The organism is Bacillota bacterium (genome assembly GCA_040754315.1).
Lineage (GTDB): Bacteria > Bacillota > Sulfobacillia > DUSP01 > JBFMCS01 > JBFMCS01.
In genome coordinates this window covers 1-57,671 of sequence record JBFMCS010000044.1, presented here as the reverse complement: position 1 = coordinate 57,671, position 57,671 = coordinate 1, and the positions used below count along the sequence as shown (strand labels likewise).

The following is a 57,671-nucleotide window of genomic DNA, read 5'->3' as shown; positions in this document are numbered from 1 at the left end:
GGTGGTGGCGGTGCCGCATGGCAGAAGGTGTCGCCCTGCCCAGGCACCTGCTTCCCTGTCTTTCCAGAAGTCACCTTTGAATCTTCGCTGCACCGGGAGCAACCTCCTCTTGAGGGAGAGCAATTTACACTATCACTAGAATTGCCCTGGGATAGCGCCTCTGCGTTCCCTCGTTTCCCATCGCACGCGTAGCAGGGAGAACGCTCGCTGACCGGGCATAACCCGTTTTCTCTCGTTTTGCATGGACAAAACAACGATGGCCAGCGGCCAGAATCCCCTGGCAATGCCGCCAGCTCGCCCATCCTTTGTTCCCTGCTAGTTTGCCATATAATACGCCAGCCACGAAGGCGCGGAGGGCGTTCAGAAGCCAGGTCCGGTTATTCCGCGCAGCGTCCTGGCAATTTCAATCCTGTGAGAATCGAGAGGAGGAATTTCCGGATGTGTGAGGAATTACGTAAAGCAACCGTGAATAGAGCGAAGGATCTCCCTATTGAGACTAATACCCATCCAGCGAAGGGAGCCCCTTGTGCCGTTCCAAGAGAGCACGGAGAGCGTCAGGCCCTAGAGGCGGGAGACTGGGTAAACGAGACCTGGAGAGGGGGAGTGTCACCGGACCAGTGCGGTTTCTCGGTGAAGTCCATCTTTTACCTGGGAGGGATTACCGTGCGGAAGGCCAGGTTTCACTTTCTGGTAGCGGTTTTGTTGCTCATTGTCATGGCCATAATGGGCTGCGGGCAGGCGGCTCCGCCGCCAGAGGAAGAGGAAGAGGACGAAGAACCGGCCCTTGAAACAGTAAGGGTTGCAGCCTTCATTCTTGTCCGGGCGAACGCATGGGAGCAGGCAAAAATAGACGGAATGATGGACAAGATCGAGAATGACGGTCTCGACGTGGAGCTGAGCATTTTCTCGTGTGAGTTTGACCCCATCGAGCAGATAAACCAGATAAGAGACGCGATCACCGCGGGCACCTACGATGTCTTGGCTATTCACCCGCAGGACAGTACCGGGATCGTCCCCGTAGTCCAAGAAGCCCTTGACGCAGGCTTGATCGTCATCGGAGTCGATGCACCGATCGGTCCGAACCTCCGGTCCCTTGATCCGCATCCCGAAGGAGTAACAGCCATGGTAGGGCGCACCGGCTGGTCAACAGGCACCTGGCTAGGCAAGGCTGTTGTGGAGGCTGCCGAGGGCCTGGAGAAGGCCAAGGTGGCCTACTTGATCGGGAGCCAGGGGCTCACGATCGACCAGGAGCGCTTTGCCGCGTTGGAAGAGGTCATAAAGGACTACCCGCATATCGAGATTGCAGCTTTCCAGGAGGGTTTGTACAGGCGGGACACCTCCTTCGAGATCATGCAGGACGTGTTCCAGGCTCAGCCCGATATCAACATAGTTGTATCTTCCGGCGACCAGATGACCCTTGGCGCTGAAGACGCAGCGATGGAAGCCGGCCTTGAGGGGATCTTCTTCATCGGCAACGGCTGCAGCATCCAAGGCTGGGAGGCAATCAATGAGAAGCGCTGGTTCGGATCGTACGCCGACATACCCTATACAGAGGGAGAGATCGTGATAGAGCTGGCCTACAAGGCAGCCCGCGGGGAGCAGGTCCCTCGCTCCGTGAACCTCGAGGACCGTCGCCCGCCGCTTCCACCCGAGGGCCCGATGATCACCCAGGGCAACGTGCATCTCTTCAAACCCCAGTGGTGACATCTTGATGCCAGTGGCTTCCAAGGTTAGTAGCGCACCGGTCGTTGAATTGAGGGGAATCAGCAAGCGCTATGACGCGATTGAGGCGCTTGCTGACCTCAATTTGACGATTCAGAAAGGCTGTATCCACGGGCTCGTCGGGGAAAACGGGGCCGGGAAATCCACTCTGGGCAAGATCATCAGCGGTGTGATTCCCCAGGACGAGGGTGATCTCCTCGTGAACGGCCGGCAAGTCATCTACCATTCGCCTGCGGATGCGCTTAGGGACAGTATAGCAGTGATCTCCCAAGAGGTGTCGCTCGTTCCCAAGAGAAGCGTCATTGACAATGTCTTCCTTGGCATTGAGAACCGGCGGTACGGGTTGATAGATGAAGACAAGATGCGCTTGGACTTTGATGCCCTCGTGGAGAGATTGGGATTCGATCTTGAGCCCGGTGTGGAGGTTTCGTCCCTGGGCTTCGCGGAGCAGAAGGTAGTTGAGATAATGCGGGCCATCGCCAGGAACACCCAGATTCTGGTGATGGACGAGCCCACAACCTCCCTTTCAGCGGAAAAGACGGGAAGGCTTCTCCAGATCGTTCGTTACCTGAAGGATACAGGGACCACCATCATATACATCTCGCATTTCCTGCAAGAGGTATTGAATCTGGCGGATAGTGTGACGATCCTCAGAAACGGCCGCCTGATCCGCACGGCGCTCGCCAAAGAGGAGACGGTCAACTCGTTAGTTGAAGGCATGATCGGGATCTCGGTGACAGAGCTCTTCCCGCCCAGGGCCAAGTCTCCCGGAGAGTCGGCAGAGGTCCTTTCAGTCGAGGGCCTGAGTCAAGAGAGGCGTCTTCACGATGTCTCATTCCGGATCCGCGCGGGAGAGATCGTGGGCCTGGCGGGGCTTGTTGGGAGCGGCCGCTCGGAGCTGGCCAAGACAATCTTCGGGGCCTACCCTAAGGACAAAGGCCAGATCAGGATATGCGGAGAACCGATGGACATAAGGTCGCCCAGGGATGCCATGAGGGCGGGCATAGCTTTTTTGCCCGAGAGCAGAAAGCTGGAAGGCCTCGTAATGCGCAAGGACGTGCGATACAATGTGTCTCTCCCGCACCTTGATGCCGTGTCGCTCGGGCCCTTTGTGAAGTCCGAGGAGGAGGATTCCCTGGTACGCAACCTTCTAAGAGATCTCGATGTGAGGCCACCGAATCCAGATGCCCTGGTAACGAGCCTGTCAGGCGGAAACCAGCAGAAGGTTCTGTTTGCCAAGTGGCTCTTTCAGCCCCCACGGCTCTTCATAGCGGACGAGCCGACGACAGGTGTCGATGTTGGAGCCAAGCGGGCGATCTACCGGTTGCTGATCTCCCTCGCTGAGCGCGGAATGGCTGTTCTCCTGATTTCCTCAGAGCTGGACGAGGTTCTGAAACTGTCACACCGGGTACTCTGCATGCGCTTGGGACGGATAGTAGCGGAGTTCGACGCCTCCTGCGTCAGGGAAGAAGACGTCATGCACGCGATCTTCGCGACTGAACAGAAAAGGAGACATTGAGGTGGCCAAGGGAAGGGATAGCCAGGACCAACCGGTTAGACAGAAGGTGATAGGTGGCTTAACCTTCGGAGCCCTCACAAGGAAGTACGCCATCGGGATCGCTGCTCTTCTGACCTTTTTCTTCCTTAGTTTTGCCAGCCCGGCCTTCTTGTCGGTGCGAAACATCCACAACATCCTGGACCAGTCAGCTCACATTGGCATAGTAGCCTGTGCGCACACCATCGCCATCATCAGCGGCAACTTCGACCTTTCCAGCGGTGCGGTCTTCGCCATGGGCGGGTCGGTGGCCGCCTTGATAGCTGTCTCCGGTTACACCAAACTGGGGCTTGTAGTGGGGGCTCTCGTGGGACTGCTCATCGGATTGTTGAACGGCCTGGTTATTTCCGTCCTCCGGCTGCACTCATTCATCGCCACGCTCGCCTCCAGCCTTATCATCGGCGGAACGGCGCTTGTCTTGACGGACGGGCGCCTCATCATCGTCAGGGATCCGGCCTTCAGCGTGCTGGGGCAGTCCACTATCTTCTCAGTTAGGACTCCCATATTTATCTTCGCCGCTTTTGCCCTGTTTACATGGGTCCTTCTTTCACGTACCAGATTCGGCCGCCATGTGTACGCCGTTGGAGGAAATGCCGAGGCTGCCCGGTTGTCCGGGATAAACGTGCAGCTCATACAGATCCTGGTTTTCGGCATCACCGGCTTTGCCGCCGCCTTGGCCGGGGTTATCACGGTATCGCGCATGGGGCAGGGGCAGGGCGACATCGGTGAACTTGTTGCCCTGCAGGCCATCGCCCGTGTCGTAATCGGCGGCACCAGTATCCTGGGAGGCCAAGGTGCGATTGGCGGCACCATCCTTGGTGTCTTGCTGCTGCGATTGGTGGGGAACGGCTTCAATCTCCTGAACGTCCCTCCCTTCTACCAGCGCATGTTCGAAGGAGCCATCATCTTCTTCGCCGTGGCCATTGAGACGCTGTCGCGACGGAGGCGGCGCTAGCTGCCAAGAGACCTGGGTAAGGCCATGGCCCCGGAACAATGGTGCCTACTTCACGGGGAACGGGGGACCGAGCATATTTTCATGGACGGATTTCGCGTGTCAGTGGATGTCGGGGGAACGTTTACGGACTTCGTTGTGGAAGATGAGGCTTCGGGGTCAGCCTTCACCGGCAAGGTGCTGTCAACCCCAAGAGATCCCGCGGGTGCGGTTCTCACGGGCACGAAGGACCTCGTACCGAACCCGGCCGTTGTTGACATCCTGGTAACCACGAAGGGGTTGAGGGGCACATACAGCATCGCCCTCAGGGACCGCCCGGCTAGGAGGGCAGGGGACGATAGGCGGCACCATCCCTGGCGGGCTGCTTCTTGGGCTGGTAGGCAATGGCCTTAACCTCCTTGTGTTCCCGGGGTTCATCTTCCTGGCCGTCGCCATTGAGACTCTATCGAGACCAAGACGGCGCTGACCGGTTTTCTTCCGGTCGCAGGGATTGGCTCTCTTTGACTGGGGTTTATTCCCGTGCGTATCCACCCATCCAATCGCCGCAGCTTCCGAGCAGCAACGAAACGGAGGGTCCGCCACAGATGAGAGTGATGGTCAGGTGAAGAGGGAGCGTTTGAGCCGTATCAGGGAGATCATGACGCAAAAGAGGGTTGACTGCCTGCTCGTGGTGCCGTCCGTGAATTTCCATTACCTCCTGGAGTACACGCCATTCTCTGACGAGAGACTGCTTTGCATGCTGCTTCCCAGAGACGATGAGCCTTTTCTGATTGCGCCCAGGCTCCAAGTCACCGATCTTGAGACCCACATTCCTGGAATCCAGATACGGGAATGGGCTGACGGGGAAGACCCCTATTGCGTGCTGGCTGCCTCCATGAGAGAGCGTGGCCTGGACTCAGCAACGATAGCAGTGGATCCATGGCTTCGCTCCGTGATGCTTCTAAACATGATCGAGCGAATGCCCTCGTGCAGGTACGTGACAGGGGACGCGGTACTGGGGGAGGCACGTACCGTCAAGGCTAAGCACGAGCTTGACTGCCTCAGGCGTGCCTCATCGCTGGCAGATGCGGTGATGAACGAGGTCTTCGGGTTGTTGAGGGAGGGGATGAGCGAACTCGATGTGGTTGGATTGATCCAGCGCGCCTTCGCCATGAAGGGAGCGGGAAGGCTCTCCTTCGATCCGATCATAGGTTCAGGACCCAACTCCGCCTTTCCTCACCACACTTCGGGGGAAAGAAGGCTTCAAGCCGGGGATGCTCTTATCATGGATTTCGGAGGAAGCTTCCAGGGCTACCCGTCAGATATCACCAGGACTGTGTTCATTGGCGAGCCGACCCCGATCATGAGGGAGGTCTACGAGGTCGTGCTGGAGGCCCAGGAGGCCGCATTCCAGAGGGCAGATCCTGGCATACCTGCCCAGGAAGTAGACAGAGCCGCGAGGCGGGTTATCGAGAGTCAAGGCTACGGTGAGTTCTTCATCCACAGGACAGGTCATGGAATTGGGCTCGAGGTACATGAACTCCCCTCGATTGAAGAGGGAAACATGGACCTTCTGGCCGAGGGAATGGTGTTCAGCGTTGAGCCCGGAATCTACCTGCCTGGGCAGTTCGGCGTGAGGATAGAAGACCTTGTTGAGATAACCTGCGATGGAGCCAGGAGGTTGAATTCCGCGGCCAGGGACCTGAAGGTCCTAGCCCTGGCCCCTGTCGATCCCTGCTAGTAACACTTCAGCATGCTCCGGCCTGCTGTGAGATCCGGGTAACAGGGCGGGTGCCCCCTGGGAGGAGGCCCTCGCCCTTATACTGAGGCTCTCGGAACGGTCTAAGTAGACGACCAGATAGAAAACCTTGTCCCGGACGCCTGGGAGCCTTATGCCCGAGTCACATAACCGTTGATGATATCCTCCCTGGCCTTCTCAGGGTCCCTCATGAATGGCTCGCCAAACCCCCCTCCCCCACCCGTCCTGCAGCTGACCACGTCGCCCCGGGTGAGCTTCAGCCCGTTGACCTTGAGCATGCAGCGTTCGTTGTCACCGCCGGGGTTGATCACAACCTGGGGGCCAACAGCAGCCTCGCCCCCTAGCAAGCCCCACGCTGGTGTCCTTGAGCGTTCCCACCACAAGTACAGGTAGCATTCACCGGTGTCAACCAGGTATTCTCTAAAGGCTCCCAGGCCGCCCCGGAAGGCTCCGCGGCCACCGGTGTCAGGACGAAGCCCATAGCGCAGCAATGTGAGGGGATACTTGTTCTCAAAGACCTCCACCGGCAAGTTCTTGAAGTCACCATTTACGTTGTTTATCAGGGCATCCTGGCCGTCGCTCCCCTGGGACGAACCCCAGCCTCCGACCGTGGCTTCCACCGAGAGAAAGGGGGCAGTAGTACGAGGATCGGTCCCGGTGAATGTTATTACCATGGAATCCCCGTAGTGAGCCGCTGCTGCGCGCTCAGGTATGGCCGGCGCCAGTGCCTTTACGACCAGGTCTATCAGTAGCCCCAGGTGGCTGAAATACCACGCGACCCCCGCAGGTTCTTCCGCTGTGAATATGGACTTGGGAGGAGCCTTTACCGTGAGCGGCTTGAACGTACCTCCAGTTACTGGGGAGTCGGGGCAGATTAGCGCCTTGTAGGCCACGCGGCATGCCGAGACGGTCTGGGCCCAACCGCAATTCGTACCGCCTTTCCGCATCGCGCTGGAACCGTCCAGGTCTATGCTCATCTCATCACCGGCAATGACCACCTTGACCTTCACGAGTACGGGTTCATCGCTGTATCCATCGCTGTCCAGGGTGCCTTCAGCCTCGTACACGCCATCGGCGATGTCTTTTATGCTCCGCCGGGCAATGCGTTCTGATTGAGCGAACACGTCCTGGCACGCCCTGGTGACTGTTTCAGGCCCGAATCTCTTAAGGATCGCCTGTAACCTCTTCTCCCCGGTCCGGCACGCGGATATCTGAGCGTTGAGGTCACCCAGTGCGGCACGGTGGAACCGGCTGTTCCTGCCAATGAAGTCAATCACATCGTGTCGCGGGACTCCAGCATCGATTATCTTTGTAGGCCCCAGCCGGAAGCCCTCCTGGTATATCTCAGTAGAATCCATGGGCATTCCTGGGTCCTTGCTTCCTACATCCAGCCAATGGGCGCGATTCGCGGTGAAGCCGGCTATCTTGCCGTCAAAGAAGATCGGGGAAACAACAGTAATATCATTGAGGTGTGTACCGGTTAGATATGAATCGTTCATGGCGAACACGTCGCCCTCGCGCAGGTTCTCCCTGCCAAAGGCTTCCAGCGTTCCCTCAATGCAGACCTCGAGGTTGCCAAGGAAGATGGGGAGTCCCGCTGACTGTCCCAGGGCGTTTGTCTCTGCGTCGAAAAGCCCTACGCTGCAATCCTTCATTTCGTATATGACTGGGCTGTATGCACTGCGAAAGAGGCTCTGGTTCATCTCTTGGGCTGCGGAGTTCAGGGCATTCCGTATAATCTCAGTAGTGATCGGGTTCTCAAGATACGTGACGTTGGAGTTCTCCAGGTTCATCACTGTCTCACCTCCAATGGGGTGATGTTTATCGTTCCCATTCGGTCTACGCGGGCCCCGTATCCCGGAGGCACTACTGTCGTTGCTGTAAGTTCCTCAATTATCGCCGGTCCAGTGAGGCTGTGCCCGTGGCGCAGGGTGGACCGGTTGTACACAGTCGTTTCATGGAGCTCACCCCTGAAGGTAACCATCTTCCGCGTGCGTGGCCTAGGAGAGGAATCCACAGCATCTTCCAGGGCTTGCGCCGGGCAGATGTCAAGCTGCCCCATCCCGGCCACACGGAGGTTAACGAACTCAACTGGTTCATTTGGGCTGTTATGGCCGTAGATATCCAGGTGCTTGTCGTGAAAACCCTGCACCAGCGAGGTGACGTCAGAGCCATGGGTCTGAGGCAATAGCACGTTCACGGTGTATTCCTGGCCCATATACCTCATGTCAGCGCTGCGGCCAAAGGTCATCTTGTCCCTGGATACCTTCTGCCTGGCAAGAACACCCGCAGCCTTGTGTTCGATGGCCTGGAATATCCCGTCGATCTCCTGGGCATCAGCTCCGGTTGCCGGGCGGAAGAAGGTCCCAACCTCATCGTGGCGAATGTCGGTGGTCAGCATGCCCCAGGCCGAAAAGGCACCTGGCATTGAAGGCACCATCACCGTCCTGATACCCAATTCCTCCGCTATAAAGACCGCATGCATCGGGCCGGCTCCACCGAAGGCCACCAAGCTGAAATCCCGGGGATCTATGCCCTTCCTCACGGTGATTTGCCGGATGGCATCCGCCATCTTCGCGTTGGCTACATCGCAGATCCCCTCGGCGGTCTCCACAACGGGCAATCCAAGTCTATCAGCTATCCTTCCTACCGAGTCGATGGACCTCTCCGGGTGGAGTCTCATGTTTCCGCCGAGGAAGTGATCGGGATCAATGCGGCCGAGCGTCACATTGGCATCGGTTACGGTGGATTCAGTGCCTCCCCGCCCGTAACAGGCCGGGCCAGGGTCCGCCCCGGCGCTCGCCGGGCCTACCCTGAGGCCGCCCTCTTCAAGCCACGCAATGCTACCTCCACCCGCACCGATGGTATGGATGTTCACCATGGGTGTAAGGACAGGGAAGCCCTCCAGGTCTGTCTCGGTAGTCACATCTGGGCGTCCCTTTATTACCATGCTGACATCGAAGCTCGTTCCTCCCATGTCAATGAGCACAAGATTTTCGTAGCCCCCGGTCTCAGCCAGGGTAACGCCTCCCACCGCTCCCCCTACGGGACCCGAAAGCAGTGTCTGGATAGGGTTCGCCTTGGCCACCTCCGCAGTCATGACCCCACCGTTTGACCTCATTATGTAGAGAGACTCCGTCAAGCCCCTGTCCTGGACCTCTTCTTCCAGCTTGCTGAGATACCGTTCCACTATGGGTGCAACGTAGGCATTCAGCACACTGGTGCTCGTGCGTTCGTACTCCCTCCACTCCCTGCTAACTTCATGAGAGAGGGTCACGGACACTCCCGGTAGGTGTTGCCTCAAGTAGTCCCTCACAGCCATTTCGTGGCTGGGGTTCATATAAGAGTGAAGAAGCGCTACGGTAATCGACTCGTAGCCGTCCTCCCGGATGCGATTGGCGACCTCTTCGAGGGAGCCGGTATCAAGGGGCTTCATGATGGAGCCGTCATATCTCGTGCGCTCTTCTACTTCAAAGACATCCCTGCGGCGAATCAGCGGCTTTGGCTTGCGGTACCTTATGTTGTACATCTCAGGGCGGTTGCCCCTGGCGATCTCGTAGACATCACGGAACCCCTGGGTTGTTATGAGAGCGACCCTCGCGCCTTTCCTCTCCAGGAAGGCATTCAGACCAGCCGTGGTTCCATGGACGCAGAATTCTATATCACCGAGGCTACGCCCAAGGTTCTCTAACCCCCGCAGTATGCCTTCGGCCAGGTTCTTAGGCGTGGTCGAGACCTTTTCCGTAAGATACGTCCCGGTCGTAGAGTCAAACAGAACGAAGTCTGTGAAGGTGCCGCCTATGTCCATGGCAACTCGCAGTGGCTTCAAGAGGGCTCCTCCTCCCCTGACAAGATTAGGGTTGGCTGTATCTCACTTAAGACCTCGACCTTCACGTTCTCCTTTCCAAAGCACCAAACCCGCTCTCCGATCTCCTTAACCTTTTCCTGGTGGCCAGGGAAAACCCGGCCAAACACATTGACCTTCAGGCTCCGGTAATGGTCCCTGGCCAGCTCAGGGCCGTAATACACGGCGATGACCTCAGGGCTCTCCCCGGCCGGCAGATCCCACTCTCTCCAGTACACCACAGCACCTTCACTGGTGTAGCAGGTTTGATTCTCCGGAGGTGGCACATCTTTGTGGCAAGGAATGGAGAAGTTCACCTCCCTTCCTGACCAGCGGGAGTGAAGCACCTCTGCCTCCCATGGAGCGGCACCCAACACGATACGGCACGTTTCCGGGGCGGACTCATGATCCAGCTCAACCTCAAGGGTTCCGCCGCGCTCAAAAGTGAGTCTGATGACCCTCATCATATCACTCCTACTGTACGGGGTGTTGGTGTCCATGTTCGCTGTGGGCGGGGCAATATCCTCTCCAAAAAGAGGGTTATTATGATGTGATGGAAAAGTTTTAAGTACTGGAGGACATTCTCACGAATACCTCATGCGCACGGCGGGTACCTAATGCCAGTGAGATGCTTGGCCTTGGCCGGACGCCCACCGTTTTCGTATTGTAGCGGAACTTGATTGGCCTAGTTGCATGGAGGACGAAAAGGGGGTTGGCATTGTATAATATTCGATGGGGTTGCCGGTCATCCAAGAGCGTTTGAATCGACTGCGTTGAATTTGAGGGGTGATGTAGTGACGAGGCAAAACAACTTGCAGGAACTAGGCCAGAGACTGCGCTCGGCGAGGAAGGAGAGGGGGTTGACCCTGCGAGAGCTCAGCGACAGGTGCGGCCTGTCCGTGAGCTTCATTTCGCAGATAGAGAAGGGTAGTACGTCTGTAACAATTACCTCGCTGGAAAAGATCGCCAACGCCTTGGGTATTTCCATGGAAAGCCTTTTCAAGGTACCAAAGGAAGGCAAGAGCATCGTACGGGCAAACGAACGGCAGGGCTTCCAGATAGACAACAGGGATATTATCTACTACAGGCTGTCCGATGATTCCCTGGAGAAGAAGAACCTAGAGGTGTTCGTGGTACACCTGTTACCCTCCGCTAGGTGGACCAAGACGCTCCCGTACACCCATGTGGGAGAGGAATTCGGTTTCGTGCTCGATGGGGTCCTCAGCATGGTATTCCAGGGGCAGGAGACCGACCTGTATCCTGGAGACAGCATTCACATCAAGTCAACGATACCCCACAACTGGCTGAACAAGACAGACAAGGTGGTCAGCGCATTGTGGGTGTTTACTCCAACGATCTCCTGAAGAACACCTAGCAGCACGGGCTGGACAGTACGATGACGGATGCATCCATTCTCGGCTCTTCAAAGCCGGTTTCCGGGCGTGCTATTCAAGTGACAACGAATAAGAGCTGGTGCCAGCCCCTGGGGCTCGCCGTCTGGCCTCGCGATCATAGCGTGGTCATGGGGTCTTTGCCCACACCAGGCAAGAATGCCGGCTTAGGTGCCATTTCCACCTCAGCCTGAGCCTCTGGCCTCTTGTTCTAGGTCATTCTCCTGACCGGTTAATGGTCAGAATCGATGTGGTGGACCTGGTGGACCAGCGCGCTGGGTCCTTGGGGGCACCTTGGGTGCCTGCATCCCCAGCACAGCCGTCAACCTAGCCCTCCGTCGCCCCCACCTTGAAGACCTCAGAATTGAGTTCTTCCGTACCAGGAAGAACGCGAGCACCATAGACGGAATCCGCGTGAGCCCTGTCGATATACCCGTCCAAGAGATCCTCCCTAACTTGCTCGGTCTCCCGTTCTAGCGGGTCGCCGTAGCCGCCACCGCCCCCAGATTCCACCCTTATCACGTCCCCAGACCTGACCTTCATCCCATTGACTTTGAGTATTCTCTTCTCCCCAGGGGTTGACGGGTTGACGACCACTGCCGGGGGTTTGCCCGGATGGCCGCCAAGGATCCCCCAGGCGGGGTTCTTGGAGCGCTCCCACCACAGGTACAGGCTGCCGTCCTCACAGTGTACCTGGTACTCCCTAACCACTCCATTGCCGCCCCTGAATCTCCCCGGACCGCCGCTGTTGGGCCGGAGTTCATAACGGTTAACGGTCACAGGGTACTTCGACTCCAGCACCTCGACGGGCAGGTTCTTGAAGTCCCCGCTGACGTTGTTTATAAGGGCGTTCTGCCCGTCACCACCGTCAAAAGCCCCCCAGCCGCCAACTGTGGCCTCAACGGTAAGGAAGGGTGCCCCGGTGTGGGGATCGGTGCCCGCGAAGTTTATACACATCGAATCCCCGTAGTGAGCCGCCGCAGCCCGGCGGGGAATGGCGGGAGCCAGGGCCTTTGTAATGAGGTCTATCAACAAGCCCAGGTGGGAAAAGTACCACTGTACCGCGGCAGGTTCCTCGGCCGCGAAGATCGACCGTCTGAGGGCTTTCACGGTCAACCCCCGGAAGTTCCCGCCGTTTACCGGTGACTGAGGGCTAACCAGTGCCTTGTAGGCCACCCGGCATGCGGAGACGGTTTGAGGGAGCCCGCAGTTGGTGGCTCCCTTGGTCTGTGGGCTGGACCCCTCGAGATCGATGATCATGTCAGACCCCGCTATAATCACCTTGACGCGGACCCTAACCGGTTCATCACCCTGGCCGTCGTTATCCAGAAACCCCTCGGCTTCGTAGGTACCGTCAGCAATTCCTGCGACCACCCCCCGGTCGATGGCTTCCGACTGAGCGAAGATGTCTGTGACCGCGGCCCTGACAGTGTTCAGCCCGAACCTGCCCACGATCTCCTTGAAACGCTTTTCCCCTGTTAGACATGCAGATATCTGGGCATTCATGTCACCCATCGCTGCCTCGTGAAAACGACTGTTTCTGACTATGAGGTCAATGATGTCGATTCGAGCGCGCCCCTTGTCGATGATCTTGGTGGGACCCAGGCGAATGCCTTCCTGGTAGATCTCGGTGCTGTCGGTGGACTCCCCTGGGTCCTTTGACCCCACATCGAGCCAGTGAGCCCGGTTGGCGGAGAAGCCGATGATCTGCCCGTCCAGGAATATGGGGGCGTATACTGTGACGTCGTTCAGGTGGGTTCCCGTCATGTAGGCGTCATTTATGATCAGGACGTCCCCCTCCTGGAAGAAGTCGATCCCGTACATCTCGATGGTCTTCTTGATGCACTCATCCAGGTTGCCCAGGAATATGGGGAGTCCCGCTGACTGGCCAAGCATCTCGGCCTTTTCGTTGAACAATCCCACGCTGCAGTCTTTCATCTCATAGATCACAGGGCTGAAGGCGCTCCTAAAGAGGCTCGCGTTCATGTCCTCCGCGGCGGACTGAAGGGCGTTACGGATGATCTCCACCGTAACTGGGTTCACGCGAACGTCTTGGCTCATCTTCACTCCACCTCCACAGCGCTGACCAGCAGGCTGCCAAAACGGTCGATCTTGACATGGTAGCCCGGAGGGACCACAGTGGTCGCCGTGAACTCCTCAATGATTGCGGGCCCCAGGAAAGCATGCCCCGGCCCAAGATGGTCCCTCGCAAACACCCCGGCTGGCAGGGAAAGGCCTCCGAAGACAATGGGCATGACAGCCCTGGGACGGGGTTTAGCCTCAGAAGCCGGGGCGACAGGCTGCACGCCCGTGGAAATGCTCCCAATGCCAACTACCCGGAGGTTGACGATCTCAGCGGCACCCTTTGGGCTGCTATGGCCATAAATCTGCTTGTGCCTTTGGTGGAAGTAATCTGTCATGGAGGCCACCGAACCGGCCCCCAGCCGGCCCTCCGGCACCGGCACGTTCACCGTGTACTCCTGGCCAACGTACCGCATGTCGGCGGTCCTTGAGAAGGCCGTCTGGTCACCGGTGATTCGCTGGCACGTGAGAACGTCCCCGACCCTTTGTTCCATCCTGAAGTAGAGGGACTCCATCAGATGGGTGTCGGCTTCTTCCACAGGTTGCACCAGCGTCAGCACCTCATCATGCCTGATGTCGCTTTGGAGCATACCCCAGGCCGAGAAGGCTCCGGGGAATCTAGGTACCAGGACATGACTGATCCCTAGAAGCTGGGCGATGAACACGGCGTGCATGGGCCCAGCGCCACCGAATGCCACCAGGGTGAACTCTCGAGGATCGATGCCCTTGCGAATGGTGATGGTACGGATGGCATCAGCCATCTTCGCGTTGACCACTTCGCATATCCCCTCGGCCGCCTGTTCGATGCTGAGGCCGAGCTGCCCGGCTATCGACGCGACGGCCTCCACCGCCCTGTGCTTCGAGAGCCGCATGTTGCCTCCAAGGAAGTGATCTGGATCGATGCGCCCGAGTACCACATTGGCATCAGTGACCGTGGGAAGGGTGCCACCCCTGCCGTAACAGGCCGGGCCTGGCTGAGCACCGGCACTCTGGGGCCCGACCCGGAGGCCACCCCCTTCGATCCATGCGATAGAGCCGCCTCCAGCGCCGATGGTGTGAATGTTCACCATGGGCGTAAGGACGGGGAAACCCTGCAGGTTTGTCTCAGTGGTGACGTCGGCGTGACACTCTATGACCATGGTGACGTCGAAGCTGGTGCCGCCCATATCCATACCAATGAGGTTTCCCGTCCCCATAGCCCTTGCCAGCGAGGCGCCGCCAACGGCTCCGCCCACAGGGCCGGACAGCAGGGTTTGAATGGGGTGGGCCCGGGCGACCTCCGCTGTCATCACACCCCCGTTGGAGCGCATTATGTATAGCGGCTCCTCCATGCCCCCCTCCCTCACCTTGCTCTCAAGCCGGGAAAGGTATCTCTCAACGATCGGGGCGATGTAGGCGTTCAGGACGGTAGTGCTCGTCCTCTCGTATTCCCGCCACTCCCTGGCAACCTGATGCGACAGGGATAGCGAGACTCCCGGCAACTCCTCTTGGAGCACGCTTCCCAGGAGCTCCTCATGAACGGGGTTCTTGTACGCGTGAAGGAGACTGATGGCAACAGAATCGTAGCCGCCGGCCCTGAGCCTGGCGGCGAGCTCCCGCGCGTCAGCCACGTCTAGGGAGACGCTCACAGTGCCATCGGAGAGCACCCGTTCCCTTACCTCAAACACATCCCTGCGCCTGACCAGTGCCTTGGGCTTATGGTAGTGAACGTTGTACATGTCAGGCCGGTTCCCCCGGGCGATCTCGTAGATATCCCGGAAGCCGCTGGTGGTAATGAGGGCCACAGCCGCCCCTTTGCGCTCCAAGAAGGCGTTCAAACCCGCTGTGGTGCCATGAACGCAGAAACCGATGGCGGAAAAACCCTGCACGAGCTGGGCTAGCCCCTCGAGCACCCCTGCGGAGAGGTCCGAGGGTGTGGTGGAGACCTTGCCGGTATGGTATTCCTGGGTCTTTTCATTGTAGAGGACGAAATCAGTAAAAGTGCCACCGATATCCATCGCTGCGCGGAACCTCTTCACCAGATCCATCCCCCCTGAAAGGTACCTGCGCCATCTCATCCGGGATCCTGCCAGCGGCCGGCCTAAAACAACTTGGGCGTGCTCACGGCCACAACCTTGACAGGGCTGTCCGTACGGTTTTCCCAGTTGTGCGGGATCTGGGAAGCAAGATGGATGGTATCCCCATCTACCAGCTGGAACTCCTTGTCCTCCACTAGGACAGTGAGGGTGCCTTCCAAGACGAGCACGAACTCCTCCCCTGGATGGCTGTAGGGCTCGACATGAGAGTACCCCGGCAAGAGGGTGATCATCAGGGGCTCCAGCACCCTGCCGGCAAAACCCGCCGCAAGGCTGCTGTATATCCAGTCCTGAGTCACCTCCATCCGGAATTCGGTCCGTTCCCCTGGCCGGGTGACCCGCACGCCGTTGGTCGCCAGGCTTGGAGCCGGGAAGAAGTAAGACAGCTCGACATCCAGCGCCGTGGCAACCTTTTGCAGCGAAGTGATGGTCAGCGAGGCGATCCCCCGCTCGGCCTCGGAGATGAAACTCTTGGAAAGGCCTGTTTGGGAGCTGAGGTCCTCCAGAGTGAGACGCCTTTGTTGCCTCAGGTCCCGGATTCTCTTCCCGATCTCCCGCATTTCGAGCCTCCAAGGATTAGTGTCAGGACCCATCACCAGTAGGTCTGAGGGATATTCGCCGTGACCGAACAGGATTCCTCCTGGGTGAAACACGTACCGGCGCTTCGCGTAGGGTAGGAGAAGCTCCTTCGAGGAACCAGGCCCAGGTAGGGTTCTTACAACGCCGCGACCAGATGAGGCTGTCCCGTCTTGACACCTGCGAAGAAGCGTTGCGGCCCGCCTGCCGTGAACATCACCGTCATGACAATCCAGATTGCCGGGGTAAGGGGGCCCCCAGGAACAGGTTCCCGGGGAACTCCCCAAATGAAGCCCCCGGCAGCACGTGATAGGCATGGGTGAGCGCGAAAGGTGCTGCCAGCGGTGCCGCGATTGATCAAAGCCTGAACCCCTTCCCTCCCCCGGGTGTTCCGTGCCTAAACCTGCTGGCCGGCGAGTCTTCTGCCCGCGATGGAATGCGGGTGGGACTAGACAAAATACATGAACACTCGGTTGGCCAAGGCAAAGCCCCGCCGGGTAAGCCTCAAGGCTCCAGGGGTCATTTCCGCCAGCCCCTGTGACACCAGGTCACCCGTGACACCCGGATAGGCCTGGTCCAGTGACACACCGTGTCTTTCCCTGAAGGCATCCAGGTCAAGCCCCCTGGTGGTCCGGAGGGCGAGGATCACCGTTTCCCCCAGCTGCTGCCTAGGGCTCAAAACCTCTTCGCCTGCCACCCACTCGCCCAGCCGGACCCCCTCCACATATGAGGCCGGCAGCGCGAGATTCCACCACCGTCTCGGGCCCCTGTGGGAGTGAGCGCCAGCCCCCAGTCCCACGTAGTCCCGGTTCAGCCAGTACGCCATGTTGTGCCGGCAAGCCCGGCCGGGAACGCAGTAGTTGGAGATCTCGTAGCGATGGTATCCGCTGTTTTCAAGATACCTTCCCAGAAGCCACTCCATCTGCTCCTGCACATCCTCCCCTGGCAGGACAAGGCGGCCGAGACCGATGTCTTCATGGAAGGGTGTTCCCTCCTCGACCTTGAGCGGGTAGACAGAGATGTGCTCTACACCGAGAATAAGTATCCGTTCAAGGGTGTGCCTGAAGGAATCCAGGGTCTGACCCGGGAGCCCCATCATCAGGTCCACGCTGATGTTGTCAAAGCCCTCATTCCTTAGCACTTGAAAACAATTGAGGGCATCCTGGGCCGTGTGTATCCGACCCGCCAGGCGCAGCACCTGGTCATCCAGGGACTGGACACCCAGGCTGATGCGGGTTGCTCCTGCCTGCCGGAGGATACGAGCCTTGCTGCTGTCCAGGGTGCCCGGGTTGGCTTCCACCGTGACCTCGGCGCCCACCGGCAGCACGAAGACCTGAAGGACCTCCTCCAGCAGCCTGCGGAGGTAGAGGGCGGGGAAACATGTGGGGGTCCCACCCCCGAAGTAGGCGGTAAGGACAGGGCCTTCTCCCTGGCGGTGCCTGGCTTCCTGGATGAGAGCATCAAGGTACGGTTCTACCAGGTCAGGGCATAGGGGATAGGAATTGAAGTCGCAGTAGGGGCACTTCCTAAGGCAGAAGGGAACGTGAACATAGACCCCCGGGCCCGAGCCTACTTCCTCTCGAGAACCGCCATGAAGGCCTCCTGGGGGATCTCCACGTTCCCCACCATCTTCATGCGCTTCTTGCCCTCTTTCTGCTTCTCCAAGAGTTTTCTCTTCCGGGTCACGTCTCCGCCGTAGCACTTGGCCAAGACATCCTTCCTGGCAGCCTTCAGCGTCTCCCTGGCAATCACGCGGGACCCCACCGCCGCCTGGATGGGCACGTCGAACAGGTGCCTGGGAATGAGCCTCCTCAGCCGGTCAACCAGGTCTCTCCCCTTTGCCTGGGCGTCATCCCTGTGTACCACAACACTGAGGGCATCCACGGGCTCGGCGTTCACCAGGATGTCGAGTTTCACCAGGGAGGCCTCCCGGTAGCCGGCAAACTCATAGTCCAGGGAGGCATACCCCCTGGTCTTTGACTTGAGCTGGTCGAAGAAGTCATACATGATCTCTCCCAGGGGGACCTCGTAGGTGAGAACCACCCTCTCAGGGGACAGGTACTCCATGTTCAGGTATCCCCCCCTCCGTGCCTGGCACAGCTCCATGACAGGGCCCACGAAGTCCGAGGGTGCGATAATGGTGGCCTTCACAATGGGCTCTTCGAAGACCCGGATGTCCCCAGCCGGGGGAACGCTGGAGGGGTTGTCTATCTCGAGGGTTTCGCCCCTCTCGGTAAGGATCCGGTAGACCACGTTGGGTGCCGTTGTAAGAAGCCTGAGCCCGTATTCCCTCTCCAGGCGCTCCCTGACAATGTCCATGTGGAGCAAGCCAAGGAACCCGCAGCGGAAACCGAACCCCAGGGCGTCTGAGGTCTCACCCTCAAAGCTCAGGGCCGCGTCATTGAGCTGGAGCTTCTCCAGGGCATCCCTGAGGAGCGCGAAGTCACTGCTGTCCACAGGGTAGATCCCGCAGTAGACCATGGGCTTCGCCGGCCGGTAGCCAGGCAGGGGGACCTGGGCGCCTCCAGTGGCCAGGGTGATGGTGTCTCCAACCCTGCAATCGCGCACTTTTCTGATACTCGCGGCGATAAACCCCACGTCGCCCACGGAGAGCACCCCAACAGGATCGGGGTGCGGCCGGAAGACCCCGACATCGGAGACCTCGTGCACACGCCCCGTGGACATCAACCTTATGTGCTGGCGGGGCCTTATCTCGCCATCCATTACCCTGATGTAGGCGATGACACCCCGGTATGAGTCGTAGTGAGAGTCAAAGATGAGGGCCCTGAGGGGATCAGCGGGGGATCCTTTGGGTGGGGGTATCCTGTGGATCACAGCCTCGAGCACCTCGCGAACACCGGTACCCTCCTTGGCGCTCACGGAGAGCACGGAACCGGGATCAAATCCGATGACCTCCTGGATCTCCCGGATCACCCGGGCGGTATCAGCGTTGGGCAGGTCTATCTTGTTGACGACGGGTATGATCTCCAGGTCGTGCTCCATGGCCATGTAGAGGTTGGCTAGGGTTTGCGCCTCGATGCCCTGGCAGGCATCCACCAAGAGGAGCGCACCCTCGCAGGCAGCCAGGCTCCTGGACACCTCATAGGTGAAGTCAACGTGGCCAGGTGTGTCAATGAGGTTGAGGTTATACGTAAAACCGTCCAGTGCCGTGTAGGAGAGCCTCACCGCCTGGGCCTTGATGGTGATTCCTCGCTCCCGCTCCAGATCCATCTGGTCCAGGAACTGCTCCTCCATTTTCCTCCCAGGGACAGCGTGGGTGCATTCAAGCACCCTGTCGGCCAGGGTTGACTTGCCGTGGTCAATGTGGGCGATTATGCAAAAGTTCCTGGTGAGGGACTGCGCCCCCGTGGCGTCACTGGCCATGTCTGTGGGTTTCCCCCTGCTCGGGCCTGGATTTCTCTACAATTATAGCATTGGGCCATGGGGGCTTCAATAAGAAGGGGAAACTACCCGTGGGGGCCAGGCACAACACACCCGCCCTGTGACGCGGCAAGGGTAGAAAAGGTGAGAGTCCCGTGCTAGCGGAACTGGAACTTGGAGAGTGTGTTCACCAGCCTTTCCACAGCCTCGCGCGCTAGAGTCCAGAAGCGCTCCAAGTACGCGCCATCAAGGGGGACCTCCAGCTGCCGGGTATAGGCGGGACCCACCATTTGTGCTACCCTGGCCTCGGCTAGGGTCAATGCCGCAAAGACGCCGGCAATCGCTGTGGAGAGGATGAGAAGGTAGGGAAGTCTGCTGGGACCTCCCTTTTGGCTGTGAGCTCCCTTCATCGCTGGATGCCCCCTTTCCACCTGGTAATGGTGCCCACAAACCCCGCCGGGTATTCCCTCAGGGCAAATCCCCGTACTCCACCATCCTCGCCAGGGTTTCCGCCAGGATCTCCGCGGTGTAGAGACACTCATCCAAGGTATTCTCCACGCCGCCCACCTCTAGCAGGAGAGCGCCCGGCGACAGGTGCTGGTTGTACCGGTCGCTCTTGGGGTATATCCCGAGGCTCAGGCCAGGGTAGCTGTGCTCCATGTGCCTGACGAGATCCAGCGCGAATTCGTAGTTCCTCTTCCATTCAGGATGCGGCAGTCGCTGGTCCGTTCCGAGCACCACCATGACCCTGGCGGCCTGCCTGCCCAAGAAGGAGATAGTGGTGTCCTTCCTGGGCCTGGCATCCCGGTGTATGTCCAGGAGCACTCTGAGGGATGGATTGTCCGCCATCATCTGCTCGGCAGTGGTGAGGGACCGCAGGTAGGCTCCAAGCTTGCCAGGGTCATCATGAATCACCGTGCTGTGAACAACCGCGATGTCGTGCTGGTCCAGGCACTGGGCCAGGTGTCTCCCTATCTCTACCACTGTTATGGACATGTCCCAGGAGTGAGCATCGTCGTAGTTGGTGGAGAGCGGGTGCATGTCTGGAAGGAACGACTCCCTGGCGTGGGTGTGGTAGATGCCCACCAGGGGTTCGCCCAGGACACTGCGGGTTCTCTCCGGTTTCTTCACCTCCTCGGAAATAGGAGGGGGCGCGGTGACCGGCGTATCGGGTACCGGTGATGCCCACCCCGAGGCGGGCGAGGAGAAGAGGGCGGGAAGGGCAGCCCGCAGGATGCTTCCTGGGTCTCTCGGGTCCACACCTGCCAAGGCCTGCAGCGCCATCTCTCCAGCCCGGGGAAGGACTGCCTCATCACTCCCTTCGAACCATTGCGTCAGGCCTGGGAGGGTCGACAAGAGTGAGACCCGGGGGTAGTCCAAGGCTGCCAGGAACTCCCTGTACTTTGAAGGGGCTCTGGCATCTTCCACCGGGCTGAAGACTGGGAGCGCAGGCTCCTGGGGCAGCAGCACACGAGGGTCTAAGGCGAAGCCCATGGCAAGCACAACGACAATAATGTAGGCCAAGACCATCTTGGCCTTAGGCCTCCATTTGAACCGCCGCAGGCTCAATCTGCGAAAGACCACTCCAGTCACCACCTGGAGACCGATTCACAGGACATCTATATGCTCCGGGTGGCACAAAGATGAAATGGCCCCGGCCGGAGCCGGGGCCGAGTGGATGCCTTCCCTACCTCAAGGCTGTGGGCACAAAGGCATCCACGAGACCGATTACCACCGCGGCCAGCAATGCTCCCAACACCGTCACGCTCATGGTGGGAACAAGGAACTGGGCCAGGAAGATGACTACAGCGGCGGCAATGAAGCCGGTGATGCCGCGGCTCTGGGGAGATGCCTTTTCTCCCAGGAGTAGTTCTGCCAGGTAACCAAGGACCGCGATGGCCACGGCCGCGATAAGGGCGTTGACGAAGCCAGCGATCTGGAAACCCGGGAGAAAAGTACTCATGACCAGAAGGACCAAAGCCGATACGATGAAGCGCACGACAAGCCTGAACACCATCACTTCACCTCCTGTCCTCGAATTGGCATTGCTCCTATAAGATTGCCCAAGGCCTATAAGTATATTCCATCTTGAGGTGAAGCGCAGGCCGGGCTATCGAGTCGCAATACTTCCAATGGCTAGGTTGCCCTCTATAGCGTTTGTATTCGTAAGATTGCGAAGGGATGCCATGGCCGAAGAGACCCTCAAAAGGTGGACATCGGGAGAAAGCGAAGTTGAGGAAGGTTTGCGAGGTTCCGGCGTGCGGCACCGGAGGTGCAGCACTTTTGAGGTCTCCCCCAAGGTCATGCGGAACCCAGGTGAAAGAGCAGGCCGGGCATAAGGGGCGCGCGGCTATAGATCCATGGACGTAAGAACCTTTCCTAGGGAGTCACGTTACGGTAAGCTTGGTACCGACGCCGCTTACAGCAATGTACATTCTCAGGGTACAGGCTGCGCCCTCTTGCCAGTACAACTTCCTCAGGCTAGAGGCACTTGCCAAGGTGAAGCCTGAGGCAGCACTTGGTGCAGCACTGTTCAACCTAGCGGCTCAGGTAGCGCTTGGACATGGAAGCCACGAGAGAGCAATCAGTGTCCACCATCCGATAATCGTTTGGAAAGTTGAAGCACCTTGGTGTCCCTGTTCGTGTGGACAGGACTACAATCAACGTACGATGGGGGCGCTCATGAGACAACAGGGACTCAACAGCTGTGAAAGTAGGGCTGGCTTCGATAATTTACCGTGTGTCTCTAGCCCCAATTGTCGGCAACATGGTTGCTTACCTCCGGATTTGGGGCTAGCTGCGTTGGCCCCAGTTTACGTCTGGGAAGCAGCAGAATGGTGGGCCCCCTGGTGGATCTAAACAGCCTGTGCTTAAGTCTTAGCCTTGTCGGCGCAAGCCTAGGCTTGGGTGTTTCCTGTGCTTCTTATGCCTCTTCAAGATCCAATTCAACTTGTTCGAGGGTCCGTTCGCCACCATGGCCGGACTATCACGATTAGCGGCAACATAGTCGCAGCAATAAGTATACCCCGTTGAGGAGTTGAAGTGCCATGATTCGATCACTTCGACAGTGCTGCGCTTCCTTCGTCAGGACTGCTATCTATACAGTCTTAGCAACTAAACCTCTATATGAGTAGTCGGTTATGAACATGTGCGCGGGGGCTTCCGTGATAAGCAGCTCAGGTTTTATTGTTCGGCCCAGCACCTGAACGGTAACCCCGCAGGCCCAGAATACGGGGATTTCTCCCGGCTTTATAGTCACTGGATCGCCAAAATCGGGCTTGTGGATATCCGCTATTCCCAAGGCTTCGGGGAAACCGACATGAACTGGCGCTCCGTGAGCCTTCGGCATCGCCCCTGTGATCTGAATGGCCTGGGAAACCATTTGGGAGGGTATCGGCCTCATAGTAACCGCCATATTGCCCCGGAATATGCCGGCCGGCATGCACTCTCTGTTGGTGATGAATATCGGCACTCTTTTCCTTTCTTCAACGTGCCTCAAAGGTATGCCGTGATCCGCCAGTTCGCCCTCAAAAGTGAAGCTACAACCCAGCATGAAGCCTACAAGATCGTCTCTCCAGTACTTAGTGATGTTGCTAGGTTCATCGATTAGGTCACCCTTAGCGTAGACCCTGTACCTTGGTAAGTCATGCCTTATGTCACTTCCCGGGGCTATATACCCCGCCTCTGGATTCCCTGGCTCAGTGACATCGACAACGGGGCAAGGTGCGGGATTGCGCTGGCAGAATAGCAGAAAGTCAAAAGCCAAGACCTTTGGCAAGATGGCTAGTCCCGTCTGCATGTACCCTTTTGCGCAACCAACGGTTGTACCAAACCATGTTCCCTCACGGATCCTCTGTCGAATTTCTCTCGGAGTCTCACTCACTTTGTCTTCCCCCTTAGAAGCAACTCTGCCCCATTATTCGCCAAATCAGTGGGCGAGGGCTTTGCCCCTCCCTATACTGAAGTCCCCTGCTATTCCGGTTTGCCAACCGCATCTTGCTCCCCTTGTGTGATATCCCAAAGGCTCCTAGTCTTGCCGGGCACTCATCAACCTGATACTGAAGCGGTTCGGGTGACCAAGAGATTACGAAAATCCTATCAGCCAAGAATGCATTCGAGTCCAGCTACCTCAATCAGTTTCTTGTGCTCCCAGAGATCCTCTATCGCCATGCACTTGACATCTGGTAATGCGTATTTCTTGCCAAGTCTTGGGTACTTCACCGAGCCATAATTGTGGTAGGGCAGAAGATTCATAGTCTTGAGCCCGAGGCTTTTTACATACCCCGCGGTGTTCATCAGGTTCTCCACCCCATCATTGAACCCCGGTATGACGGGCATCCTTACTAGAACCTTCGCTCCGTTCTCAACCAAGCGCGCCAGGTTAGCCAGTATGGTTTGGTTGGAGCGTCCGGTAAGCCGCTTGTGAGCAGAATCGTCCATGTGTTTCAGATCGTAAAGGAATAAGCCCGTATAGAGCAGAACGGTCTCTAGAACCTTCCACTCTGCGTAGCCGCAGGTTTCGATGGTAGTATGAAGGCCCTTCTCCGTAGCTGCCTTCAGGAGATCCGTGAGGAACTCCGGCCACACAGTGGGCTCCCCGCCACCAATTGTGAGGCCACCACCCGAGTGCCGGTAAAACACCTCGTCTCTTAGGACAACATCCATAACCTCAGATACAGTCATCCACTGTCCAACCGTCTTGCGCGCATTCGCGGGGCATGCAGTGGTACACGCCCCGCAAGTCTGGCACTTGGTCCTGTCAGTTGTCAGCTGGCCCGCGGGATCCTTGAAGATTGCCCCGTATTGACAAACCGCTGTGCAACCGCCACAATCACAGCAGTCATTCTCAAGAAAGATCATCTCTACTTGGCTGGTCAGGGACTCTGGATTGGCACACCAAAGACACCTGAGAGGGCATCCCTTAAGGAACACCAGAGTTCTTATTCCCGGCCCATCGTGGATGGCGAACCGCTCAATATCAAATACTACAGCACCTGCGGCGCAGGAGCCTACTTCCATGGGATCCCTCCTCACCCCGCACTGCTTTTGACCGCACGGCTGCCCCGGAGGCCTCTAGTTCATCTCCAGGTATTCCGTGCGCGCAATGATGTCGTCCTGCATCTCCCTAGAAAGGTGTACGAAGTAAGCGCTATAGCCGGCTACCCGAACCATCAGGGCCCCGTATCGTTCGGGATGCTCCTGTGCCCTTCTCAGGGTGTCGGCTGAGATTATGTTGAATTGTAGGTGAAAGCCCCCAAGTTCAAAGAAGGATTTCACCAAGGCGATCAGGTTATCGGTGCCCCGCTCCCCGTCCACAACTGATGGGTTAAACTTCATGTTATACAAAGTTCCTGCAGTGTGGTTTGCGTGGCGTATCTTGGCCACTGACTTGAGCGCGGCCGTCGGGCCGTGGAGGTCAGTCCCACGCCATGGGGATACACCGTCCGCCAGGGGTTCACACATCTTTCGCCCGTAGGGAAGTGCCCCCACCACCGCACCGTGAGGTACATGGGACGCTACAGGGTAGAGAGCAGAAATGAACCTGCAGCCCCTCCGGCTACGGTATTTCTGGCACTCTCGAAAGCTGTGTTCGGTAACCTCCAAGGCGAACTGATCCACATCATTGTCATCATTGCCGTACTTTGGTGCCTCGTTCATCAGGGACAGCCTTAGGGTCTCGTACCCTTCAAAGTTGGCGGACAGAGCATCCAAGAGGTCCTCCATGCTTACCCTTTTCTCGTCAAAAACAAACTTCTTAACAGCTGCGAGGGAATTGGATACATCCGCGACTCCTGTTCCCAGGAAAGCGGGCCCCGCGTTATATCTGGCGCCACCCATGGTTATGTCAAGGCCTCTCTTCACGCAGTCCTCTATTGTGGTGGAGCCAAAGGGCATGGGGCAGAATAGCTCGTGGGCCTCCTCGCAAATGACCGCCGCTGTTGCAAGATGCTTGATGAAGAAGCTGATTTGATCAAAGACAGCCCGTTTGAACTGGTTAAACGAGTTGAAGTCCCTGGGATCTCCTGTCCTTGCCCCTACGTACTCCCCGCTGAGCCTGTGATACCCGTCAAACAGGGCGAATTCCACCGCGGAACCGAAGTTGTAGTGTCCCCCGTCACTCCACTGGGCCATCTTCCCAGCGGCGTTTGGTTCCACACAGCCCACGATAGCACAGTCTCTGGCATCTTCCAGCGACACGCCCTTAAGTAGCATCATCTGGATTGTGGCTTTATCGTTGTGGATGGCGGGAAAGCCGTCCCCCAGCTTCACCAGATCGAATACTTTAACAAGCAAGTCGCGGGGCGTATCGTCGTGAACCCTAACGGAGAGTGAGGGCTGGAACAGCCTCACGTTCATGGAGGCCTGGACACACATGTAGGAGAGTTCGTTGGTGGCGTCAGACCCATCGTGCGTCACGCCACCCACTCCGAGGTTCAGGAAGGGATTATATCCTGCGAAGAACCGAGCGTCATCCTTGCTGTGGAGCCAGACTGCCTCAGATAGCTTTATCCACAGGCACTCGATTAATTCCTGGGCCTCTTCCTGGGTTATGCGCCCATCTTCCATATCTTTCCTAAAGTACGGGTACATGTACTGGTCAAAGCGCCCGGGCGAGTAGGCTGGCGCATTCACCTCCATGGCTAGTCCCATCTGAACGAACTGCACCATCTGCATGGCCTCATGAAATGTTCTAGGCGGGTTGCCGGGGACATGAAGGCATACGGATGCGATCCCCTCCAATTCCGCCTGTCGCCGGGGTTCTGTCTCTGATGCGGCCTGCCGCTGGGCTTCTTCGGCGTAGCGCTTCGCCAGGTGCACGATGCCCTCCGAAACGAGAACCACGGCTTCAAGGAAGTCCAGCCTATGTTTATGGGCAGGGTTCTCAGGATCATAGGCCTTCATGACCTCAAGCGTTTCATCCCTTATCGCGTTGAAGCCCTTGGGGAATACCACGTTCCCATATCCGGGTGACATCTCCCCCGGACCGTTAAAGGACTTAATTAGAACGTCACAGATATCAGTTCCCACTGCAAGCCTGCGCGTATCCTCCGGCACCTTGTCAAGGAACCACTCGTACAGAGACCTTCCTTTCCAGTAGGGAAGGATCTCTTCCCTGATAAGCCTCTTGGTCTCCTGGGCAACGTCGTACGGGTCCTGAGGCCTTGAGCTCATTGTGTCAAGTTCTTCTTCCACCCAGCCCCAGCAGATATCCGGGCAGAAGATGGCCATCCGTGGCCTGGAACCAGGGCTCCCCACCACTAGCTCATCGGGCCGAATGGCAATGGTCTTTGTTTCGCAGAGCCTCTTGAAGGCTTTGGCCTTTCTGATGATCATGGGCTCGCCTTCTGTCTCTCTGAACACTCTGGTAAACACAAGGGCCCTCTCCGCGCATAGACCTGGCTTGAGAGACAGGTGATCCTCTCGGAGTCTGGCAATGCGTTCAGTGCAGGCACGACTCATTGGCATCTCCCCCGTTTCTAGATAGTGACTACCTCGTCCGCCCTTCACTGTTGGATACGAGTGCAGCAGCGCGATTAGGACTATTCAGGAATGGTATGCTGTATGCTATGGCTTTGAGCAAGCGTTCCTTCCCTGGAGGACACTCGCCGAAATGTGACCCAATCCTGAGGCTCCGCTATCGAACTTGATGACATGTGGCATACCCTAAAGCATAGAGGAGACTCTGCGCAACCCTACTTGGGCGGGCACCTTACGAGCAAGCACAAGTCAAGGCCCGGCACCCAAAGTGGCCGCAGACATCACCTGGCTGAAGAACCTATTGGGGCATCCCCTGCGGTCACCGCCTTTGGCTTTCGCTTCTCGGTTGTCAGTATCGCTCGTTTGCGTGTCTATCCCATGACGCCTCCAGCAGTGATATTGATGTCTTCACCGCTGATGCTGGAACCCGCAGCCCCCGTCAGGTAGATCACCATATCAGCTACATGGTCTGGCCTAACCAAACGCTTCAGGGGGTAATCATAGAAGAGCCGCATGACCTCTTCCTCTGTGATCCCCTTCATCCTGGCCTGTTCCCTTACAACGCGCTCAGGTGCAATCTTTCCGCCTTTAAGCCCGGACATGGCCTCCTCAAGGCCCTCGAAGACTACCGCTGGCCCCTCGTGCACCATCATGTCGGGATTTACAGCTGACCGTTTCACGACAGAGCCCTCCGGGGCCAGGTTCCCCCTGAGCACGGTAATGCCACCATCCGTTCGAAAGGGGTTATCCCGAGCCCTTATGGTATCACGATCAAGCCAATCAGCACTGGCGGCCACTCTAAGAATGGGTCCCCTTACCGTCGAGGCATCTGATATCATGTCGCCAAGGGCTTTCAAGACCGCTGGCACACCTCCAGCATTGTGAGAATCGTCGATGGTAGCCGGCCAGACGGGCTCACCCGCACAAGACATGGTGTCTCATCGCTCAGTCTATCAATGGACACTAGATCGAGGCCCAGGTCTAGTTCGTTGGAGAGTGCCAAGAGGTGGAGCACCAGGTTGGTGGAGCCGCCGATGGCGAGCCCTACCCGGGCGGCGTTCTCTAGGGCTGCCCTTGTCAAGATCAGGCTGGGCCTTAAACCCTCATTGACCAGGCGGACCGCAAGTCGACCCGTCTCCAGCGCCTGCCGCATTTTGGCGGAGGATACCGCGAGGGTCGTAGTGGACTGGGGAAGCGCGAGCCCTAACGCCTCGGTGAGGCATGCCATGGTGTTGGCTGTCCCCATCATTGAGCAGGTCCCCAGGGTGGGGCAGGATGCCTCTTCGATGCGTGTCATCTCCTCAAGGGTCATCTCGCCGGCAGCACAGCGTGCGGAATACTCACGGGTGCTGGAGAGGGTCAGTTTTCTACCATCGTACGAGCCCGCCATCATTACTCCCGCAGGGAGAAAAACCGCAGGTATGTCCACGCGAGCCGCAGCCATGATCATGGCAGGGGTTATCTTGTCACAACTAGACATCACTACTACCCCGTCGAGCCTGTGCGCCTCCAGCATTATCTCGACAGAGGCACATATAATCTCCCTGCTGGGAAGTATATAGCGCATACCCAGGTGCCCTTGGGCAAGGCGTCACAAGCGGCGATGGTGTTGAACTCCAGGGGGACCCAACCTGCCTCAGATACTCCTCTCTAACGGCATCTGCCAGTGACCGTAGGTGCCTGGACCTCGGAAGAAGGTCGTTCCAGGAGTTTGCGATGCCAATAAGATGCCAATAAGGGATTTGTATCTGTCCTGGCACTTAGCCCTATGGAATAGAGAAGCGCCCTGTGAGTCACCCTTTCGGAGCCCTCCCACAGCTCGAGGCTCCTTCGTCTCTCACTCATGTCCATCACCTCCCCCAGCACCATGGGAGAGGAGCTTCTTACCAAAGTAACTGTGGTGACAGTAGAGGGCACCGGCTGGGTTATGGGCGAGGACCCTGTCCTTTGCGATGAGAACGGTAACAGGCGCTTCCGAGAACCTCATTACCAGGGTATCGTGTCCGACACAAAGTCCTATCAGGACATTGAGATCCGTACCTGCCTTGTTCAGAAGGAGCGCCTGGGCCACCGGGTTGCAGGCGGCCTCAAATCCGCCCTTATGTATCTTCTCGTCGTCCTTGAGCCCCCACTCGGACTTGTCTCGCCGCCCAGTCTTACAGGCCACTGAACGCACCTCGAAGCCGTTGGCCTCAAATAGTGCCTGACACATAGCAGCCTCCCTGCGGAGCCCTACGCAAAACGCTATCCCCAACCTTTGAAACCCTGCTCCCCTGGAGAACTCCATGACCTCCTCAACACGGGTCCATTCGCAGTACCCTGCCGCCTCAGTTCTGGCAGCGCTGAGTGCAATTCTCCTCACAGTGGGATTAGAATACTTGTCAAAGGCAGCATTGTAGAGTTCTTCTTCCCGGCGCATGGGGCAATCTTCTGGAGCCTTTTCCGGCTGCCCCTCCCTGCATACGAATACCTTGCACTTGCCACAATTCACCCTATCACACTCCCCTTTTTCTCAGTCAATTCCCTAACGGCGACTGCCCTCAGGGGGGATCCAGTGAGGCCCTGGATCCTCAAAGGCAGCCCGATGAAGATGAAGGGCTCCTGTCCCAGAATACCAAGATTGACCAGGCTTTCCACCACAGGGATACCCGCCCCAAGGAGCGTCATGTGAGCAGGAAACGCCCGGTCTTCAATGTCATCTACCACGGGTAGATCCACCCCTACGCACCTGGGTTTCAATGAGAGCAGGAATCGCGCCGCGTCACCCGAAAGGCCCTTCGTTTGGAAAAACCCTCCCTCACCCCATGCCTCGCGGCTGCATCGCACCAGTATTACCTTGTCTTTAGGCTCCAAAGCCACCTTCCCAAGGGCGTCTTCCAGATCCCTGGTCAGAACGGGCGTGCCTGGAGGTCGTAGGGAGGCGTCGCACAGGATACCATCGCCCATCAGTCTCTCCAGCGGTATTTCGGCAACATCCGCAGCCCCCTTGCAGAAATCGACAGGGGCATCCACGTGTGTCCCGGCGTGGTCTGACAGGATTAGTGTCTTCGTCATGTTACCTTCACAGGGCAGGGAGAACCGGTAGCGGGATGCCGAGTAGTCCGAATGTTCCAGCACAATCGTACGGGGGAGATGCCCCAGGGTGCAGAACCCGTCATGCATTTTCAGGGTAAGGTCTATTATGTCCAACATTCTCACCCTTTTGTAAGAACTAGGAAGACGAGAACCGTCCCAGCTAGCGCAGCCACGATGCTCCAGACGTACTTTCCGAACACCGGAAGGAAGTCCGTCTTGAAATAGGTGTTGGAAAACACCTGGCACAAGTGAATAGGACTCATGAAATAGAAAACAGAACCCGTTACGTAGGCAAGACCCCAGTGGGCTAGAGCCTTGGAATCTGCCGGCACCAGGGGCATGAGAACGGGAAACCCTATCCCTACAGTGGCGGTCATATCACCAGTGACGAACCCCAAGACCGCAGGAGCGGCAACCAGGAGAAACCCCTGGGGCAGGCCAGCTGCAAGAAGACATTCCAGGGCCGTCTCCAGAAGATGAGTTCCAGACAGGGCATACTTGAACAACATGATGGAAATCATGGTGAGGGCTATATGATAATCTACCATCCGCCAAACCGCTTCTAGGCGGAAGTCCTGTGGCCTTTGCCCCACCAGGAGGGCAACGCCGGCGCCCGCAAGGAGTGAAAGAGGCAGGCTCAGCCTGAACACCATGAAGAGCCCTATGCCCACCCAAAGGGGAGATGCCGCTTTGAGAAAGCGCCCAAAGGATCCAGGGGCAACGCTCTCTCCAAGTGCACCCGCGCCTCGCGGCAGAAGGGTAAGGCATCCCACCGCTAGGGAAACCATGACTGGGAACGTGTTGTGCGCGATAAGGGAACTAATGCTGAGGCCTGTGAGCCTTGAGGCAAGTACTAGGGGAGGAATATACGGAAGGAGCATCCTCACCATGTGCCTAAACACTAGGTTAGCCGCAGATTTCTCCACGGGTGTCATGCCCAGGCGATCCCCGTAGCAGTCCGCCAGCGGGGCCGTGAGCATGGTTCCGGCGTGACCGGGCATTGCGCCTACGAGCATAGTAATGCCCATAATGCCCGCCCTGTTGCCTTTGAGGACGCTTTCAAGACCAACTACCATCTCGTCTATGAGACCGAACTCCTTAACGACCCGCCCGAGTATGGTCACTGCCAGACCGGTGAAGACAAGATCCCAAGTTGTGGCATCGGCGAGGGCCGTTGTCGCTGTGCTCAGGGCATCACCGAGACTGTTTGAGGTGCCAGTCAGAAGAACCGCGACGCCTGCAAGTAACGACGAGCTGAGACGCACTCCCTTGAGCACCATCCCTATTATGGTCGCGAAGGATATGCCCACCATGACAAGGCCTAGCGCTTCCACGCTAATCACCTACCCGACAAGGAAGAAGATGATAAAGGCTATCCCAAGTCCTGAAGCCAGAGCAGGCCAGTACTGGGAGAAGACCGCCCAGTGGTTCGCCCCGAAGAATTTATTGGAGAAAACCTGGCACATGTGCACGGGGCTTACGAAGTAGAAGCTGAAACTCAAAACGTAAAGAAGCGCCACGTAGGGCAGGGCTCCACTGGTGGCGGGCATAAGCGGAACAAGAATCGCGACACTAATGCCCACCGCCGCGGTCATGTCCCCAGTGGAGAAGCCTACTACCAGGGGCACTACCACTGAGAGAGCCATGTACGGCACCCCTGCCTCCATCAGTGCGCTGAAAGCCACGCTGAGTGTCGCTGTGGCCGCAAGCAGGTGGCGGTAAATCATTATGGCCATCATAGTGAGGGCCATACGATAGTCTGGTGCCCTCATCAACCACTCGATCCCAGTACCCGGAGGCTTCTGGCCAATGTGCCAAGCAATTGCGAGGCCGAGAAGAAGCGTAAGCGGAAGAGGTATTCCCAGGACCAAGAAGAGCAGGATGCTCACGAGGATGGGAGAGGAGAGTCTGAGGAGCCGCTTGATCTCTTTCACCCTATCATGGCAGAACTCCGGCACAGGCAACCCATCCCGCCCCAGGAGCGTGAGGTAAGCAACGCCCAGGATTGCGGCGGTGACCGGGAGAGTGTAGATGATTAGGTGCTGTATGGGAACCCCGGCTAGACGGGACGCCAGAAGCAGCGGTGGTATGTAGGGGAAAACCAGGTACCAGGCATGCCTGAACACCAAGTTCACGGCGGAGCGCCTCTCGGGGGAGAGACTACTCCCCAGGGACCCCACAAAGGGCGCAGAAATGATGGCTCCCCCCTGGACAGGCATGGCCCCGATTATCGCTGGCACCACGGTTAGTGCTAGCCTTGTGCTTCCCAGGACCGTGGCCAAGGATGCCACGAAGGGCTCGAGGATCCCAAAGTCCTTGATCATTCTGGCCAGGAGTGTCACCAGAGCCACTATTAGGGCCAGTTCCAGTGTAGTGGGGTCAGTGAGAGCGACTGCCGCCACTTCCAGATTGGCAAGAAAAGGCCTTCCAGAGGTTGCCGCGAGGAGGCTGGATCCAGCCAGCACGGCGAAGAGGAGGGGGACCCGGCGGGCGCCGAGCCCTATTATCAAGACAAAAGAAGCTAGGAGCCCAAGGAGTTCAAGATTCATAATTCAACCCTCTCCCGTATCGATGTGCGACCCAAGCCGACAACGCGGTGAGTACCCCTGTGATCAGGAAGACACCGTTCAGCTGGAGCCATTCCCCCAAGAAGCCGGAGAGCGCGGGGCCAAGAAACATGCCTAGACCGTAAACCGCCTGGAAAACGCCCATCCAGCTGGCCCGTTCCTCTTCTCGAGCTGACCGTATAGCCAGGGCCATTAGGGAGGGCATAACCATGCCCCTGCCGAAGCCACCGAGTGCTTGGACTAGGTAGAGGCTCAACATGTCTCCGGTAACAGGTAAGATCCCTATGGCCAGGGTGCTAAGACCAAATCCTGCCGTTACCACCCTCCATGGCTTCAAGCGTCCCAGGTTGCCACTTCCGATGATAAGTGCGGCCACTGCCTGTGGCAGAAGGGCCAGGAGGGAAAGAAGACCCAGCTGGGCGTCCGAAGCTCCCAGGCGGTCTGCCCATATGGGTGTGAACCCGAAGGCGGTTACCCATGTGCCATATTGGCAAAGCGCCGCTAGAATCGAGGGCACCAGCAGCGTGGGGGTCTTAAGCCTCCCTATCTGGACTAAGAAGGGCGGTCTCCCAACAGGAAGAGGTGTCTCCCTTACCAGGAGGATGGCCACTCCTCCCGCTAATGCCACAAATCCAGCAGTCAGAAATGGAAAACGTACCCCATACTCCTGCGCAAGGTACCCCCCAGCAGAGGTTGCTAGCATTTGACCCACTGACATGCCAGAACTCAGCTGGCCCATGGCCTTGGCTGAGCCATCCGCTCCAAAGAAAGAGGCGTAGAGTATGGTGAAGGCCACCCACATGGTAGCCGCCACACCCGAGAGACCCCGGAAGAAACCCAATGAGGCGGTACCGCGGGAGAGCCCCATTCCCAGGGCGCTCAGCGCTGAGATCCAGAACCCCATCACCACGAAGGGTTTCCTGCGCCCCAGCCGGTCCGAGAGTATTCCTAGAGGTATCCTGAGGATGAGCTGAGTCAGACCATAGAGGCTTATGACCACCCCTACGGTCCTCAGGGTGCCCCCGAGCCTCTCGGTGAAAGAGGGCAGGACCGGAACGTACAAGTACAGCGACACCCAGAACAGAAGTGTGCAGAGGATCAGATAGTGCCGCTGGGCACCCTCAGCTGCCGTTGGAACGCCCTCCTTGGCCCCCGGCGTACACCCAGATGCATTGCTCCGACCAGAAATGCTCCATTCCCTTCTCCCCATGTATCACTCGTCTTGTCAAGGACGGGATCCATCCTCGCCCTGTCACCCTTCTGAATGCTGATGCCCTGCATGGCGCCGGGCCGTAGGTCCAAAACAAAGCCCCACACTCCTCCCCTAAGACCAAGGGACCTCGGGGAAGGCACCCCGCAGTGACAGGGACCAGATCGTCCTAGGCCCGAACTCAGGAGTAACCATGACGTTGTTGGGTCTTGCTCCCTGAGCTCGCTGAACCGGTGTGAGAAGAGCCCCAGGCCAGTACCTCACACCGAGATCTCGATCTCTTCCCCTAGTCCCATCGCCTAGGCACCCTCTCTCAAGCACCTCTTGGAGGGGCATCATGTTCAAGGCCCAATTCCGCAAGTTTTCTCCTGGTGGGGCCACCATCAGCATCCCATCCCCTGGCCTTGTAGTACTCTTCCAGCATGGGCTCGAGATCCGGGACGAAATCTTTGGAGCCACCGTCAGCAAACCTGAGGGTAGCGATCCTGTGAGGTATCGTATCGTCCTTCCTAGATACCCCGTGCCTCATGTTGTATAGGCGCTTCAGGTTGAAGATCCTTTCTCCTGCCTGCAAGAACTCTTCCATCTCCATGTCCCATCCGGTGACGGCGCGCACCCACCCCAGTATGGAACTAGCAGGTACACAGGAAAAGAGGAACTGGCAGAGCTTGAGGGAGTTGAAGAGTTCCGAGTAGTTCTGTAGAAGAGCGGTCTTGGTGCCCTTTTCACCGGATTCCATCCTACCGAGCACCCTGGTATGGCCGATATCCGGGATAGTATAGCGTTCAAGGGCATGACTGTTGCCCCTGTGGCAGGCCCCGCGGTTGTGTGTGGCGTAGCCCACGGCTAGACTCGACATGGCCCTGGGGTCGTGGAAGGCTGGCTCGAGTCCCTTCACGTGGATGGCGAACCCTTCCGTACCCTTCCCCAGCTCCTCTGAAGCCTTTCTCACGCCACAGGCCAGAAGGTCACCGATCCCTTCCCGGAAGGCAATCTTCCGGACAAGGTCCAGGACCACAGAGGGATCCCCCCATCGGAGCTCTTGGCCGCCCGTATCACCCTTTGTCAGGAAGCCCTTCTCGTAGGCTTCAAGGGCAAAGGCAATTACCCCTCCTGCCGAGATGGTGTCTATCCCGTAGCGGTTGCATAGCTCGTTGGCCATGCATATCGCTTCGAGATCATTCACAAGACACAAGGAACCGAGCCCTGCTAGGGTTTCGTATTCAGGACCTCCACCGTCCACGCCCTTATAGGGGCCACTGTCTACCCGAACGGTACGTCCACACCCTATGACACAGCCCCGGCAGTAATAGCGCCCCACCAGCACCGTCTTGGCCATCCTCTCGCCACCAATGACTTCAGCGTCTTTCACCCAATCCCCGATCGTCCAGTTCTTCACAGGGAGGTCCGAGATAAGGGCGTTGCTGACCACACCCCCTGGAGTCCCCAGGAGCGTGTAGCGTTTCATCTTCTCTACGATGACCGGAGCCAGCCCTTTCACCGAATCTCCGAGTGCCTTTGGATCCGCTACCTTCGGTGAGTCCTTGCCGTGGACGGCTACGGCCTTTAGTTTCTTGGAGCCCATCACCGCCCCAAGGCCGGTCCGTCCAGCGGCGCGAGAGTGCTTGCCCTCATTCATCACACACGCAAAGGCAACAAGATTCTCCCCTGCCTGCCCAATCGATGCAACGCTGGCCTTCTTGTGTGTCTCACCCCGGATGATCTCGTCCACCTCAAAGGTGTCCTTCCCCCAGAGGTGGCCCGCGTCCCGTATCTCGACCTCACCGTCATGGACCCAAAGATAGACGGGGCTTTCGGCCTGGCCGGTAATCATCAGCCCGTCGTAACCCGCGAATTTCAGGAGTGCTCCCCAGTACCCTCCTGAGTCGGCCTCGCCAGCGATGCCCGTGAGAGGTGACTTCGCCACCACAGCGTAACGGCTGGATGTAATGGCCCTGGTCCCTGTCAGGGGTCCCGTGAAAAGCATCAACGGATTATCTGGTCCCAAGGGGTTGGTCTTTGGGCCGGTCTCATCTTGGAGCATCCTGGCCCCCAGTCCTCCCCCGCCTATGAAGCCCCGGAGTATTTCCTCATCGGGGCAAAAGGTCTCCACTCTCCTTCTTGTCAGATCGATCCTGGCGAACTTTCCAACGTATCCTCCTGGCACCCATACGCCACTGCCAGCTAGGCCAGCAGGGGCTCACCTCCTTTCTTTTCTGGATCTGCTCCTTCACCGTCGTTAGAAAACTGTGGAATGATGTGGCTGGTGCGGGGGATCACCGTGAGGCTACGGCACTCCGGGTGATCCGCCAAGGCCATGTTCAAGGCCTCCTGGAGGGTGTCCGCATGCCCTAGGCCCAAGGTCTCCAGCTCACCCCTTGTAACTGCCTGGGTAACCACCAGGACCCTGCATCTTGTAAGGGCCCTGGCCAGCATGAATGCTTTGTTAGCCCCGGGCCGGAACCCTTCCTCCCGGTACCTCCCGATTACGCCAGCAGGGTTCGAACACTCCTTCATCCAGGAAGCGAAGGTTCTATCGCCGCCACCTTCACCACACTCAGCGACCAGAATGACCGTTCCTCCGGGCTTCACCACCATCTCTGCAGTACAGAGTGCCTTTACGCCCTGGTAGAGGTCGAGGTCCCGCGGGTAACCTCCCGGGCTCACCACCACTATCTCAGACATCTCAGGGCACGTGACACGGCACAGGGGCTCGCACACGGCGACTCCAGCCATGTGCGCCTCCTCCAGGTGGCCGCTGAAGGCTTTGTGTACGCCGCCATATGTGGCAGGTACTACGTTAACTATGAAGTCACTCCTACACATCCTCGCGGCCTCCACGGCTTCCTCGTGAAAGGGATTCCCGTGAAGGTACCCTGGGCTAGGCCAGAACGGTCTGATGCCTAGGGAGTGGTGAACCCTTATAGACTCGAGTCCACTCACCCCCGGGAGCACGCTCTTTCTCCCGCCGCTGTACCCGGCGGAGTGGTGGGGAAGGATGACGCCCGTTAGTATGCGGAGCTCCGATCTAACGAGAGCCCTGTTTACGATTACCGGAACCCCACGGGCGGTATGGCCGAGGTATTCGCCTTCGTCGTCGTGGGAACACCGGTGGTTCAGAACCTTCAGCCTCCGGGAGAGATCGGGGCCAAGTGAGTCTTCGATTTCGCCAGGGGTTGCGGGTCTATGAGTGCCCGTGGCCACAATTGCGGTGACCCCATCCAGGGGCACCCCGGCACCCCATAGCTCGCGGCAGATCCCCTTTAGAATGGCCTTGGTCGATGTGGGCCGGGTTATATCGTTAACCACGATGCTTACCCGTGATACACCCTTCGCGAGGTCCCTTAGCCTAGGGCTCCCCACAGGATTCTCCAACGCTCTCCTGATTTCGGCCGCCCCGTCGGAAGGCCTCCTCTCCTTGGCCTCCAAAAGGTGAACGGAGTGCTGCCTGGAAACCTTGGCGGATACCTCCGTCTTGCCGTAGGGCAATCTGAGCGTGATCACAAGCACCATCCGTATTCTCGGAGCCTCTCCACGCTCTCTCTGTACTTGACATCAGGGTCGTCACACTCCGTGAGTTCCAGGATGCTCACACCCTCGTACCCGATCTCCCTGAGCACCTTGGCGGTACCGGCGAAATCCACACTCCCCTCTCCTACTGGCCAGTGGCCCCAGCGGTCCGGAGTCGAATCCGATAGGTGGACATGAATGAGGTAGGGAGCAATCCTCCTGAGGCCCTCTGCCGGGTCTTCAGACATCAGCCCGTTGGCCACATCGTATACCACCTTTAGGCTGGGGCTGTTGATCTCCTCCGTCATCTTGACGATATCTTCGGAGGTGTTCATGAAGAGTGCCGGTGTGATCTCCAGACCGAAGACAACACCCCTTCGCTCCGCCACATCCAGGCACCGGAGCACGGCCTCCTTCGCGCTCCTCCATGTCAATTCCATCGGAGCCGGGATGAGAGGATGGCGACGGCCGATCATGATCACGGCGATCTTTGCTCCGATGTCCGCCACAAGATCCAGGGTCTCCGTCATCTGCACGATGGCCTCCTCCCGCATGGCGGGGTTCAGGCTCGTCATGTTGATGTCGAGAAAGGTGGGGTTGATAGCTACGACTTCCATACCGTTGTCTTCAATCACCTTCTTCAGGCGGTTCCTAGCGGCCCCGTCCATCCCCCTTACCCATATGTGTGGGGGAGTGGACATCAGCTCAACGTAGCGAAATCCTAGTCTTGCCAGGGACTGGCAGGCCTCCTCCACGGACAACCTGTATAGATAGGGATAGGTGCATCCTCCTAGTTTCAGATCCATGGCTACCAGGCCTCCTCCGGAACGTTCAGCCGCTTAGGCCAAGACCTCCTGAACTCATCGTAATCCTCCACACATGGCACATGGACAGCAAAGAAGGACGTATACTCCCCAGTAGGGTTGTCGGTAACGTGCACTTCCCCCGCATGGATGTAAAGCAAGTCTCCTCGTCCAATTCGGTGCTCTAATCCGTTAACTACACTTCTCAGCTCGCCCTGAAGCACGAAGTATATTTCATCAGCCTGTTCGTGAACATGCTCGTGGCAGGCCGCGCCAGGTGGATAGTCAAATACACCGGCGTCCAGTCGCGCGTTCGGGGCAATGGAGGAATCCACGAAAAAGCGGGCAAACCTCCTCAACTCCGACTCCGGCGCCTCGTAGACTTCTTCATTCCTGAGGCGATAGACCTCGGCCATTAACCCAACCCCCTAATTGGGCTTTTCAAGGAATGAGTAGTACCTTAATGCCCTGGCGGTTCTTAGCCATATGGAAAGCCCCCTCAGCCTCAGCTAGGGAAAACCTGTGGCTAACCACAACAGTGGGGTCAATTCTCCCCGCTGAGATCATCCTGATTGCCTGGGCCCAATTGCCCACTGCCGTTGCCCTAGTTCCAACCAGCATCTTCTCCTGAAAGGTAACCTTGACTGTGGGTATTTCCGTGGGAAGACCCGGAAGACCAGCCAGGCACACTGAGCCTCGGGGCCTCACCATCTCGATGGCCTGAAGTATCGCTACGGGATGTCCCGCCGCCTCATACACAACATCAGCTCCGGCACCCCCTGTCATATTCCTCACCAGCTCGAGGGGGTCTTCCTCATCCAAGTTGACTGGGATGGCACCCATCTGTCTAGCCACACCCAGCCTTTCAGCATCTGATTTGAGCCCCGTAACCAGCACCTTGCTGGTGTAGCTAGTACTAAGCACCAGAGCGATCAGCAGCCCTATAGGACCTGCGCCTACCACTACGGCCACATCCCCAAAAGCGGGCGGAACCTTCTCCACAGCCTGGATCGCAACACAAAGAGGTTCTATGACTGCAGCAGATTCATAGGAAATCGACTCAGGAATCGGGATAACGCTTGACGCCCTCACTGACACAAACTCTGCGAACCCACCATCAAGCTCCGCGCCCAGCATAGGCCTGTTTTCGCAGACCGCCACGGCACCGGCCGCACAGTAGCTACACTTGCCACAGTACATTACAGGGTTTACCACCACCCTGTCACCGGGGCGTAAGCCATCGACCCCGGGGCCGCATTCTTCCACTATGCCGGAAAACTCGTGCCCAAGAACCTTTGGGAAACTAGAGATGCTGTAGGTTCTTGCCACCGCTTCCTTCCAATCCCAGAGGGATAGGTCTGTTCCACAGATACCCGCGGCCTTTACACGGATCAAGACATCTTTCTCCTTGACAATGGGCATTGGCATCTCGATACACGCCAGATGACCTGGAGTAGGTGCTGACTTCACCACAGCTTTCATCGGTCTACACCCCCCGCTTTTCGGCCTTGAGGTGGTCGACATAGGCCTTCAATCCATCTTCTAGGGAGTACTTGGGGGAGTAGTCAAGGTCTTCGCGGGCCCGGGTGATGTCCAGCGCTCCCTTCTGATGCATGTGGAAGCCGTGCTGATAACAGAGGGTACCTCCTCCAATGACAAAACGAGAGCCTGGAATGAGACTCTTGACTATGTCAGCCATCTGGCCGATGGTACGGCCGTCCCCGCTGGCGATGTTGTACACTGTATGTCTCAATCTTTTCGAGTACAGCAAGTCCATGATCCCTCGAGTCACATCGTCGATGTAGCTATTGTCCAGACACTGGTCGCGACCGCAGGTTAATATGGTTTCAATCCCATCTAAGGCGTTTTCGATGAATAGCTTGGGAGGCCTTTTTCGGGGCAAGGAAGGTCCATAGACCCATGAGGGCCTAACAGTTACCACATCCAGCCCGTATATCTTGCGGTATTGGGCACAGTAACCTTCTGATGCGAGTTTTGTTACACCGTAGGGTGTGACAGGGTTCTTGGGCTGGTCCTCATCCATCGGATCCGCCACGTACGGACCATAAACCTCTTCCGTACTAATATTCACAACCCGTTCCATTCCAAGGATAGCAGCAGCCTCTAGAACGTTGATGGTCCCCTCAATGTTGACCCGGGCGGCTACCACGGGTTGGGTTATGGCCGGAACAGGCGAGGAAATGGCTCCTCCATGGATCACTCGGGTTACTCCATGCTTCTGACATACTCGAATCACGTGCCCCATGTCCAGGATGTCGCCTGGACAGAGAACCACTCGTTCCAGGCCCTCCAGGTTCTTCGGGGAGCCTGCCCAGAAGTTGTCGTAGGCCACAACGACGTCTTCTTTGCCAAGAAGGGCCTTTACGAGGTGGGAACCCATGAATCCCGAGCCCCCTGTAACCAACACAGCCATGTTGACACCCTCCAATCACACATAGGACCGTATTCACTGGAAGAAGTGGGGATGTGAAAGGTTAAAGGTTGGGCCGGAGCGCGGTTTTCCTGTCGCCCCCCGGCCCTTCTTTCCTAATAGGGCTGCCCAATCTCGTCGAGTTGCCTTAGAAAATCCTCGATGTTGTCCTGGGTGATTACGGTGAAGTCGAGCATGATCAATCGGTCAACTGGCTCTCCGTCAAGGGCCTTCACAATCATGTGAACGCTGTTATATCCCTGCCTGAACCCAGAATAATCAATGGTGGCCGTAAGTCGGCCAGCCCTAATGGAGGCTAGGGAATCAGGTATGCCGTCAATACCGGTCACAACCATCTCTCCCAGCCTTCCGGCGGCCTCAATGGCCTCAATACAGCCAAGAGCCATGTCATCGTTGGCAGACAGCACCACGTCAATTTGGGGATGAGTCTGCAAGAGATTCTCCATGACCTGCATCCCCGGAACTCTGCGGTACTGCCCTGTCTGTGATGCGATGAGTTCCATGTCTGGGTACTTCTGAAGGGTTTCGTGAAAACCACGCATTCGATCGATATTAGTGATCGCCGCTGGCACTCCCTCGATTATCACTACCTTGCCACTATAATCAACCTTGGAAAAAGCATATTCGGCAATGGCTTTACCCAACTCGTAGTCGTTCTGCCCCACATAGGCTATGTACCTGTCGTTCTGTGCGAAATCATCCATGTTGTTGCAGTAGATTACTATGGGCATCCCGGCATCGAGCGCTTCGTTGAGGGCGGGAACCAAAGCCTTGTAGTCCACTGGAACGAAAACCATACCGTCGATTTCGCCAGCAAGGAACTTCTGGGTTATGTCCTCAACCATGCGGGTTTGTTCCTCGATGTTGTCAGGCTTTGTCGGAGAGTAGTGGACAATCCGAACCTTGCCGGTTTCTGCAGCGGCCTTCTCCGCGCCGATCTTACACAGCTTCCAGAACGGGTTAAACATGTTCTTAACCATGAACGCTATGGTGTAGCTGTCTTTGGGCGTAGGACCGGCTGGCTCTTCTTCTTGTGCCGGTTCCGGAGCCGAATCACCTCCGCAGCCAGACACTGCGACCACCAGTGCAACAACCAGAATCAGCATGGTCAGCCTGAATACAATGCTTGCGCGCTGCTTTTGCACAACTGAACCCCCCTTGAATTCTGTGTTGTTTGGCCGCAGAACCACCGAATAATCACCGTCTCATGTGTCACCCCCCCTTCTTTGACTCCACAGACCCCTTGCCAGCCAGGTTCTGGAACAGACTGAACACGTCTTCCTCCATGGTCTCCCGGCGCCTCATGGCTACATCCGCTATGACTGTGCCAATGAGAATGCCACCGGTAACAGTGGGCTGCAAGAACGAGGATATGTTGAGTATGTTCATGCCTGCCAATACCACGGTCATTATGAAGCTTCCGGTTACTGTACCTGTGACCGAACCCAAGCCACCCAGAAGCGAGGTGCCCCCTACGGTCACAGCAGCGATGGCTGGCCGCAACATGAGTTCCCCAGTGGCTGAGTCTGCGGCGTTGAGCCGGGCGATGTAGAGTAAACCAGCCATTCCAGCACAGATAGAGCTAATGCAGTAGGCAATAATCCTCGCCTTGTCTATCTTGATGCCCGCCAGACGGGCAGCACGTATGTTGGAGCCGATTACGTAGAGTTCTCTCCCGTAGGTGGTCTTCTGAAGAAGGAAGGTCAGAACAACGACCAGTATTCCCATAAGGAATACGGGTAACGGAACACCCAAGAGATGCCCGGCGCCGAGGAAAAGGAAACCCTTGGGGAACCCGTAGTACACCGAGCCCCGCATCAAGAGACCAGCCAGCCCCGCCGCGACCCATAGCATTCCGTAGGTGGCTACAAAGGGGGGTAGCCCCGCGAAAGTGACGAGTATCCCGTTGACCACGCCTACACAAGCCGAGGCTGCAAGCGCACCTGCCACGGCAAGCGGCCATCCTATCGCCGTCTGAGTCATCAGGTACGCCGCTACACATGCAGACAAAGACAATACTGAACCTACGGAGAGGTCTATGCCACCAGTAATCGCCACGAGCGTTAGACCAGCGGCCAGAATCGTTGCGGCAGAGCCCCACCTTAGGATGTTGAGAAGGTTGGACATGGTGGCGAAATCGCGGTTCAGGGTTGTTATTACCAGTGCCAGGAGAACGAGGACAAGTATCCTGGCAGACCTCAGCAAAATACCTTTGACATTGGACCTGCGTGATGACATGCTCCCCCTCCTCACCGCTTCTGTGCCTTGCCCAGGATTATCGCCAGTATAATAACGGCTCCGATCACAGGGACCTGTGCGAAGGGGTTTACCCCAATTATGTTAAGGCCGTTCCTCAATACACTGATAAAGGCAACGCCTACTAGTGTCCCCCAAATGCCTCCCCTGCCTCTTTCGAAGGCAGTCCCTCCAACAATTACAGAAGCCACCGCATCGAATTCATAGCCGATGGCAACGAAGGGATGAGCTGCATTTAGGCGGCCGGTCATAATAAGGGAAGCCATTGCAGCAGATAGGCCCGCAAGCACATAGATACCTGTCTTGTAGCGTATTACCCGAATCCCTGAAAGAATTGTAGCCTCCTCATTTCCTCCTATGCCGTAGACGTACGCACCGAATCTCGTCTTATACAGGATTACGTAGAAGGCAACAAAGCACAAACCTGCGAACCATCCAGCCATGGGAATGCCCATGAGATAACTGGCAGCCAAGCTTCGGAGATAAGGGTTTCGTACGATAATGGAAGAACCGTCCGTGAAGACTAGGGCAATTCCCTCACATACGCCAAGCATACCGAAACTGGCCACAAAGGGTTGCAGCCCAAAACGGGCAACCAAAGTACCCGTGGTCAAGCCGCATAGGACCCCCACCAGTAATGTGACTATTATGGCCATAAACAGGCTCTGGCCGCTTACAAGCATCATTGCCATGACGACACCACAGAGACTCAGCAAGGCACCCAAGGAGAGATCAACTCCACCGCTGAGTACTACAAGGGTCATACCCAGTGAGATGACGAGTAACATGGAGCCTTGGATTAGAAGGGTCAAGATGTTTCTCGTTGTCAGAAAGCCGGGGCTGACCAGGGAGTAGAGAATGATGATGAATATCAGCCCATAGAAGGCTGGCGGAATGCCCCGGAGGTAGTGCTGTAGTCGCTCACCCTTGGGCGATGGCCCGGTCTTTGCCGCCGGTAGTCTCATAGCGAAGTACCTCCTCCTTGGTGGTCTCATCCCGCCCAAGTTCCTTCACGATAGTCCCCCTGTACATGATGTAAATACGATCGCTCATGTTGACGAGTTCCGGCAACTCGGAGGAGATCATGAGTACCGCCGCGCCATTCTTGACCAACTCGTTCATAAGCTTGTGTACCTCGACCTTGGCTCCAACATCTATGCCTCGGGTAGGTTCATCAAAGATAAAAAACCTCGACCTGGTGCAGAGCCACTTGGCTATAACAACTTTCTGCTGATTCCCGCCGCTAAGGTACTTCACAAATCGGTTTATGGATGGTGTGGCGATGTTGAGGTCGTCTACAAATCGCTTAACTAGATCTTTCTCAATCTTCGAATTGATGATCCTATTGGGGAATACCTTATTCAGGCTGGACATGAGTACGTTCTCCCTGACTCTGAGGTCTAGTGCCAACCCCTTCTGCTTTCTGTCCTCTGGGAGGAAACCTAGACCCCTGCTTACAGCCAGCACCGGGGACATGCGCCTCACTCGTTGCCCGAAAAGGTACATCTCTCCGCCGTCAAAGGGCGCCTCACCAAAAACGACTTCTGCCAGTTCAGTCCTGCCCGACCCCATAACGCCCCCGAGGCCTACGATTTCGCCGCAGTGAATCTCAAGACTGACGTCGTGAAGAACATCCTTGCGAGAGATGTTGACAAGATTGAGAGCTTGCTCTCCCTTAGGAACTATGTCCCTGGGGAACATCTGGCATATCTTGTCCCCGACCATCATGCAGATGATGTCTTCCGTCTTAACGTCTGACATAGGTGAGCAACCAACACGTTTGCCATCCCTGATCACCGTGACCCGGTCACCGATTTGCGCGAGTTCCTCGAGTCTGTGGGATATGTAGATGACACTTATTCCCTTATCCTTCAGGCGACGAATTATCTCAAAGAGCTGTTCAATGGCTTTTGCCCCAAGGGCTGCGGTGGGCTCATCCATTATGAGGATGTCGCAGTCCAAGGAGAGGGCCTTTGCTACCTCCACCAACTGCTGTTTTGCAATCCCTAGGTCCTTTATGAGCGTTTGACTTTTGATGTCCATACCCACCGATTCCAGCAGCTCAGTGGTTCGCTTGTGCATCGTCCGGTGGTCGATAAGGCCGAGGCGAGTGGGTTCCCTCCCAAGGTATATGTTGCTGGCTACAGAAAGGAAGGGCACTAGATTGAACTCCTGGTATATCATGGATATCCCAAGGTCTTGGGCGCCCCTGGGGCTGGAGATCTCTACCTGTTTGCCCCTAAGTCGGATTTCACCGCCGTCCGGTTGGTGCACGCCTGACAACACCTTCATTAAGGTAGACTTGCCAGCCCCGTTTTCACCCACAAGTACGTGAACCTCTCCCTTCCTCAAGTCGAAATCCACGTTGTCAAGGGCTTTGACTCCCGGAAACACCTTCGTGATGTTCCTGAGCTCCAGGATGACCTCACTGTTTCGCTCGGGCACCTTCACCCCTCCTTGACACCTAGTCCGCTTCTCGTCGAAGAAAGGGGTCACAGACTTAAGGCTACGGCGGCCCCTTCGTGGATCGCTTCCTTCATCCGACGCGGCAGCACACAATCGCCAACCGCATGTACCTCAAAGGGTGGTTGTCCTTGACACCAGACTTCTTCCCAGATTCCGTTTTCCGGTGCCATCCCTACGGCTATCACCAGGTAATCGGCCTTGACTCTCTCGTAGGAACCCCGGTTTTGCAGGAGAATCCCTGATTCATCCACTCGTTCGACAGTGGTATTACACTTGATTACTATCTTGTCGTCCTCCTCGAGCAGATGCCTGAGGTGCCAACCTTCTCGCAGCCCTAGACCGCCGACGACCTTGTCAGTCGGCTCGATGATGGTAATCTGCTCGGTGCCTTTCTCCCTGAGGAAGACAGCTGTCTCAGCCCCTATCAGCCCACCCCCGAGTATGAGGATGGACCCATCCATTCTAACCTTCTCATCCAAAACGTCCATTGCCACGTGACACCAGGGATTATCAATACCGGGCGTGAAGGGCTTGACGGGCCTAGCACCCGTAGCTATGACAGCAACATCGGGCCCAACCTGCTTCAAGGTATCGTAGGTTACCTCACTGCCCAGAATCACCTCAACGTCGGATTGCTCCACCTGCCATATCAGGTGGTCAATCACCTCCCGCAGCTCTCGCTTGTGGGATGGCTTACACGCGAGGCGCAGTTGGCCTCCGAGGTTCGTTCCCTTCTCGTACAAGACGACGCTGTGCCCCTGGGCGGCAGCGGTAGCGGCACAGGCAAGCCCGGCAGGCCCTCCACCCACTACCGCGACCCGGCGGGAAACCCCTCGCTTAACCGAGGCAAATTCCCTTTCCTTTCCAGCCGAGGGGTTGATCGTACAGCTGATTGGAAGGTTCGTTCCCAATTCGTCGCTACACCTCATGCACGCTGGACAAGTCCTGATGCCCTTGAGTCTGCCAGCCTTGGCCTTGTTGGGGAGCTCGGGATCAGCGTGAAGCGCGCGCCCCATTGCGATGAAGTCGGCCTTGCCTTCCTCCAAAATCGAGTTGGCAAGCTCAGGGTTATTAATGCGACCCACAACGGTGACAGGTACTGTTACGTGCTTACGGATTTCCTCCACCATGTCCACCATGCAGCCCCTGGGAAAACCTGCGGGCTGGGCCAGCCATATGATGGACTCATATATCCCCGCAGATACATCAATTAGATCGATCCCCTCCGCTTCAAGGCGCTCCATGAAGGGGATAGTATCCTCCAGGGTAAGTCCTCCCTCAATGTACTCATTGGCACTTATCCTGTACGCCAAGGCCACTTGGCTCCCCACCTCTTGGCGCACCCTCCTTACCACTTCCAACGGGAATCTCATCCGTTTTTCCGCCGTCCCTCCGTACTCATCCTGTCTCTTGTTGCTGAAAGGGGAAAGAAACTGTCCCACCAAGTACCCGTGGGCCCCGTGGACTTCGACCAGGTCGAAACCAGCCTCCACAGTTCTTCTGGCAGCGCGACCGAAGGATTCCACAAGGCCCCTTATCTCATCCACCGTTAGCTCACGGGGCAGGTCTCCCGCAGCCAGCACTTTGCAGGGAACCGGAGAAGGCCCTACCGGTTGGCATCCAGTTACAAAACTGGAGCTCTGCCTACCGCCGTGCTGCAGCTCAGCGCCCAAACGGCAGCCGTAGGCATGAACACCATCAGCCATCCTCTTGAGGCCAGGGATTACTGCATCATCATGGATGCCCAGTTGGCGGAAGTGGTTTCTTCCAACTGGATCGATGTACATGGACTCCACAAGGATGAGCCCCACTCCGCCCTTGGCTCTCTCCACAAGGTAATCGTTATAGCGCTGGTTGGTGGTACCATCCAAGTTCGCGTAGTTGCGTTCACACGGTGCCATAATGAGACGATTTTTCACCGCTACTTTGCCGATGTGGGCTGGCTCGAAGAGCTTGTCAAAAGCCATCTATTCTCCCCCCTATGCGTGGTCCAAAACGTGACGCTGGGCACAATACACCACCATGCTCTAGTCACGCGTACACGTTGCCTCCGATGTTAGGTGGTCGCTGTGCCAGAACATTCAGGATTTAACTCCCAAACGCCGGGCGCATAGGAGGCAACGGGGGCAACTGCCACCCGCCGGTGGCAACCGGGCGTACGCCCTTGTCAACCATGACTTCCAAGACGTACGGTTTGTCAGACTTGAGAGCCGTGTCGAATGCAGCCTTCAAGTCACCAGGATGCTCAACCCTGGAGCCTTCTGCCCCAAGAGCCCTTGCCAAAGCCACAAAGTCTGGACTACAGATCTCCCCAGTAGCAGCGTTACAGTACTCTGTCACAATTTCACGGCCTTCGAACTGGAAGGTCTGGATGTCCTTAATTGCAGCCTGGGCCAGGTTGTTCCATACCACCCAAATCACAGGTAGGTTAAGCTCCACAGCCGTGCACACGATGTGAGGTGCCATCATGAATCCGTAGTCCCCAACAACCGACAGGCACTTCTTTTCGGGCCGGGCTAGCTTCGCTCCAATAACACCACATACACCGAAGCCCATGGCAGAGAAACCCCAGGACTGGATGACAGTCTGCGGCCGGTAGGCAGGCCAGTGCTGGACAATCCAGTTATGATGAACACCTGCGTCTGCCAGGATTATCCCGTCTTCAGGGAAGACATCCCTCAGATCCGCGAGCAGGCGTTCAGGATGTATCGGCACGGTGTCGGAGGACCTATTTGGCGAGCATGCATCCTCCCAAACCTGTCTCCATCCATTGATCTCCTTCTGCCAGCCGGGCCGGCTCTGCCGTGAGATGCCTTCTTCCTTGATCATTGAAAGCAGCTGGCGCAACACACTTCTGATATCACCAAGTATCCCGATAGCCGGGGCGAAGTTCCTGCCGATTTCGTCGGGGTCTATGTCTACCTGAATGAGTTTGGTGGGAGGAATATTGAATGTGAAGCCTGGGATCCAGGCACTGGACACTCTGTCACAGAACCTGGTCCCAAGTGCCAGCAGCACGTCTGCGTTTCTGCAGGCTTGGTTAGCTTGGTACGTCCCGTTACGGCCGGTCGGGCCTAGGCACAGAGCGTCTCTGCTGTCCAGAGACCCAGACCCGTTTGGAGTTGTTACTACTGGTACCTCCAAGTACTCTGCCAGCTGCCTGAGTTCGTCGGAGGCTTCGGACAATATGACACCGTGCCCTGCTAGAATGAGAGGCTTCTCCGCCTTCAGGAGGAGGTTCAAGACATCCTGCAGGCTGTCAACGTCGCCTCCCGCCCTACTGCTGATGCCCCACCTCCATTGGGATGGCTCCGGGAACTCCACCTCCCCCTCCTCCTGGAACACATTGAAGGGTACATCAAGATTGACGGGACCCGGCCGGCCGGAAAGCATAGTCTTGAAGGCTTGTCTTATGGCGGTGGGTACCATGTCCACACGCGTGGGCTGGAAAGCCTTCTTGACGTAAGGCTTGATCACAGATGGAAAATCCCCCTGGTGGTGCCGGCCGGTCTCCTGGAAAGGCCCCCGGTTAAACTGGCAGGTGGGCACATTGCCAGTAATGGCAAGGAAGGCAGAGGAATCGTAGAAAGCACAGGCCAAGGCTATGGGCAGATTGGCGGATCCCGGGCCACAGGACGTGATCGTAGCCAGTGGTTTGTGGGCTACGCGATAATAGGCATCCGCAATGTGACCAGCTGCCTGCTCGTGATGAACTCCGATAGCCCTTATCTTATCGGCCCTTTGCGCCAATGCGTCCAGAAGCCCAACGTTTCCATGGCCGCTTAGGGTAAGTACATAAGGCACTCTCTCCGCTATGAGATATTCAGATATAATGTCGGCACCCTTCATAGTCTTCGATGTCACAAGTCCTCACTCCTTAGTAATCCTTCAGTAGACAATGGCTGCCTTGATAGCCCTTCGCTGTTCCACGCAGGCAAGAGCCTCGTTAGCCATGTCCAGGGTGTATCGATGGGTAACCAGGCATTCGAATGGCCAGTCAGATCGGTCAATAAAATCGATGGCTTCCACCAGATGCCTGAAGTCCCCGGCGAAGCAACCCCGAAGCTCAATCTCCTTGGAGGTGATATCGTACCAGCCGCTCACGGTGAAGTCCGTTCCACCGTCATGCCCAAAACCAGGCATAACGTACCTGGCACCCTTCCTGGCCAGCTTAAACCCCTCGGCCGCGGCGCCGGTGGAACCGCTGCACTCAAACACCACTGAAGCACCAAGCCCTTCCGTCCTCGCGTATACGTGCTCCTGGCGTTCCTCTGGAGTAGTGTGGGAGGCATTGAGGGTGGCAGTGGCTCCGAAGGTTAGAGCCATGTCCAGTCTCCCCTCATTCAGGTCAATGGCCACTATGGATCTGGCACCAGTTGCGCTTACGTAGGCGATGGTGCACAAGCCAACGGAGCCACAGCCCAGTACTACTACGTCCTCCGAAAGCCCCAGTCCGGCCACTTGAACGGCATGAAGGGCTGTATCAGCAGAACAGCCTGCGGCCACGAACCGCTGTGGATCTGCCGAGTCTGGCAGTGCAATCACAGGGGTCTTGGGATTCAAGTAGACAAACTCAGAATAGCCTCCTCTGAGATGCGGAGAAACCGAACTGGAGTAGTTGATCCCGTATACTGTGCGCTCCTGGCACAGCCACGGCTTGCGGGCTACAAGACAGTAGTGGCACCCACCGCAGGTGATGCTTCTTTGCCACATTATCCTATCGCCTTCTTTGGGTGCTCCTTTGCCAGTCCGCCTTGTGGCATAGACCCTTCCGACGTTCTCGTGGCCAAGGATCAACGGGAGAGCGCCCCATGACATGGGGTGATGTCCCCTCCAGATATGGGGATCAGAGCCACACACCCCCGCCATATCCATCTTCACGACTATCTCACCGGGACACGGATCGACCAACTGGAATTCCCGGTGTTCCATGGGCTTACCAAATTGAGTCAAGACCGCGGCCCGTGCCTTCATCATCAAGACCTCCAGTTCACTTATCTTCCGGTGGTGAAGTTATGACGAAAAAAACTAGGTCCTCCAGACCGGTGTTATAGATAGCATGTCTAACCCCAGGGGGTATGTGTATCACCGTGTGAGGATCGACAACCTTTTTGAGGTCGTCCATCTCCATGATCCCTTTCCCTTGTAGGACGTAATAGATTTGTTCCTGCACTTGGTGGGCGTGACAAGAACAATAGCCTTTGGGTTGGTAGCTGGAGATGCGGAAGTCAAAGTGCTTCGATCCGACTGACTTGGGGTTGACCAGCAATTTGGAGAAGGCACTGTAATGCTCGGGTGGCTCTTCCCACATGACTTCCTCGATCTTAAACACTCTCGCCTTCACGGCTTTCCCTCCCTAAACATGTGGTTCAAATTGCCTGATTTATCTTGTTGAGTCCAGCTCGAGTGTAGTCCGGCAAAATCCTAGGGGACCTCCTCTGCCGACCCACCCCAAGCGTCTCGAGCTCCTTGTGGTGCCTCCTCACGTGCTCCAGGGTAGGCAGGCCCACGACATTCTTCGCCGTCCAGTCAACTGCGCTTAACCCGGCCCTTCTTCCAAACACGAAGATGTCAACCAGTGAGTTCCCGCCCAAGCGATTCCTGCCGTGTACGCCACCAGACACCTCACCCGCCGCAAACAAACCCGGAACATCAGTCAGGCCATCTCCGCTAATCTTCAGGCCGCCATTCTGGTAATGCTGCGTAGGAAATACGAGAATGGGCTCCTTTTTCACATCTATTCCGTACCGGAGAAACCTTCCGACTATACCGGCGAACAGGCGTTGTATGGTACCTTCAGGTCCAATCATGTCTATTACAGGAACATCGAGCCAGACTCCCTTCTGACCACTAGGAGCAACAACACCAAGGTTCCTATCGACGCATTCCCTGATTATGGCAGAGGAGGTTGTGTCACGGGTCTCCAGCTCATTGATGAACCTATTTCCCTGCACGTTTACCAGGTGGGCGCCGTTGCCCCTCAGAGCCTCGGTGACCAGATTGCCCAGCATCTGTTCGGGCCAGGCAACACCCGTGGGGTGGTATTGAACAGAATCCATGTCTAGCACGCTAGCTCCAGCTCTGTACGCGATGGCAAGTCCATCGGCGGTCGCCCCGTAGTGGTTCGTTGTAGGGAAGGAACGGATGTGGAGGCGACCCAGTCCGCCTGTGGCCAGAATGACGGCTCCTGCTCTCACTGTGATGAAGTTGCCCGTTTCTAGATTCTGTAGTATGGCGCCAGCGCAATGTCCGTTCTCGTCCAGAACCAGGTCAACTGCGGGGGAGAACTCTACCACAGTGATACCCTTGTTCCAGATCTCATCCCTAAGGACCCTCATCATCTCAAGACCGCTGAAGTCCTTGCAGGAATGAACTCGCCGGCGGGAATGGCCTCCAGCGAAGGAGGTCACGATCGTACCGTCACTCTCCTGGTCAAACATGACTCCGAGCCCCTTAAGCCACTTCACTATTAGGGGAGCATCATGAACGAGAGTCTTAACGAGCTCTGGCGAGTTGGCGTAACGGCCTCCCCCCATGGTGTCCACGTAGTGCATAACCGGAGTGTCGGATGGCTTGGTGGCTGCTGCTATTCCCCCCTCAGCCATCACGGTATTGGAGTCTCCCAGCCTGAGTTTGGTCGCCAAGACCACATTGGCTCCGTTCGCCTGAGCTACTAAGGCTGCGGTCGCTCCTCCGCCTCCTCCCCCGATCACCAGCATATCTGTGGAAATGTCGCAGGCATCTACATCGTAGCCTTGAGGATCAATCCAGCTGTAGGCTTCGAGTATGTCAGCTACCTCCAGCGGTACCTTGCTTCCAGCGTTGTTCCCCACCGCGAGGGTCCTCATGCCCCTTGGGTCGAAATCTGGGTGGAAATGACTAAGTAACTCTTGTTTTCCTTCAGCGCTGAGCCTGGGGATCTTCTGTTCAAGCCGAGCCTGCCGTGTCTGTTCAAGACGGGCTATGGTCTCCTGTAGAATTGGTGGATATGGCAAGGCGAGTACACCTCCAGAGTCTAACGCCTACGCTTGAGAGAAGAGTCTGTTTGGCACGTAGACGTACCCCTCCATTATTCTCCTGGCGGTGCGGCCCAAGGCCGCTCTTCTTAGAACCATTTCTCCGCTTACGTCCTCTATGGAAATCTCAACTGACAGGGTTCCCCCAGCGTGTCCTAACCTGACCTCATCGCCCTTGAAGGACTCCAGGACCTCGCTCACCACTGTTCCCTCAAGACTGGCTGCGGCCGCAGTGCATATTGCCCCTGTGACGGCATAGGCCTTGTGGGCCTTCTGCATGGACATGATCCTACTTACCACGTCAATGCTGTTCTCTTGGACCGTTTCGCCTGAGGCTGTCTCATAGGAGGCGGGCGGTCCCACAAAGGCTATCTTGGGCACAGAGGGGCTCTTCTTGGCGGCCTCTTCCGGTTCCCGGGCCTTGCCTACCAATACAGCTGCCGCACCCCTTATGGCCTCAAGGAGAGCCAAGAGCGCCTGATCGGCGTTTATCCTGTTTGGGGTTTCGGTTCCAGTCAGCCCAAGGTCCTTCGCCTTGACAAACACAACTGCAGTAGCCGCATCGACCACTGATACCTCAAACTTCCCCAGGTGCCCCAGGTCCAGCACGTCTCTGGGTTGTCCGGTAGGAAGCAACCTTCCAGTGACGGCTCCACCAGAATCCAAGAAGTCCAGGGTTATCTTGGCACCAGTGCCAGGAACCCCGGAAATGGCGTAGTCTCCAACACAGACTGGCATGCCGTCCTGAGTCGGAACCTCCGCGACAATGATCTTCCTGCTGTTGGTGTTATGGATCCGCACTTTCGTGACCGGCTCCGAGGCCGGGACAAGCCCCTCATCTATGGCAAACGGCCCCACGGCGGAGGAGATATTTCCACAGTTGCTGCCATAGTCGACCAGCGGGGCCGTTATGCTAACTTGGCCAAAGGTATAGTCCACATCGGCATTCGTCGTGGGGGGGCCAACGATGGCCGTCTTACTTGTAAGGGAATCGGCTCCTCCCAGCCCATCAATCTGCCTCGAATCTGGGCTTCCGAAGGCCGCCAGGATTACCTGATCCCGTAAGGCCCTTTCTTGAGGAAGGTCCCTGTCATGGAACAACACGCCCTTGCTGGTTCCCCCCCGGTAGATGCAGCATGGCACCTTCCGATACATGGGTCTCACCTCACAGTTCTAGTCCATGTTGTCCACAACGGCCTGGGCAAATGCTGAGGTACTGACCTCATGGCCATCCTCTAGCATCCTGGCTAGGTCGTACGTGACTACACCCTGGGAAATGGTCTTCTCAACCGCATCTGTGATCGTGTCCCCAACTTCCCCCCATCCCAAGTACTCAAACATCATCACCCCTGAAAGAATAAGTGAACAGGGGTTGACCATGTCCATTCCCGCATACTTGGGAGCCGTCCCGTGAGTGGCTTCGAAGACCGCGATCCTGTCACCAATGTTGGCCCCAGGAGCCATGCCCAGCCCGCCTACTTGAGCAGCGGCCGCGTCGGAAAAGTAGTCCCCGTTGAGGTTGGGCATGGCCAGAATATCGTAGTCTCTCGTTCGGGTAAGGAGCTGTTGCAGCATATTGTCGGCAATCCTATCTTTGATGATTACCTTTCCATCGGGAGCCTTTCCCTCAAACTCGCCAAAGAGTTCCTCCTCAGTAAGGGTTCGGAAACCAAATTCTTGCTTGGCCAACTGGTAACCCCAATCCCTAAACGCACCTTCGGTATACTTCATAATGTTACCCTTGTGTACCAGTGTGACGCTACGGCGATCGTTGCTGATAGCGTAGTTCACGGCTTTCCTAATCAGACGTTGACTTGCCCATTTGCTCATGGGCTTTAGGCCAATTGCCGTGTCATCGGTAAGCTTCACGCCGAACCGTTCCTTCAAGAACTTCCGGATATCTGCGGCGTCTTTGCTATCGGCGGTCCACTCCAACCCTGCGTAGACATCCTCCGTGTTTTCTCTGAAGATGACCACATTCATGTGCTCGGGATTCTTGACTGGAGCTGGCACGCCCTTAATCCACCGCACCGGACGTATGCATGCATAAAGGTCTAACACTTGTCGAATAGTCACATTCAGGCTTCTAAACCCACCGCCAACCGGGGTAGTAAGGGGTCCCTTAATGGTCACCGTGTGTTCCACAACGGTATCTAGAGTGCTCTGCGGGAGCCATTGTCCGGTGGCCTCGTAGGCCTTCTCACCCGCAAGCACCTCCGTCCACACCACGCTTCGGGAGTTCCCGTACCTCCTAAGAACCGCAGCGTCGAAAACCTTCTTGGATGCAGCCCATATGCCGGGCCCTACGCCATCACCTTCTATATAGGGGATGATGACATTGTCGGGCACCTTAAGGGCCCCTTGTTCTACGGATATCTTCTCTCCATTAGAAGCAGTCACTGGAACTCCCTCCCAAGATTGTTTAGTCGCTCAGCGCGAAACCCTTGTGTTTCTTCATGTGATCAATGAGCCCGCCATCGTTCAGTATTTTTAGCATGACGTCTGGAAGAGCCGTAAAAGTGATGGGTTGCCCATCGGGTATCACTCTCAGGATCCCCTTTACCAGGTCCGCCTCTAACTGAGCCCCTTCCTCTATGGAATCAGTGTCGCATATCAACACGGGAAGCCCGAGGTTGATGGCGTTTCTGAAGAATATCCTGGCCACGGATTTGGCAATAATGGCACTCACTCCAGCCATTTTGATCAATAGCGGTGCATGCTCTCGACTTGACCCAAGCCCAAAATTCTTGCCGGCTACCACGAAGTCTCCCGCCTTCACCTCCGTGGCGAAATCGGGGTTCGCGTCCTCGAAAACGTGCTTGGCGAACTCCTCCATATTGGATCTCAGGTGGAAATACCTACCAGGTGCAATAAGATCTGTGCTGATGTCGTCGCCGAACTTCCAGGCCCTTCCTGCGATAATCACCTACTTCACCTCCCTGGGGTCTGAAATCCGTCCATTAATGGCTGTTACCGCGGCCACTGCTGGAGACGCCAAGTATACCTCAGATTCTGGATTGCCCATTCGCCCCTTGAAGTTTCTGTTCTGGGTACTCAAGCACTTTTCGCCATCTCCGAGAATGCCCGCGTGAAGCCCTAGACAGGGTCCACATGTGGGAGATATTACTGCAGCACCTGCCTGTAGCAGGACCTCAACTATGCCATCGGTTACAGCATTGAGGTAGACGCGTCTGGAGGCCGGGATGACAAGCAACCTTGTGTTTGGATGGACTCTCTTGCCCTTGAGAAAGCGAGCCAATGTGGCAAGATCTCCTTCCCTTCCATTTGTGCAGGTACCTACCACTACTTGGTCAATGGGTATTCCAGCAACCTCATCTATGGGTTTGGCACTGTCTACGGTATGAGGAACCGCGATTGTGGGCCCCAGTTCAGCTAGGTTGACTTCTATCTCCTGATCGACAGGACACTCTTCGGATGAGAGCGGAGCGTAGTCTTCTTTTCGCCCCATTGACGCTAAGTATCGCTCGGTTATTTCGTCTGAAGGAAACAGACCCGCCTTGGCTCCACATTCCACTGCCATGTTAGCGATGGTAAGCCGGTCCTCCATGGTCAGGTGATTAACCCCTGACCCGCAGAATTCCAGAGACTTGTACGTGGCACCGTCTGCCCCGATCATACCTATGAGATGAAGCATAAGGTCCTTGGCAAAAACTCCGTCGGAAAAAGCACCAGTCACTCTTACCCGCAGGGTCTCGGGCACCCTGAGCCAAGTCTTCCCATGTGCCAGGATAACGGCAACATCCGTGGAACCCATGCCCGTAGAAAGGGCACCTAACGCACCACCCATGCAGGTGTGCGAGTCTGCCCCTATCACAATCTGTGCTGGCTTGATCAGTTCTTCGCATGCCAGTTGGTGGCAAATACCATCGCCAACGTCATATAGCCGGACTCCGGTCCTCTTGGCGAACTTTCTCAGGAGGGCGTGGTCGTTGGAGAGGGCCTTGTGACAGCTAGGAGACGCGTGGTCTATAAACACTGCTGCCTTGGATGAGTCCCAAATTGCCTCTTCCCCGAGTTTGGCCATTTGCCTAACCGTGAGAGGCCCAGTTCCGTCTTGTAGGTAGCAGAGATCCACTTCCACTACAACTATTTCCCCGGGTGTAACCTTGCGACCAACCTTTCGTTCTATGATCCTTTCAGCCAATGTACCAGCCACGAAACCATCCCTCCTGTAAGCGTGCGCCTCCTGACAATGGTCTCCGAAAAGAAAAATTCTTTAGGTATAAACTGTTACCACTGGTTATTGTATACAGTATACACTGCAAGTTTCTTCATGCACTTCAGAAATCCTCCTGTTGCGTGGCGCGCTAGACAAAAAGATTTTCGCTGAGGTCATCAACTGTAAAACGCAGATCCCCTTTCTAAATCCATATAGAAAGGAGGGTTGGCGTATGATGGAATCCCCTTCCCTGCTCGCCTTGTTTCTGCTTTTTGGGCTTCCCATCTGCTTCTCTGTGGCTGCACTGGTATGGTATTTCACACAAGATTGGGAGGGAGGGATGGCGGTGCGTGTCGAGGTCACCATTTTTCTCCTCTATCTTGTGGGCGTTGCAGCGCTCGGGTACTACGGGTATCGAAAGACTGTGTCCCTTAAGGACTTCGTAATTGGCAGCAAGAAGCTGGGCGCCTGGACGGTGTCCATTAGTTCCAATGCTAGTGCCGTTAGCGCTTGGGTGTTCTTGGAGGCTCCGGGCATTGCCTATCGATATGGACTAGCATCGGCATGGATGATAGTCACCGGAGTCGGCTTCTACGTAATCCAATGGCTCATAGTCTACAGGCGACTCTACCGCTACAGCCAGCACACGGAGTCTCTGACATACCCCGAATTCTTCTCCGACAGGTTCCGTGACACCAGACCGCTGATCCAGGGCATTTCGGCGATCCCGATGTTGTTTTTCGTGACCGCTTATATAGCCGCCCCAATGGCTGGGGCTGGCATATTCATGGCTCAGGTCTTTGAAATGCCTTACATAGCTGGAGTCCTGGTGGGTTTTGGCATCATAGTGCTGTATACCCTCGCCGGAGGGTTCCTTGCCGTATCCTTGACGGATGTCTTGCAAGGGACCATCATGGTCTTTGTTATCATAGGAATTCCCCTGGCCGCGGTGTCTGCGCTAGGTGGGTTTGGGCCCTATAATAGCCGCGTTGGCACAAACATCTCATGCCTCGGTTACGACTTTCTGAGCGCGACAGTAGGTGCCACCCCAGGGAAGTTCATACAGGTAATGTTGCTCTCAACATTCTGACTTGGTAATGTCCCAGATCTCCTGTAAAAGCGAGAGGGCCTGCGTTGCCTTAGCGGGACGAGTTTTTTCGCAAGATTCCTGGGACATCTGAATTAGACCTCCCGGTCCGAGGTTAGTGCTAGTTAAGGCGGCATCTGTTCAGCTCGGCGAGGCCTGGTTCTTCCAATAGAATTGGGCTCTCCACCGGGTCAGGACTTCCGCCGCACCGCGCAGACTCGTGGCATCCTCAAACTGGTTTTCCGCTTCAGCAG

The 57,671-nt window shown here is 56.9% G+C and carries 45 protein-coding genes and 2 pseudogenes (1 of these 47 running past the window's edge); 7 read left to right on the top strand and 40 right to left on the bottom strand.

The window, feature by feature from the left end; all coding sequences use genetic code 11:
- Nucleotides 1-93, bottom strand: the 5' portion of a protein-coding gene (locus tag AB1576_09325) for a hypothetical protein (GenBank protein MEW6081955.1). The gene continues 87 nt to the left of window position 1, outside the view; the window shows 93 of its 180 coding nt (coding positions 1-93); it begins with the start codon at nt 91-93; its stop codon lies beyond the left edge, outside the window.
- Between the two features lie 510 nt (nt 94-603).
- Here AB1576_09325 and AB1576_09320 point away from each other — a divergent pair.
- From AB1576_09320 to AB1576_09300, 5 genes are all read left to right on the top strand, one after another.
- The gene (locus tag AB1576_09320) at nt 604-1,704 is read left to right on the top strand and encodes a sugar ABC transporter substrate-binding protein (GenBank protein MEW6081954.1); all 1,101 of its coding nucleotides are present in this window, start codon (nt 604-606) and stop codon (nt 1,702-1,704) included.
- A gap of 7 nt (nt 1,705-1,711) precedes the next feature.
- Nucleotides 1,712-3,241, top strand: coding sequence for a sugar ABC transporter ATP-binding protein (locus tag AB1576_09315; protein MEW6081953.1), 1,530 nt, complete (start codon nt 1,712-1,714; stop codon nt 3,239-3,241).
- A gap of 1 nt (nt 3,242) precedes the next feature.
- Nucleotides 3,243-4,232, top strand: a complete 990-nt coding sequence (locus AB1576_09310; GenBank protein MEW6081952.1) for an ABC transporter permease — start codon at nt 3,243-3,245, stop codon at nt 4,230-4,232.
- Between the two features lie 81 nt (nt 4,233-4,313).
- On the top strand, nt 4,314-4,622 hold the full coding sequence (locus tag AB1576_09305) for a hydantoinase/oxoprolinase N-terminal domain-containing protein (GenBank protein MEW6081951.1): 309 nt from the start codon (nt 4,314-4,316) through the stop codon (nt 4,620-4,622).
- A 223-nt stretch (nt 4,623-4,845) separates the two neighbouring features.
- Complete coding sequence (locus AB1576_09300) at nt 4,846-5,949, top strand: aminopeptidase P family protein (protein ID MEW6081950.1); 1,104 nt, start codon at nt 4,846-4,848, stop codon at nt 5,947-5,949.
- 149 nt (nt 5,950-6,098) lie between these two features.
- On the opposite strand, the gene AB1576_09295 is transcribed toward AB1576_09300, so the two are convergent.
- From AB1576_09295 to AB1576_09285, 3 genes are read right to left on the bottom strand one after another with little or no spacing between them, the layout of a single operon-like run.
- Complete coding sequence (locus tag AB1576_09295; GenBank protein ID MEW6081949.1) at nt 6,099-7,760, bottom strand: hydantoinase B/oxoprolinase family protein; 1,662 nt, start codon at nt 7,758-7,760, stop codon at nt 6,099-6,101.
- Complete coding sequence (locus AB1576_09290; protein MEW6081948.1) at nt 7,760-9,796, bottom strand: hydantoinase/oxoprolinase family protein; 2,037 nt, start codon at nt 9,794-9,796, stop codon at nt 7,760-7,762. Before AB1576_09290 ends, AB1576_09295 begins: the two co-directional genes overlap by 1 nt.
- A complete protein-coding gene (locus tag AB1576_09285) occupies nt 9,793-10,275 on the bottom strand; it encodes a DUF3830 family protein (protein MEW6081947.1) in 483 nt (160 codons plus the stop codon). Before AB1576_09285 ends, AB1576_09290 begins: the two co-directional genes overlap by 4 nt.
- A 330-nt stretch (nt 10,276-10,605) precedes the next feature.
- Here AB1576_09285 and AB1576_09280 point away from each other — a divergent pair, with 330 nt between their 5' ends.
- Entirely contained in the window at nt 10,606-11,175 is a 570-nt protein-coding gene (locus AB1576_09280; protein ID MEW6081946.1) for an XRE family transcriptional regulator, read from the top strand.
- A 354-nt stretch (nt 11,176-11,529) separates the two neighbouring features.
- On the opposite strand, the gene AB1576_09275 is transcribed toward AB1576_09280, so the two are convergent.
- The 36 genes and pseudogenes from AB1576_09275 to AB1576_09100 all read right to left on the bottom strand — a co-directional run bounded on the left by AB1576_09275 (nt 11,530) and on the right by AB1576_09100 (nt 56,327).
- Entirely contained in the window at nt 11,530-13,263 is a 1,734-nt protein-coding gene (locus AB1576_09275) for a hydantoinase B/oxoprolinase family protein (GenBank protein MEW6081945.1), read from the bottom strand.
- A gap of 2 nt (nt 13,264-13,265) precedes the next feature.
- Entirely contained in the window at nt 13,266-15,302 is a 2,037-nt protein-coding gene (locus AB1576_09270; GenBank protein MEW6081944.1) for a hydantoinase/oxoprolinase family protein, read from the bottom strand.
- 62 nt (nt 15,303-15,364) lie between these two features.
- Complete coding sequence (locus tag AB1576_09265; protein MEW6081943.1) at nt 15,365-15,919, bottom strand: XRE family transcriptional regulator; 555 nt, start codon at nt 15,917-15,919, stop codon at nt 15,365-15,367.
- 464 nt (nt 15,920-16,383) lie between these two features.
- Nucleotides 16,384-17,478: pseudogene (hemW, locus tag AB1576_09260) on the bottom strand (radical SAM family heme chaperone HemW).
- Nucleotides 17,479-17,504: 26 nt separating this feature from the next.
- Nucleotides 17,505-19,319 (bottom strand): translation elongation factor 4, encoded by a 1,815-nt coding sequence (gene lepA, locus AB1576_09255; protein ID MEW6081942.1) that lies wholly within the window; start codon nt 19,317-19,319, stop codon nt 17,505-17,507.
- Nucleotides 19,320-19,474: 155 nt separating this feature from the next.
- The gene (locus tag AB1576_09250; GenBank protein ID MEW6081941.1) at nt 19,475-19,726 is read right to left on the bottom strand and encodes a hypothetical protein; all 252 of its coding nucleotides are present in this window, start codon (nt 19,724-19,726) and stop codon (nt 19,475-19,477) included.
- Between the two features lie 58 nt (nt 19,727-19,784).
- Nucleotides 19,785-20,900, bottom strand: a complete 1,116-nt coding sequence (locus tag AB1576_09245) for a stage II sporulation protein P (GenBank protein MEW6081940.1) — start codon at nt 20,898-20,900, stop codon at nt 19,785-19,787.
- A gap of 103 nt (nt 20,901-21,003) precedes the next feature.
- Nucleotides 21,004-21,330 (bottom strand): phage holin family protein, encoded by a 327-nt coding sequence (locus AB1576_09240; GenBank protein ID MEW6081939.1) that lies wholly within the window; start codon nt 21,328-21,330, stop codon nt 21,004-21,006.
- Nucleotides 21,331-22,413: 1,083 nt separating this feature from the next.
- Nucleotides 22,414-23,199 carry a putative hydro-lyase gene (locus AB1576_09235; GenBank protein ID MEW6081938.1) on the bottom strand — a complete coding sequence of 262 codons (786 nt, stop codon included), beginning with the start codon at nt 23,197-23,199 and terminating at the stop codon, nt 22,414-22,416.
- 215 nt (nt 23,200-23,414) lie between these two features.
- Complete coding sequence (locus AB1576_09230) at nt 23,415-24,335, bottom strand: glycyl-radical enzyme activating protein (protein MEW6081937.1); 921 nt, start codon at nt 24,333-24,335, stop codon at nt 23,415-23,417.
- 54 nt (nt 24,336-24,389) lie between these two features.
- Nucleotides 24,390-26,777 carry a glycyl radical protein gene (locus AB1576_09225; GenBank protein MEW6081936.1) on the bottom strand — a complete coding sequence of 796 codons (2,388 nt, stop codon included), beginning with the start codon at nt 26,775-26,777 and terminating at the stop codon, nt 24,390-24,392.
- A gap of 389 nt (nt 26,778-27,166) precedes the next feature.
- Nucleotides 27,167-28,362, bottom strand: a pseudogene (locus tag AB1576_09220) (dihydroxy-acid dehydratase).
- Between the two features lie 270 nt (nt 28,363-28,632).
- Entirely contained in the window at nt 28,633-29,214 is a 582-nt protein-coding gene (locus tag AB1576_09215; protein MEW6081935.1) for a DUF1847 domain-containing protein, read from the bottom strand.
- Between the two features lie 68 nt (nt 29,215-29,282).
- Nucleotides 29,283-29,984 carry a cyclase family protein gene (locus tag AB1576_09210; GenBank protein ID MEW6081934.1) on the bottom strand — a complete coding sequence of 234 codons (702 nt, stop codon included), beginning with the start codon at nt 29,982-29,984 and terminating at the stop codon, nt 29,283-29,285.
- Between the two features lie 5 nt (nt 29,985-29,989).
- A complete protein-coding gene (locus AB1576_09205; protein MEW6081933.1) occupies nt 29,990-31,204 on the bottom strand; it encodes a DUF401 family protein in 1,215 nt (404 codons plus the stop codon).
- A 9-nt stretch (nt 31,205-31,213) separates the two neighbouring features.
- On the bottom strand, nt 31,214-32,419 hold the full coding sequence (locus AB1576_09200; protein MEW6081932.1) for a DUF401 family protein: 1,206 nt from the start codon (nt 32,417-32,419) through the stop codon (nt 31,214-31,216).
- Complete coding sequence (locus AB1576_09195; GenBank protein ID MEW6081931.1) at nt 32,409-33,647, bottom strand: MFS transporter; 1,239 nt, start codon at nt 33,645-33,647, stop codon at nt 32,409-32,411. Before AB1576_09195 ends, AB1576_09200 begins: the two co-directional genes overlap by 11 nt.
- Before the next feature lie 313 nt (nt 33,648-33,960).
- Nucleotides 33,961-35,814: an aldehyde ferredoxin oxidoreductase family protein gene (locus AB1576_09190; protein ID MEW6081930.1), complete on the bottom strand. Its 1,854-nt coding sequence runs from the start codon at nt 35,812-35,814 to the stop codon at nt 33,961-33,963.
- A gap of 17 nt (nt 35,815-35,831) precedes the next feature.
- Nucleotides 35,832-37,160, bottom strand: a complete 1,329-nt coding sequence (gene larA / locus AB1576_09185; protein ID MEW6081929.1) for a nickel-dependent lactate racemase — start codon at nt 37,158-37,160, stop codon at nt 35,832-35,834.
- Nucleotides 37,148-37,963, bottom strand: coding sequence for a sugar phosphate isomerase/epimerase family protein (locus AB1576_09180; protein MEW6081928.1), 816 nt, complete (start codon nt 37,961-37,963; stop codon nt 37,148-37,150). Before AB1576_09180 ends, larA begins: the two co-directional genes overlap by 13 nt.
- A 2-nt stretch (nt 37,964-37,965) precedes the next feature.
- Nucleotides 37,966-38,376: a cupin domain-containing protein gene (locus AB1576_09175; GenBank protein ID MEW6081927.1), complete on the bottom strand. Its 411-nt coding sequence runs from the start codon at nt 38,374-38,376 to the stop codon at nt 37,966-37,968.
- 25 nt (nt 38,377-38,401) lie between these two features.
- Complete coding sequence (locus AB1576_09170) at nt 38,402-39,442, bottom strand: alcohol dehydrogenase catalytic domain-containing protein (protein ID MEW6081926.1); 1,041 nt, start codon at nt 39,440-39,442, stop codon at nt 38,402-38,404.
- A gap of 4 nt (nt 39,443-39,446) precedes the next feature.
- Nucleotides 39,447-40,394 (bottom strand): NAD-dependent epimerase/dehydratase family protein, encoded by a 948-nt coding sequence (locus tag AB1576_09165; protein MEW6081925.1) that lies wholly within the window; start codon nt 40,392-40,394, stop codon nt 39,447-39,449.
- 113 nt (nt 40,395-40,507) lie between these two features.
- Entirely contained in the window at nt 40,508-41,557 is a 1,050-nt protein-coding gene (locus AB1576_09160; protein ID MEW6081924.1) for a sugar ABC transporter substrate-binding protein, read from the bottom strand.
- A gap of 67 nt (nt 41,558-41,624) precedes the next feature.
- Nucleotides 41,625-42,650 (bottom strand): ABC transporter permease, encoded by a 1,026-nt coding sequence (locus tag AB1576_09155; GenBank protein ID MEW6081923.1) that lies wholly within the window; start codon nt 42,648-42,650, stop codon nt 41,625-41,627.
- Between the two features lie 11 nt (nt 42,651-42,661).
- Nucleotides 42,662-43,633, bottom strand: coding sequence for an ABC transporter permease (locus tag AB1576_09150; GenBank protein ID MEW6081922.1), 972 nt, complete (start codon nt 43,631-43,633; stop codon nt 42,662-42,664).
- The gene (locus tag AB1576_09145; protein ID MEW6081921.1) at nt 43,590-45,119 is read right to left on the bottom strand and encodes a sugar ABC transporter ATP-binding protein; all 1,530 of its coding nucleotides are present in this window, start codon (nt 45,117-45,119) and stop codon (nt 43,590-43,592) included. Before AB1576_09145 ends, AB1576_09150 begins: the two co-directional genes overlap by 44 nt.
- Nucleotides 45,120-45,160: 41 nt before the next feature.
- A complete protein-coding gene (locus AB1576_09140) occupies nt 45,161-47,101 on the bottom strand; it encodes an FAD-dependent oxidoreductase (protein ID MEW6081920.1) in 1,941 nt (646 codons plus the stop codon).
- 121 nt (nt 47,102-47,222) lie between these two features.
- Nucleotides 47,223-48,998, bottom strand: a complete 1,776-nt coding sequence (locus AB1576_09135; protein ID MEW6081919.1) for a thiamine pyrophosphate-binding protein — start codon at nt 48,996-48,998, stop codon at nt 47,223-47,225.
- Between the two features lie 24 nt (nt 48,999-49,022).
- Nucleotides 49,023-50,108, bottom strand: a complete 1,086-nt coding sequence (locus AB1576_09130; protein MEW6081918.1) for a zinc-binding dehydrogenase — start codon at nt 50,106-50,108, stop codon at nt 49,023-49,025.
- A 16-nt stretch (nt 50,109-50,124) separates the two neighbouring features.
- Nucleotides 50,125-50,478 (bottom strand): cupin domain-containing protein, encoded by a 354-nt coding sequence (locus AB1576_09125; GenBank protein MEW6081917.1) that lies wholly within the window; start codon nt 50,476-50,478, stop codon nt 50,125-50,127.
- A gap of 25 nt (nt 50,479-50,503) precedes the next feature.
- Nucleotides 50,504-51,982 carry an FAD-binding protein gene (locus AB1576_09120; GenBank protein ID MEW6081916.1) on the bottom strand — a complete coding sequence of 493 codons (1,479 nt, stop codon included), beginning with the start codon at nt 51,980-51,982 and terminating at the stop codon, nt 50,504-50,506.
- A gap of 174 nt (nt 51,983-52,156) precedes the next feature.
- Nucleotides 52,157-53,305 (bottom strand): PrpF domain-containing protein, encoded by a 1,149-nt coding sequence (locus AB1576_09115; GenBank protein ID MEW6081915.1) that lies wholly within the window; start codon nt 53,303-53,305, stop codon nt 52,157-52,159.
- A gap of 18 nt (nt 53,306-53,323) precedes the next feature.
- Entirely contained in the window at nt 53,324-54,550 is a 1,227-nt protein-coding gene (gene icd / locus AB1576_09110) for an isocitrate dehydrogenase (NADP(+)) (protein ID MEW6081914.1), read from the bottom strand.
- 22 nt (nt 54,551-54,572) lie between these two features.
- Nucleotides 54,573-55,073, bottom strand: coding sequence for a 3-isopropylmalate dehydratase small subunit (locus AB1576_09105; GenBank protein ID MEW6081913.1), 501 nt, complete (start codon nt 55,071-55,073; stop codon nt 54,573-54,575).
- A gap of 3 nt (nt 55,074-55,076) precedes the next feature.
- Nucleotides 55,077-56,327, bottom strand: coding sequence for a 3-isopropylmalate dehydratase large subunit (locus tag AB1576_09100; GenBank protein ID MEW6081912.1), 1,251 nt, complete (start codon nt 56,325-56,327; stop codon nt 55,077-55,079).
- Nucleotides 56,328-56,676: 349 nt separating this feature from the next.
- Between AB1576_09100 and AB1576_09095 the strand changes: the two genes are divergently transcribed.
- Nucleotides 56,677-57,420, top strand: coding sequence for a hypothetical protein (locus AB1576_09095; protein ID MEW6081911.1), 744 nt, complete (start codon nt 56,677-56,679; stop codon nt 57,418-57,420).
- Nucleotides 57,421-57,671 lie beyond the last annotated feature (251 nt).

Bases quoted from the DNA above. Each gene is read 5' to 3' on its own strand.
- AB1576_09315 (MEW6081953.1), top strand. From the start codon at position 1,712: ATGCCAGTGGCTTCCAAGGTTAGTAGCGCACCGGTCGTTGAATTGAGG.
- AB1576_09305 (MEW6081951.1), top strand. From the start codon at position 4,314: ATGGACGGATTTCGCGTGTCAGTGGATGTCGGGGGAACGTTTACGGAC.
- AB1576_09295 (MEW6081949.1), bottom strand. From the start codon at position 7,760: ATGAACCTGGAGAACTCCAACGTCACGTATCTTGAGAACCCGATCACT.
- AB1576_09285 (MEW6081947.1), bottom strand. From the start codon at position 10,275: ATGAGGGTCATCAGACTCACTTTTGAGCGCGGCGGAACCCTTGAGGTT.
- AB1576_09275 (MEW6081945.1), bottom strand. From the start codon at position 13,263: ATGAGCCAAGACGTTCGCGTGAACCCAGTTACGGTGGAGATCATCCGT.
- AB1576_09265 (MEW6081943.1), bottom strand. From the start codon at position 15,919: ATGCGGGAGATCGGGAAGAGAATCCGGGACCTGAGGCAACAAAGGCGT.
- lepA (MEW6081942.1), bottom strand. From the start codon at position 19,319: ATGGCCAGTGACGCCACGGGGGCGCAGTCCCTCACCAGGAACTTTTGC.
- AB1576_09250 (MEW6081941.1), bottom strand. From the start codon at position 19,726: ATGAAGGGAGCTCACAGCCAAAAGGGAGGTCCCAGCAGACTTCCCTAC.
- AB1576_09230 (MEW6081937.1), bottom strand. From the start codon at position 24,335: ATGGAAGTAGGCTCCTGCGCCGCAGGTGCTGTAGTATTTGATATTGAG.
- AB1576_09225 (MEW6081936.1), bottom strand. From the start codon at position 26,777: ATGAGTCGTGCCTGCACTGAACGCATTGCCAGACTCCGAGAGGATCAC.
- AB1576_09215 (MEW6081935.1), bottom strand. From the start codon at position 29,214: ATGCGCCGGGAAGAAGAACTCTACAATGCTGCCTTTGACAAGTATTCT.
- AB1576_09200 (MEW6081932.1), bottom strand. From the start codon at position 32,419: ATGAATCTTGAACTCCTTGGGCTCCTAGCTTCTTTTGTCTTGATAATA.
- AB1576_09195 (MEW6081931.1), bottom strand. From the start codon at position 33,647: ATGGGGAGAAGGGAATGGAGCATTTCTGGTCGGAGCAATGCATCTGGG.
- larA (MEW6081929.1), bottom strand. From the start codon at position 37,160: ATGGTGCTTGTGATCACGCTCAGATTGCCCTACGGCAAGACGGAGGTA.
- AB1576_09180 (MEW6081928.1), bottom strand. From the start codon at position 37,963: ATGGATCTGAAACTAGGAGGATGCACCTATCCCTATCTATACAGGTTG.
- AB1576_09175 (MEW6081927.1), bottom strand. From the start codon at position 38,376: ATGGCCGAGGTCTATCGCCTCAGGAATGAAGAAGTCTACGAGGCGCCG.
- AB1576_09170 (MEW6081926.1), bottom strand. From the start codon at position 39,442: ATGAAAGCTGTGGTGAAGTCAGCACCTACTCCAGGTCATCTGGCGTGT.
- AB1576_09165 (MEW6081925.1), bottom strand. From the start codon at position 40,394: ATGGCTGTGTTGGTTACAGGGGGCTCGGGATTCATGGGTTCCCACCTC.
- AB1576_09155 (MEW6081923.1), bottom strand. From the start codon at position 42,650: ATGTCATCACGCAGGTCCAATGTCAAAGGTATTTTGCTGAGGTCTGCC.
- AB1576_09150 (MEW6081922.1), bottom strand. From the start codon at position 43,633: ATGAGACTACCGGCGGCAAAGACCGGGCCATCGCCCAAGGGTGAGCGA.
- AB1576_09140 (MEW6081920.1), bottom strand. From the start codon at position 47,101: ATGGCTTTTGACAAGCTCTTCGAGCCAGCCCACATCGGCAAAGTAGCG.
- AB1576_09130 (MEW6081918.1), bottom strand. From the start codon at position 50,108: ATGAAGGCACGGGCCGCGGTCTTGACTCAATTTGGTAAGCCCATGGAA.
- AB1576_09120 (MEW6081916.1), bottom strand. From the start codon at position 51,982: ATGAGGACCCTCGCGGTGGGGAACAACGCTGGAAGCAAGGTACCGCTG.
- AB1576_09115 (MEW6081915.1), bottom strand. From the start codon at position 53,305: ATGTATCGGAAGGTGCCATGCTGCATCTACCGGGGGGGAACCAGCAAG.